This window comes from Rhizobium sp. NLR10b (genome assembly GCF_019685435.1).
Lineage (GTDB): Bacteria > Pseudomonadota > Alphaproteobacteria > Rhizobiales > Rhizobiaceae > Rhizobium.
Genome location: NZ_JABDWV010000007.1, coordinates 225,496 through 281,206 on the forward strand (window position 1 = coordinate 225,496; position 55,711 = coordinate 281,206).

The window sequence follows — 55,711 nt, forward strand, 5'->3', positions numbered from 1 at the left end:
CAGGAGCCGCAAGGAGCGCGACGGCAAGATCCTGCTCCTGGCCGACATGACGGTTGGTTATAAGGCGATCCGCGAGACCTTCACGACCCAGGTGTTGTTGAACCGAGCCGAACACGTCATCGAAGTCAAATATATCGATGGTCCGTTCAAATATCTGGAAAACCGGTGGCATTTCGCCGAGACCCCGGCCGGCGGCTGCACGATCAATTTTTTCATCGACTACGAGTTCAAGAGCCGCATTCTGGGCGCGCTGATGGGTTCGATGTTCGACCGCGCCTTCCGCATGTTCACCGAAGCCTTCGAGACAAGGGCGAACAGGATCTACGCCACGGTGTGACGGACGATCGCAGCCGCGTCAGTCGACGAGCAGCGAATGCACCATCTCCAGCGCCGTCTTGACCGTTTCCAGCCGCACCGCGCTGCGGCCGATATCGCCGTAAAGCATTTTTCGATGAATGAGTGCGCCGGTGCGCGATCTGGCGGCGAGATGCACGAGCCCGACCGGTTTTTCCGACGACCCGCCGCCGGGGCCGGCAATGCCCGTGACGGCGACGGCAATCGTGGCGCGCGAGTGGAAGAGGGCGCCATGCGCCATCTGCCGCGCGGTTTCCTCAGAGACCGCACCGAAACGAAGCAATGTTTGTTCCTGCACCCCGAGCAGCTCGACTTTGGCTGCATTCGTATAGGTGACGAATCCCCGGTCGACGACGGCGGATGAACCGGATATCTCCGTCAGTGCCCCGGCGATCAGCCCGCCGGTGCAGGATTCGGCGGTCGAGACCATCTGCCCCGACGCGGTGAAATCGCGGATGATCGCCTCAGCCGCCGAAATTATATCCGGGGGAAAAAGGCTCATCATTTCCTCCCGCGATAGACGACGGTCGCCGTGGCGATTGCCGCGATGCCTTCGCGCCGGCCGACGAAGCCGATCTTCTCGTTGGTCGTCGCCTTGACCGAGCAGCGTTCGAGATCGATGCCGAGATATTCCGACAGTCTTGCCCGCATGGCCTCGCGATACGGGCCGACCTTCGGCGCCTCGGCGATCAGCGAGACGTCGGCATTCATGATGGTGCCGCCGCGCTCGCGTACGATCCGGGCGGCATGCTCGATGAAGATCTTCGAGGCCGCGCCCTTCCATTGCGGGTCGGACGGCGGGAAGTGATCGCCGATATCGCCGGCGCCGCAGGTGGCGAGCAGGGCGTCGGTCAGCGCATGCAGCGCGACGTCGGCGTCGGAATGGCCTTTGAGCTTCTGATCATGCGGAATGAACACGCCGCAGAGCGTCACGCCATCGCCCGGCTCGAGCTGGTGCACGTCATAGCCGTTGCCGGTGCGCACGTCCGGAAGCAGCGAGGCCGAGAGTTTGTCGTCGGCCATAGCGATATCGCGCTTGACCGTCAGCTTGACGTTGTCGGGCGTGCCCGCGACGATCGTCACCGGAATGCCCGCCCATTCGGCGATCGAGGCGTCGTCGGTGAAATCGCTTCGCCCGCTGGCCGCCGCCTTCTCATGCGCGCCGAGGATGGTTTCGAAGGCGAAGGATTGCGGTGTCTGCGCCGCGTAGAGATGCTCGCGCGAGACCGTCGTCAGCACGGTGCCGGCGCTGTCGGCGCGTTTCAGCGTATCGGTGACCGGCATGGCCGGCAGCACCGCCTGCGCGCCGTCGCAGAGGCGCTCGGCAATGCGGCCGAGAAGCCCATGGTCGAAGAAGGGCCGCACCGCATCGTGGATCAGCACATGGCTGACATTCTTGTCCTTGAGATATCGAAGGCCGGCAAGCACGGATTGCTGTCTGGTCGCGCCGCCATGCACCGTTTCGATCGGTGTCGCCGAGACGACGTGGCAGAGCGCCGTCGCAAACAGCGCCTCGTCATCGGGATGAATGACGACGACGATCTCAGCTGCCGGCTCCCATGTCATGAAGTTTTCAAGCGTATGCGCGATAACCGGCTTGCCGCCGATCATGCGATATTGCTTGGGGCCTTCCGTGGAGGATCCGGCGCGCTCGCCGCGGCCGGCGGCGACGATGACAATCCCAGCCGATATTGGTTGCTTGGACGGCATTTGCAGCATAAATCCCCTATTATGCGGAATTGACCGGAGTGCTCTAACCCCTTGCTTTGGCCTTTTCCAGCATCTGCCCGAAAAATATCGATTCCGATCCGAGCCCCCTTGGCAAAGGCATCGATCTGTGGCTAAAAATAATGCAGTTCCATGGTGTGCCTGAAAGATAATCATTTGATTTGCAAGAATCTCGCAGCGCCTTTCCGAATCGGACCCGTTTCCGTGCGGAACCGCGTTGTGCTGGCGCCGATGTCCGGCGTCACGGATATGCCCTTCCGTGAGCTTGCCTGGCGCTTCGGTGCCGGCCTCGTCGTCACCGAGATGGTGGCGAGCCGCGAGCTGGTCAACGACACCGCCGAATCCTGGTCGCGGCTGAAGGCTGCCGGCTTCCGGCCGCATATGGTGCAGCTCGCCGGGCGCGAGGCGCATTGGATGGCGGAAGCGGCGAAAATCGCTGCCGATCATGGCGCCGATATCATCGACATCAATATGGGTTGTCCGGCAAAGAAGGTGATCGGCGGCTATTCCGGCTCGGCGCTGATGCGCGATCCCGATCACGCCCTCAGCCTGATCGAGGCGACGGTCAAGGCCGTCGACATTCCGGTGACGCTGAAGATGCGCCTCGGCTGGGACGAGAATTCCATCAACGCGCCCGACATTGCGCGCCGCGCCGAGGCGGCCGGCATCCAGCTCGTGACCATTCATGGCCGCACCCGCATGCAGTTTTACGAAGGCCGCGCCGATTGGGAAGCGATCGGCGCTGTCCGCCAGGTCATCTCCATTCCGCTGATCGCCAATGGCGACGTCGAGACCGCCGACGACGCGCAGGAAATCCTGCGCCGGTCCGGCGCCGATGCCGTCATGATCGGCAGGGGCTGCCAGGGCAGGCCGTGGCATGCCGGCGTGCTCGCCGGAGTGGCGGAGCCGCGACGCCAAGAGATTGCCGATATCGCCGTCGAACATTACCGGATGATGCTCGACTTCTACGGCGAGGCGGTGGCGATCCGCCATGCCCGCAAGCATCTCGGCTGGTATCTCGAGCGTTTTGCTCCCGCGCTTGCCGGTGGCGAGAAGGCAGACATCATGACCTCGCGTGACCCGCGTGAGGTAGCCGGGCGCCTTTATGACGCGCTGGCTGCAGGTGCGCTCGATAGCCGGGAGGCGGCATGAACAAGGATATGACCTCTCCGCCCGACTACGCCGGCGGAACCGTTGCCATGGCCGTGCTGAACGCCATCCAGAACCCGGTCGTCATGGTCGACGAATCCGGTTTCGTCGCCTTCGCCAATTGGGAGGCGGAGGCCTTTTTCGGTGCCAGCGCCTCGCATCTGGCGCGATACCGGATCTCGACCTTCATTCCCTTCGGCAGTCCCCTGCTCGCCCTGATCGACCAGGTGCGTGAGCGCAAGGCGCCGGTGAACGAATACCGCGTCGATCTGAGTTCGCCGCGCCTCGGCCAGGACAAGCTCGTCGATCTCTATGTCGCCCCGGTGCTGAGCGAGCCCGGCGCCGTCGTCATCGTCTTTCAGGAACGCTCGATGGCCGACAAGATCGACCGGCAGCTGACGCACCGCGCCGCCGCCCGCTCGGTTACCGGGCTTGCCTCGATGCTGGCCCATGAGATCAAGAACCCGCTCTCCGGCATCCGAGGCGCCGCCCAGCTGCTCGAACAATCCGTCATCGACGACGACCGGGCACTGACCCGGCTGATCTGCGACGAGACCGATCGCATCGTCTCGCTGGTCGACCGCATGGAGGTCTTTTCCGACGAACGCCCGGTCGACCGCATGCCGGTCAACATCCATTCCGTGCTCGATCACGTGAAGGCGGTCGCCAAGGCGGGGTTTGCCCGCAATATCCGCATCACCGAGAGTTACGACCCGTCGCTGCCGGCGGTCTATGCCAATCGCGACCAGCTCGTTCAGGTCTTCCTCAACCTGGTGAAGAACGCCGCCGAAGCGGTCGGCGATCGGCCGGATGGCGAGATCATGCTGACGACGGCCTATCGTCCCGGCATCCGTCTTTCGGTCGCCGGCACCCGCGAAAAGATCTCGCTGCCGCTGGAATTCTGCGTCCACGACAATGGCCCCGGCGTTCCTGCCGACCTGCTGCCGCATCTCTTCGATCCCTTCATCACCACCAAGACGAATGGCAGCGGCCTCGGCCTGGCGCTGGTCGCCAAGATCATCGGCGATCACGGCGGCATCATCGAATGCGACAGCCAGAACAGCCGCACGACTTTCCGCGTTCTCATGCCGGCGTCGAAGGACGCCTCGCTCGAGGATGCTTCTTCCGCAAGCTCGACAGGACCTTCTCGATGACAGCCACGATCCTCGTTGCAGATGATGATGCCGCCATCCGCACCGTGCTCAACCAGGCGTTGAGCCGCGCCGGTTATGACGTTCGCATCACCTCCAACGCCGCAACGTTGTGGCGCTGGATCTCGGCGGGTGAGGGCGATCTTGTCGTCACAGACGTGGTGATGCCGGACGAGAACGCCTTCGACCTGTTGCCGCGCATCAAGAAGGCCCGTCCGGATCTGCCTGTCCTCGTCATGAGCGCCCAGAACACCTTCATGACCGCCATCAAGGCCTCCGAGAAAGGCGCTTACGACTATCTGCCGAAGCCCTTCGACCTGACAGAACTCATCGGCATCATCGGCCGGGCGCTCGCCGAGCCGAAGCGCAAGCCCGCCAAGCTCGAAGAGGATATGCAGGACGGCATGCCGCTGGTCGGCCGCTCGGCGGCGATGCAGGAAATCTACCGTGTGCTCGCCCGGCTGATGCAGACCGACCTGACGCTGATGATCACCGGCGAATCCGGCACCGGCAAGGAGCTCGTCGCCCGCGCATTGCACGATTACGGCAAGCGCCGCAACGGCCCCTTCGTGGCGATCAACATGGCGGCGATCCCGCGCGACCTGATCGAATCGGAACTCTTCGGCCACGAGAAGGGCGCCTTCACCGGCGCGCAGACGCGCTCGACCGGCCGCTTCGAACAGGCCGAAGGCGGCACGCTGTTTCTCGACGAAATCGGCGACATGCCGATGGACGCCCAGACCAGGCTTCTGCGCGTGCTGCAGCAGGGCGAATACACCACCGTCGGCGGCCGTACGCCGATCCGCACCGATGTGCGCATCGTCGCCGCCACCAACAAGGATCTGAAGCAGGCGATTAATCAGGGCCTGTTCCGCGAGGATCTCTACTATCGCCTCAATGTCGTGCCGCTGCGCCTGCCGCCGTTGCGCGACCGCGCCGAGGACATTCCCGATCTCGTGCGCCATTTCATTCAGCAGGCCGAGAAGGAAGGGCTCGGCTCCAAACGCTTCGATCAGGAAGCGCTGGAGCTGATGAAGGCCTATGCCTGGCCGGGCAATGTGCGTGAGCTGGAAAATCTCATCCGCCGGCTGATGGCGCTTTATCCGCAGGATGTCATCACCCGCGAGATCATCGATGCCGAGCTGCGCTCCGACGTGCCCGACAGCCCGATCGACAAGGGGCCGATCCGCAGTGGCTCGATGACGATCGCCCAGGCGGTCGAGGAGAACATGCGCACCTATTTTGCGAGCTTCGGCGACAACCTGCCGCCGCCAGGCCTCTATGATCGCGTGCTGACCGAATTGGAATATCCGCTGATACTTGCTGCGCTCACGGCAACGCGCGGCAATCAGATCAAGGCGGCCGACCTGCTCGGCCTCAACCGCAACACCTTGCGCAAGAAGATCAGGGAACTCGGCGTCTCTGTTTACAGAAGCTCCCGCACCGCCTGAAAAAAAGGCGGTGGGCTCCTCGTTTGCCCACCGCCACTCCTCCCCAGTATCCGCCGCCACGGTCGGGAACAAAACCTAATCTATCCAAGCTCGGTCGCGGTTTGTATCTGCGCCGGCAAACAAAATCGCAGTGTCATTCAATGGTCACATAGTATTTGTGAGCTATTATTTGCCGTGTACCAAATGTCATTGAAGTTGCTGCGGTCATCGGCGCCGGGCCTGTGGATAAGCTGTGGATAACTGGTGGATGGCATGGCTCGATCAGCGGGCGAGAGCATTCCCAAATCCGCTCGCATGTTGCCTATCTGTTCCGCATCTCGTCATCTGCCGCTGCTGCTGTCGACTTCCGCCGCAATTGTCGTCGCCCGCATGCCATGGGCGCTCCGGCTGATGCCGTGGAGCGCCCTTTTCTTTACGGTCGGGCTGACCAGAGCCGCGGCATCGTGTTTCAGGCGGCCAATTTAGCGGGCTGCGCCTCGTATATCCGCGCGGACGCCATAGATTAGACCGATCGGTCGCCGATCGATCGTGCGATGCCGACCTCGGTTAACGGTCGGCGCATTTTCTAACCTGCGGGAGCTGCGTGATGGAATATCGTCGTTTGGGAAAATCGGGCCTGAAGGTGAGCGAGTTCTCCTTCGGCTCATGGGTCACTTTCGGCAAGCAGGTGAATGGCGGCGACGCTGTCGACCTCATGCGGCTTGCCTATGATAACGGGGTGAACTTCTTCGACAATGCCGAAGGCTATGAAAGCGGCAAGTCGGAGATCGTCATGGGCGAAGCGCTCAAGTCACTGGGCTGGAGCCGAGACAGCTTCATCGTCTCGAGCAAGGTCTTCTGGGGAGGTGAGAGGCCGACGCAGCGCGGCCTGTCGCGCAAGCATGTGACCGATGCCTGCCATGCGGCGCTGAAGCGGCTTCAGGTCGATTACCTCGATCTCTATTTCTGCCACCGCCCTGATATCGACACGCCGGTCGAGGAAACGGTCCGGGCCATGCACGATCTCGTCGCCCAGGGCAAGGTGCTCTACTGGGGAACGTCCGAATGGTCTGCCCAACAACTGACCGAAGCCTATGCCGTTGCCCGCGACCTGCGCATCACGCCGCCCACCATGGAGCAACCGCAGTACAACATCTTCGAGCGCCAGAAGGTCGAGGCCGATTATCTCCCGCTCTACGAACTGCTCGGCCTTGGCACCACGATCTGGTCGCCGCTCGCCTCCGGCGTCCTCACCGGCAAATACAATAACGGCGTGCCCGCCGACAGCCGCATGAATCTGCCCGGCTACGAATGGCTGAAGGAGAAATGGTCGAGCGATGCCGGCCGCGCTCAGCTCCGACAAGTCGGCGAACTCGCAAAACTCGCGGACGAGATCGGTTTATCGATTACCCATCTCGCGCTTTTGTGGTGCCTCGCCAATCGCAACGTCTCGACCGTCATTCTCGGCGCCTCGCGCGCCAGCCAGCTGCAGGATAATCTCGCGGCCCTTTCGCACAGGCACAAGCTGACCGCTGATGTGTTGGAGCGCATTGATGCGATTGCCGGAAACAAACCGGAAGAACCGCGTCGCTTTTAAACAGTCGCCAAAACTGTGAGGCTGCGGGTGCTTCGCCTTGACAACATGACGAGGCGCGTTGCATTTTCGCCACAATGCGTTGCTTAAAGGTCACGCAAGGGTTTTGGACATTTCGCTCCCGATCGAGTCGTTCCGACGCTGGCTCTACTGAGCCGGCGTTGTTTGGTTTCGATCAGATGGCGGGACGGCGGATGCCGTCTGAAGAGAGGCCGAATGACGCAGGATGGGGTAGCGCCGGCGGCGGCGGCCGAGGCGGTGACGACGGTGACCGATCGCCGCGCGCTTTTCGCCGTGCCCGGCCTCGTGCTCGCAGGCGGCGCGCTGCTCTGCGCCACGATCACACTCTTCATACTGCTTGGCCTGACGCCGATCGCGCCGACCTCGCATGTCGTCATCACCTCGGTGATCGTCAATTCCTTCTTCGTCCTGACACTGCTGGCGCTGATCGCCCGGGAGGTGGCAAGGCTGCTCAAGGCGCGCACCCGGGGCAGGGCGGCTGCGCGCCTGCACATTCGTATCGTCGTGCTCTTCTCGATCGTCGCGATCACGCCGGCGATCCTCGTCGCCATCTTCGCCAGCATTACGCTGAATGCCGGCCTCGATCGCTGGTTTGCGCTGCGCACCCAGTCGATCGTCAGCTCGTCGCGCAATATCGGCCAGGCCTATATGATGGAGAACGCCAGCTACCTGCAGGGGCAGACGGTGTCCATGGCCAACGACCTGGAGCGCAACCGCGCCCTTTACAGCCTCGACAGGACGGGCTTTGCCGAACTGATGACGCGCCAGGCAAGGGGCCGCGGCCTGCTCGGCGCCTTCCTTGTCGAAAGCGACGGTTCGGTGGTCGTACAGGCCGATATCGCCACGGAAAAACCGTTGCCGGCCATTCCGCAGGATGCGCTGGAAAAGGCAGCGGCCGGCCAGCCGACGCTGATCCCGCCCGGAGTCACCAACCTCGTCGGCGCCATCATCAAGCTCGATGCCATCCAGGGCACGTTTCTCTATACGGTGCGGGCCGTCGATCCCAAGGTCATGGGCGCCATGCGCATGATGGAGGAAAACGCCACCGAATACCGCTCGATGGAGGCCAACCGCTTCTCACTGCAGATCGCCTTCGCCGTGCTCTACATCGGCTTCGCGCTGATCGTGCTGCTTGCGGCGATCTGGACGGCAATTGCGGTCGCCGACCGCATCGTGCGGCCGATCCGGCTGCTGATCACCGCGGCTGACAGCGTTGCATCGGGCAATATGGATATTGTCGTGCCGGTGCATGCCGTCGATGGCGACGTCGCCAATCTGTCGCGCACCTTCAACAAGATGATCTCGGAAATCCGCACCCAGCGCGACGAGATCCTCGAAGCCAAGGACGAGGTCGACGATCGTCGTCGCTTCATCGAAGCGGTGCTGTCGGGCGTGACCGCCGCCGTCATCGGCGTCGAACAGGATCGCCGCATCGCCATCGTCAACAGTTCGGCCGAGACGCTGATGTCGCTGTCGGCCGACGAGATGCTCGGCAAGCAGCTCGCCGACATTGCGCCCGAGGTCGATCAGGTGCTGACCGAGGCGGCGGTGCGTCATCGCGGCGATTTCCGCAAGCAGATCGCGCTCGTGCGCGGCGGCACGGTGAGAACACTGAGCGTGCAGGTCACCCGCGAGGAAGTGCGCGACATGAGCGAATCCTACGTGATCACGCTCGACGATATCACCGATCTCGTCATCGCCCAGCGCTCGACTGCCTGGGGTGACGTGGCAAGGCGCATTGCCCATGAGATCAAGAATCCGCTGACGCCGATCCAGCTGTCCGCCGAGCGCATCCAGCGCCGCTACGGTAAGCAGATCAACCAGGACGACCGCACCGTCTTCGATCAGTGCACGGATACGATCATTCGCCAGGTCGGTGATATCGGCCGCATGGTCGACGAATTTTCCGCTTTCGCCCGCATGCCCAAGCCGACTAAGGAGCCGAGCGACCTGCGCGATATCCTGCGCGACGCGATCTTCCTCCGCGAGATGGGCAATCATCACGTCACCTTCCTCTCGGAGTTCGGCGATAAGCCGCTAGAGGGCCTGTTCGACAGTCGCATGCTCGGCCAGGCGTTCGGCAATCTTATCAAGAATGCCGTGGAATCGCTGGAAGCCGTTCCGAGTGACGAACGGGACGAGCGCAAGGTTCTCGTGCGCGCCGCGCTCGATGTGGCCCGCGACCGTTTCACCGTCGACGTGATCGACAATGGTCGCGGTCTGCCGGTGGAAAACCGCCACAGCATTCTGGAACCCTATATGACGATGCGCGAGAAGGGCACCGGCCTCGGCCTCGCCATCGTCAAGAAGATCATCGAGGAACATGGCGGGCAGCTCGAGCTGCACGATGCGCCCGCCGATTTTGACCGGGGAAGAGGGGCCATGATCCGCGTGCATCTGCCGCGCCTGGAGCCAGCGCCCGCCGCTCCCGCAGCCAATGACAAGGAAAGCGCTTATGGCCTCTGATATTCTCGTCGTCGATGACGAGCACGATATTCGCGAGATCGTTTCCGGCATTCTCTCCGACGAAGGTCATGAGACACGCACGGCCCATGACAGCGACAGCGCACTGGCGGCGATTTCCGATCGCGTGCCGCGGCTGATCTTCCTCGATATCTGGATGCAGGGCAGCAAGCTCGACGGCCTGTCGCTGCTGGATGAGATCAAGACCCGTCACCCCGATCTCCCCGTCGTGATGATCTCCGGCCACGGCAACATCGAAACCGCGGTCTCGGCGATCAAGCGCGGCGCGTTCGATTTCATCGAAAAGCCCTTCAAGGCCGACCGGCTGATTTTGATCGCCGAGCGCGCGCTGGAAAATTCCAAGCTCAAGCGCGAGGTTTCCGAGCTGAAACGGCGCACCGGCGACGCCTTGGAACTGATCGGCACTTCGGTCGCCGTCTCGCAGCTGCGCCAGACGATCGAGAAGGTGGCGCCGACCAACAGCCGCATCATGATTCTCGGCGCGTCCGGCTCCGGCAAGGAGCTGGTAGCGCGGATGATCCACAAGAAGTCGGCCCGTGCCAACGGCCCCTTCGTGGCGCTCAACGCCGCCAATATCACGCCCGATCGCATGGAAGTGGCGCTCTTCGGCACCGAGGGAACGCCGGGCCAGGCGCGCAAGATCGGCGCACTCGAGGAGGCCCATCGCGGCATCCTCTATCTCGACGAGGTCGGCGAGATGCCGCGCGAGACGCAGAACAAGATCCTGCGTGTGCTGGTCGATCAGCAGTTCGAGCGGGTCGGCGGATCCAAGCGCGTCAAGGTCGATGTCCGCATCATTTCCTCGACGGCCTATAATCTCGAAAGCCGCATTGCCGAAGGCTGGTTCCGCGAGGATCTCTATCATCGCCTGGCCGTCGTGCCGGTGCGCGTGCCGCAGCTTGCCGAGCGCCGCGAGGATATTCCCTTCCTCGTCGACCAGCTGATGCGCCAGATATCGGAACAGGCCGGCATCCGTCCGCGCCGCATCGGTGATGACGCCATGGCGGTGCTGCAGGCGCATGACTGGCCGGGCAATATCCGCCAGCTGCGCAACAACATCGAGCGGCTGATGATCCTTGCCCGCACCGACGGCCCGGATACGCCGATCACCGCGGACATGTTGCCGACCGATCTCGGCGACATGCTGCCCAAGGTTTCGGCCAAGAACGATTATCACATCATGACGCTGCCGCTGCGCGAAGCCCGCGAGATGTTCGAGAAGGATTATCTGATCGCCCAGATCAATCGCTTCGGCGGCAATATCTCGCGCACCGCCGAGTTCGTCGGCATGGAGCGCTCGGCGCTGCACCGCAAGCTGAAGTCGCTCGGCGTCTGATCATACCGGCGCGGCAACGCCGCGCCCGGTCTCTCTCACATCTCGAAGACCAGGTTTCCCATGCCGAGAATCGCCTATGTGAACGGCCGCTACGTCAAGCATTCCGATGCCAGCGTGCATATCGAGGACCGCGGCTATCAGTTCGCCGACGGGGTCTACGAAGTGTGCGAGGTGCGTCACGGCTATATCGTCGATCTCACCCGCCATCTGAACCGTCTCGACCGTTCGCTCGGGGAGCTCAGCATCGCCTGGCCGATGAGTCGGGCCGCGCTGACGCAGGTTATTCGCGAGACGCTGCGCCGCAATCATGTGCGCAACGGGCTTTTCTACCTGCAGGTGACGCGCGGCGTCGCTCGCCGCGACCATGTCTTCCCAGCCGAGGGTACGCCGCCCTCGCTTGTGATCACCGCCAAGAGCACCGACCCGAAGATCATCGCGGCCAAGAACGCCAACGGCATCAAGGCGATCACCGTCACCGACAACCGTTGGGACCGCGTCGACATCAAATCCGTCGGCCTGCTGCCCAATGCCATGGCCCGCCAGCAGGCCAAGGAAGCCGGTGCCCAGGAGGCGATCTATGTCGATGGCGACGGCATGGTGAAGGAAGGGGCGGCGACCAATGTCTGGATGGTCGATTCGGGTGGAACGCTGGTGACGCGGCCGGCCGAACACGGCATCCTGCGCGGCATCACCCGCACCACATTGATCGACGTGGCCGCCAGGCTGGGCTTGAAAATCGCCGAGCGGAATTTCTCCGTTTCCGAAATGCTCGCAGCCCGCGAGGTCTTCCTGACGGCAGCGACAAGTATCTGTTTTCCGGTCGTTTCCGTCGATGGCCTGCCGATCGCCAACGGCCATCCCGGCAGCATCTCGCAGAAAGTCCGCGAAGCCTTTTTCGACGTTGCGGAAAAGATTGCGATTTGATACCAAGATTTGCTGGACCGGTGGAATGAGGGTGCTGCCGGTCTCGCATGGAGAGGTTGATTGATATTCTACCGGCCAACTCGGGTCGGCAATAAAGAAAGAAGCGGCGCGATGGCGGAACGTTCTCAGAATCTGCAGGACTTATTTCTCAATACTGTTCGCAAGCAAAAGATTTCCCTGACAATCTTTTTGATCAACGGCGTGAAACTCACGGGTGTTGTTACCTCTTTCGACAATTTCTGTGTTCTTCTTCGCCGTGACGGCCACTCGCAGCTGGTGTATAAGCATGCGATCTCGACGATCATGCCGGGTCAGCCGATGCAGATGTTCGAGAGTGAAGAAGCCGCGTCCTAACAGGATCAGCCGTCATTTCGACACGCGATACCAAGAACGATTCGATCATCCCTGAGGCCGCCAAGCACAGGGACGACATGCGCGCGACTGTCGTCGTGCCGGTTCTGAAATCGCGCAGCCGCGGCGGCCAGACGGAATCGGCCTCGACCCGCACGCCGGAAAGCCGGCTCGAAGAAGCGACGGGCCTTGCCCAGGCGATCGACCTCGATGTCGTCAACGGTTCGATCGTGCCGGTCAATGATCCGAGACCGGCGACCCTGCTCGGCACCGGCAAGATCGAGGAGATCAAGGCGCTGCTCGACGAGCGCGATTCCGGTCTCGTCATCGTCGATCATCCGCTGACCCCGGTGCAGCAGCGCAATCTCGAAAAAGAATGGAACGCCAAGGTCATCGACCGGACCGGCCTAATTCTTGAAATTTTCGGCCGCCGTGCCTCCACCAAGGAAGGCACGCTGCAGGTCGATCTCGCCCATCTGAACTATCAGAAGGGCCGACTGGTGCGCAGCTGGACCCACCTTGAACGCCAGCGCGGCGGCGGCGGCTTCATGGGCGGCCCCGGCGAAACCCAGATCGAAGCCGACCGGCGGCTCTTGCAGGACCGCATCATCAAGCTCGAACGCGAGCTGGAACAGGTCGTGCGCACCCGCCAGCTCCATCGCGCCAAGCGCCGCAAGGTGCCGCATCCGATCGTCGCGCTCGTCGGCTACACCAATGCCGGCAAATCGACCCTGTTCAACCGCATCACCGGTGCCGGCGTGCTGGCCGAAGACATGCTCTTTGCTACGCTCGACCCCACGCTTCGTCGCATGAAGCTGCCGCATGGCCGCACCGTCATCCTGTCCGACACCGTCGGCTTCATCTCCGACCTGCCGACCCACCTCGTCGCCGCCTTCCGTGCCACCTTGGAAGAGGTGTTGGAAGCCGATCTCATCCTGCATGTCCGCGACATGTCCGATCCAGACAACCAGGCGCAGAGCTCCGATGTGATGCGCATCCTCGGCGACCTCGGCATTGATGAGGCCGAAGCGGAGAAGCGGCTGATCGAGGTCTGGAACAAGATCGACCGGCTGGAGCCTGAGGTCCACGATGCCATGGTGCAGAGGGCGGCGGGCGCCAGCAACGTTGTCGCCGTCTCGGCCGTCAGCGGCGAGGGCGTCGATACCCTGATGGAGGAGATCAGCCGCAGGCTTTCCGGCGTGATGACCGAAACGACGATCCGCCTTTCCGTCGACAAGCTGGCGCTGCTGCCCTGGCTCTACGACCACGCGATCGTCGACGGCCGCGAGGACAATGAGGACGGCTCGATCACGCTCGATCTGCGCTTGTCGGAAACCGAGGCGGCCGAACTCGAGCGCCGCATCGGCAATGGGCCGAAGGCTTCGAAGGAAGATTGGGAGCGGTAAGGCAGCTTTTTCCTTCTCGCCAGGGGGCCGAAGGACGGGTCGAGACCCGCGGCTCGATCCCGGTCGGTGGCCCGAAGGGTCGGATGAGGGGGACACACGGCAGAACATCCATGTTGCCCTTCGGTTGCGCTCGGTGCCTCGCTCCTATTGTCGCTCGCTCCCTCATCTGCCTGCCGGCATCTTCTCCCCGCTGGGGAGAAGAGTCTCGTGGCAATGCGTTAGCTCCTCAGGCCGGCTAGTTTGGCGAGAAGCCAACCTCAGTCTCCGTCATCCTCGGCCTTGAGCCGAGGATCCATGCCACTGGCGCTGGTGGATGCGGAGTGGATGCTCGGCTCAAGGCCGAGCATGACGGAGGGTGGGGCTGCCGTCACAGCCCTCTCGATCGCCTTCGCCGCCTGCCAGATTTCCTCCATTCGCTCCAGCGTCGCGCCTTCCAGCGTCTCGCCTTCCGCTTCAAGAGCATGCTCTATATGGCTGAATCGGCGTCTGAATTTCGTGTTCGTTCCCCGTAGTGCCTGTTCCGGATCAGCCTTCACATGTCGGCCGATATTGACGACCGCGAAGATCAGATCGCCGAGTTCGTCGCTGACCTTGGCGCGGTCGCCTTCGCGAAGTGCCACTCTGAGTTCGCCGATCTCCTCCTCGATCTTGTCGAGGATCGGCTCGGGCGCTGACCAGTCGAAGCCGACCTTGGCGGCGCGTTCCTGCAGCTTCAGCGCCTCGGTCAGCGCTGGAAAACTGCGCTGCACAGAGCCCAGGAAGCCGCCTTTGAAATCCTCGGTGATCCCGCGCCTGGCCCGGCGCTCGGCGCGCTCGCGCTTTTCAGCCTGCTTGATCTCGTCCCATTGGATCTTCACCGCGTCGGGTGTGTCCGCTTCCGAGCGGGCGAAGACATGCGGGTGGCGACGGATCATCTTGGTGGTGATGGCGTTGACCACGTCGCCGAAGGAGAATTCGCCGGCCTCCTCGGCCATGCGGGCGTGAAAGACGACCTGTAGAAGCAGGTCACCGAGTTCATCACAGAGATCGTCCATATCGCCGCGCTCGATCGCGTCGGAGACTTCATAGGCTTCTTCGATCGTGTAGGGCTTGATCGTCTGGAAATTCTGCTCGATGTCCCAGGGGCAGCCGGTTTCGGGATGACGCAGCGCCGCCATGATCTCGATCAGCCGTGAAATGTCTTTGGAAGGTTCCATGGTGCCTCAATTAAGCGGAATGTCGTTGGCGCTCTTCGACGACTGGTAGGTGGAAGACAGCGCGTCGTAGCGCGCCTTGATGCGGGCGGTCTGCGCCTTCAGCGCCGTTTTCCGAGAAACTTCCTCGGTCTCGACCAGATCGGCGATGGCAAAACTGTTCCAGAAGGCGTTCTGCCTGCGATAGCCGCCGGGTTCAAGCCCGAAGACCTCCTTCAGGATCTTCAGATCATGCGGAATGGCGAAGGCGTCGCGGGAATCCTCGTGGCTGAAGAAATAGTAGAAATTGTCGAAGCCGGCCCAGGTGATCGCCGACATGCACATGGTGCAGGGTTCGTGCGTCGACAGGAAGATCAGGTCCTTGGTCGCCGGCTTGTCGCCAAGCTCGTAGAAGCGCTTCAGCGTATGCACCTCGCCATGCCAAAGCGGATTGTCGAGCTCGTTATTGGTCTCGGCGACGACCAGCGACAGATCGGATTTGCGCAGGATCGCTGCGCCGAACACCTTGTTGCCCAAGGAGACGCCGCGTTCCGTCAGCGGCAGGATATCATCCTCGATAACCGAAAGAAGGCGGGCGGCAATGGTCTTGTCGGGCATTGATGGTCTCCGGTTTTGCCACAGTCTATCGCCTTGGCGGCACGAGCGAAATGCGGCAAACGCCGGTGGACGTCGTTTGCCACAGGCTTTACACTGCACCGCAACAAAGAGGGTGGGAACAGGTGGTTGTCGTCAGCACGGTTGACTTTTCTCAAATCGCCGATGAGGCGAGCAAAAGAATACGCGCTTGCCTGGGCTTTCGGATTTCTGTTCCTTCAATCCCTTGTCGATCACGGGCATATTCTGGCAACTTCGAAGTGGATTGATAATGTCTTCCAGGACTGAGCAGCTTTCGGTATTTCCAGCCTTCTTTCGCGTGGAAGGCCAGAAGACGGCTGTCTTCGGCAATGGTGACGAGGCTTTCGCCAAGGTGCGGCTGCTGTTGAACACGCGGGCGCGGATTATCGCCTATGCCGACCAGCCGGAAGCCGATTATCATGCCTTTCTGATCGCCAACCGCATCGAGACGGTGCGCGCCGGCTTTTCCGCCGGCCAGGTCGAGGGTGCGGCCCTTGTCTTTGCCGCCACCGGGAATGAGGCCGAAGACCGCCGCATCGCCGACACCGCCCGCGCCGCGAATATCCCCGCCAATGCCGTCGATCAGCCCGATTACTGCGATTTCTTCACGCCGGCGCTCGTCAACCGCGCCCCCGTCGCCGTTGCGATCGGCACCGAAGGCGCGGGACCGGTTCTGGCGCAGATGATCCGCGCCCAGATCGACCAGCTTCTTTCCCCCTCGCTGGGGCGCCTGGCCGCACTGGCGACGAACTACCGCAGATCAGTTGAACAGCTGGTCCCCCGCGGCGTTTCCCGCCGGGTGTTCTGGCGCCGGTTCTTCTCCGGCCCCGTTGCCGACGCAATCGCCAATGGCAATCTGCCGCAGGCTCGCCACGCCGCCGACCGGTTGCTGCATTCCATGGATCGGGTCGCCGGCCATGTCTGGCTTGTCGGCGCCGGTCCGGGGGCTGAAGATCTGCTGACGCTGCGCGCTCAGCGCGTGATGATGGAAGCCGATGTCATCGTCTACGATGCGCTCGTGCCGCAGGCGATCGTCGATATGGGCCGCCGCGATGCCGAGCGGCTTTCCGTCGGCAAACGCAAGGGCTGCCATTCGAAGTCCCAGGAAGAGATCAACGAACTGCTCGTCGAGCTCGGCCGCCAGGGCAAGCGCGTTGTCCGCCTGAAATCCGGCGATCCGCTGGTCTATGGCCGGGCAGGGGAAGAGATGGCCGCGTTGCGCGCCGCCGGCGTCACCTATGAGGTTGTGCCCGGCATCACCTCGGCCTTCGCTGCCGCTGCCGATTTCGAGCTGCCGCTGACGCTGCGCGGCGTTGCCTCCTCGCTCGTCTTCACGACCGGCCACGATCTCACCGGCGACGTGCTGCCCGATTGGGCAAGCCTTGCCGTCTCCGGCGCGACGATCGCCGTTTACATGGGCCGCACGGTCGCCGCCTCGGTCGCCGAGCGGCTGATGCGGGCCGGCATTCCCTCCGAGACCACGGTCGCCGTCATCGAGAATGCCAGCCGCACCGAGCGCCGTCTGCTGCATGGCACGCTCGCCGATCTGCCCGATCTGCAGCATCGCGACGAGTTGACCGGGCCGGTCATGGTCATTATCGGCGATGCTGTCGCCGGCGCCAATTTCGAACTGTCCGAGCCGCTGGTGCGCGAGAACGCCCGGCTCGAGGAACTTGCAAGGAGCTGAATATGGGTGACAAGGTTCTGACAGCCAACCGGCTGACGGACGGCATTGCCGTCTGGCTGGATGCGAACGGCAAATGGTCGACCTCGCTGCAGGAGGCGCTTGTCGCCCGTCACAACGAAGCCGTCGAAGCATTGGAAGCCATTGGCAAAAAGTCCTATGCCGAGAACGAGGTCGTTGACGTCGCCGTCGTCGATGTTCAGGAAACCAACGGCATTCTCTGGCCGTTGCGCCTTCGCGAGCGCATCCGCGCGCAAGGGCCGACCATGGAATATGCGCCGGGCTACGCTCCTGCCGATCCCGAATTCATTGCAGTCTGAGGAAGACGATGTACCGTTACGACGAATTTGATCATGCCTTTGTCAGCGAGCGCGTCGAGCAGTTCCGCGACCAGGTTCAGCGCCGCCTTTCGGGCGAGCTTGCCGAGGATGCGTTCAAGCCGCTGCGCCTGATGAACGGCGTCTACCTGCAGCTTCATGCCTATATGCTGCGCATCGCCATTCCCTACGGCACGCTGAGCGCGCGCCAGCTGCGCATGCTCGCCCATATCGCCCGCACCTATGACCGCGGATATGGCCACTTCACCACGCGCCAGAACCTGCAGTTCAACTGGCCGAAGCTGTCTGACATTCCCGATGCGCTGGCCGATCTGGCGAGCGTCGAGATGCACGCGCTGCAGACCTCGGGCAACTGCATCAGAAACGTCACCGCGGACCACTTCGCTGGTGCCGCCACCGATGAGATCGCCGATCCCAGGCCCTATGCGGAAATCCTGCGCCAGTGGTCGTCGGTCCATCCGGAATTCTCCTTCCTGCCGCGCAAGTTCAAGATCGCCGTGACCGGCGCCGAGCGCGACCGCGCCGCGATCCAGGTCCACGATATCGGCCTGCACCTGAAGAGGAACGACAAGGGCGAGATCGGCTTTGCCGTCTATGTCGGCGGCGGCCAGGGCCGCACGCCGATGATCGCCAAGCTGATCCGTGACTTCCTGCCTGAGGAGGATCTGCTCTCCTACACCACGGCGATCGTGCGCGTGTACAATCTGCACGGCCGCCGCGACAACAAGTACAAGGCCCGCATCAAGATCCTGGTGCACGAAACCGGTGCCGAGGAACTGACGCGGCAGGTGGAGGCCGAATTCGCCGCGCTCAGGGATAGCGAACTGAAGCTGCCGGAACAGGATGTCGAGGCGATCGCTGCCTATTTCGCGCTGCCTGATCTGCCTGAGCGCGCCGAAGGCTGGGAGAACCTCGCCCGCTGGAAGAAGGCCGATCCGGCTTTCGCCCGCTGGGTCCAGCAGAATGTGCAGCCGCACAAGAACCCCGATTACGGCATGGTGACGATCTCGCTGAAGCCGATCGGCGGCATTCCGGGCGACGCCACCGATGCGCAGATGGAGGCCCTCGCCGATCTCGCCGAAGAATATGCTTTCGACGAAATCCGCGTCAGCCATGAGCAGAACCTCATTCTGCCGCATGTGGCGCTGGCCGATCTCGAAGCTGTCTATCGCGGCCTCGTCGCCATCAATCTGGCCGAAGCCAATGCCGGCCTGATCACCGATATCATCGCCTGTCCGGGGCTCGACTATTGTGCGCTTGCCAATGCGCGCTCCATTCCGGTCGCACAGGAAATCTCCCGCCGCTTCGGTAGTCCCGAGCGCCAGGCCGAGATCGGCGAGCTGAAGATCAAGATCTCCGGCTGCATCAATGCCTGCGGCCATCACCATGTCGGCCATATCGGTCTGCTCGGCGTGGAGAAGAAGGGCGCCGAACTCTACCAGATCACGCTTGGCGGTTCGGGCGACGAACATACCTCGATCGGCGAAATCATCGGCCGCGGCTTCGAGCCGGACCGGGTGACGGATGCGATCGAGACGATCGTCGACACCTATCTCGGCCTGCGGCTTGATCCGTCCGAAACCTTCCTCGCCGCCTATCGCCGCGTCGGGCCGCAGCCGTTCAAGGATGCGCTCTACGGCTCGGCCGCCGAAGCGGCTTAAGGAGGGGATGATGACGAAGATCTGGAGAGAAACCGGTTTTGTCGACAACGATCCCTGGGTTGTTGAAACCGACGAGGTGAAGGCAACAGGCGCGCAGAAGCCGCTGCTCGGCCTCGACGAACTGATCGCCAGGGCCGGTGAAAGCAATGATGTCGGCCTCGGCGTGCTGATCAAGCCGGCCGATGACGTGCGCCGCCTCGAGCCATATCTCGATCGCCTTGCAATCGTGGCGGTCGCCTTTCCCGCCTTCAACGACGGCCGCGCCTTCAGCCATGCCTCGCTGCTGCGCCAGCGGCTCGGTTACACCAGCGAGCTGCGCGCCGTCGGCGACGTGCTGATCGATCAGGTGCCGCTGATGCTGCGTGTCGGCATCGACAGCTTTGCCGTGACCAACGCGACGGCGCTGAAGCGGCTCGCCGAAAACCGTCTTCCCGGCATTCCCCATCATTATCAGCCGGCGGTGCGTGACGCCGAAGCCGGCAAGGGCTATAGTTGGCGCCGTCAGGCGAAGCCGGCCGCATAAGCGGCCGGTCCGCCTCTTTACGATGGCGGAAATATAGCATGAAGACATTCGAAATCGCGGTGATCGGTGGCGGCCTCGCCGGCATGATCGCCGCCATTGCGCTTGGCCGCGGCGGCCGCAGTGTGGCGCTGGTGGCTCCCGTTGCTGCAAAGGAGGACCGGCGCACCACGGCGCTGATGGATCAGTCGATCCGCTTCCTCGACCGCCTGACGCTCTGGGAAAAGCTGCGCTCGGCGGCAGCACCTCTCACCAGCATGCGAATCATCGACAGCACCGACCGGCTGCTGCGGGCGCCGACCACGACTTTCCGCGCCGCCGAGGTCGGCCTTGATGCCTTCGGCTACAATTTCCCCAACACAGCGCTGACCGAGATCCTCGAAGCGGCCACGGTAGGCGAGGGCAATATCACCCGCTTCACCGAAATGGCCGAATCGATCGACATCTCCGCCGAGAGGGTGTCGATCACGCTTGCCGGCGGCGAGACGCTGACGGCCGATTTTGCCGTTGGCGCCGACGGCCGCGGCTCGAAGCTGCGCGAGGCGGCAGGTATCGGCGTGCGCAACTGGTCCTATCCGCAATCGGCCATGGTGCTGAATTTCGCCCATTCGCTGCCGCACCAGAATATATCGAGCGAATTCCACACCAAGCATGGTCCCTTCACCCAGGTGCCGCTGCCGGGAAGCCGCTCCAGCCTCGTCTGGGTGCAGGATCCCGCCGAGGCGACCGCCCGCATGGAACTGCCGCTGGCCGAACTGGGCTCTCTCGTCGAGGCGCAGATGCAGTCCATGCTCGGCAAGGTGAGCATTGAGGAAGGTGTGCAGGTCTGGCCGCTGTCTGGCATGATGGCCCATCGTTTCGGCAAGGGGCGCATCGCGCTGATCGGCGAGGCCGCCCATGTCTTCCCGCCGATCGGGGCGCAGGGGCTGAACCTCAGCCTGCGCGATATCATGGCGCTCACCGACATTCTCTGCGACAGGGCGGAACTGCCGCTGCCGGCCGATGCCGGCGAAAGCTTCGACCGCCGTCGCCGCGCCGACATCATGACGCGCACGGCGAGCGTCGATCTGCTCAACCGCTCGCTGCTTTCCGATTTCCTCCCCGTTCAGATGCTGCGCGCTGCCGGCTTGCATCTTCTCTCGGCCATTCCGCCGCTGCGCAACCTCGTGATGCGCGAGGGCATCGAGCCGGGCCGGGGCTTCCGCGATATTCCGGACTCGCTAAGGGAAAAGCTGAAGCGGAAGAAGGCCTGAGCGGATCGCGATCAGCCAGAGCGAAACGCTGGCCACCGAAAGCACCGTCGTGATCAGGATCGTCGCCGAGGCCCGTTCCTGCCAGACGCCATATTGCTGGCCGATGACAAAGACATTGGTCGCCGTCGGCAGCGAGGCCAGCAGCACGGCCGCCTGGATCCAGACCGGCTCGAAACCGCCCACAGCGGTCAGCGCGATGAAAACCGCGATCGGATGCAGGATCAGCTTCGCCGGCACGATGTAGCCGATCTCAGCCGGAATCCGCTTCAGCGGCCTCAGCGCCAGCGTCACCCCCATCGCGAAGAGGGCGCAGGGCGCGGCCGCCTGGGCGAGGTAGTCGACGAGGCGCTGGAATGCCAGCGGCTGATCGATGTGGAAGGCGGCGACGGCAAAGCCCGCCGCCGTCGACAGGATGAAGGGATGCAGCGCCACCTTGCGGGCAATATCGGCGGCAAGCCGACCGGCCGAGCGCTTGTCGTCGCCGGCTGCCGCCATCAGCGCCGGCGCCACGATGAAATGCAGCGCGTTCTCGAAGCAGATGATCAGCGCCACCGGCACGGCAGCCCCTTCGCCGAGCGCCAGCAGCGCCAGCCCAGGCCCCATATAGCCGATATTGCCATAGGCGCCGGCAAAGGACTGGATGGTGCATTCATCAAGCGGATTGCCGCGCACCAAACGGCCGATGACAAAGAGCAGGATGAAGACCGCATAGGTCGCGGCGATATCTGTGACGATGAAATCGAGCCGCGTCAGCTCTTCGATCGGCGTGCGCGAGACGAGCTTTAAGAACAAAGCGGGCAGGGCGGCGTAGATGATGAAGGTGTTCAGCCAGCCGAGCGCTACGGCCGGCTGCTTCGTCGCCTTGGCGGCGGCATAACCGATCAGGATCAGGCCGAAGAACGGCAGCAGCAGGCTGATGATGTCGGCCAAGGGAAAGTCCGGTTTTCGCGGGAAGGTCGGCGGGGAAGAATCTCTTCTAGCCGATTTGCATCAGGATCGGAAAGGTCTGCTGGAACCAGATCGCCACATCGCTGACCCAGCCGAACAGGAAGGCGAGGCCGGTGAGGACAAGGAAGACGCCCATCACTTTTTCCACCGTGCCGAGATGGCGGCGGAAGCGCGACAGGAAGCGCATGAAGGCGCCGGAAAAGCCGGCGGCGATCCAGAAGGGGATAGCAAGACCGAGCGAATAGATCGCAAGCAGCCCGGCGCCGGATCCGACCGTCTCGCGCGAGGCGGCGACCCCGAGGATCGCGCCGAGCACCGGGCCGATGCAGGGCGTCCAGCCGAAGGCGAAGGCAAGGCCCATGACATAGGCCCCGGTCAGCGTCGCCGGCTTGCCGCCGCCCTGGAAGCGCGCTTCGCGGGCAAGCAGCCCGATTCGGAAGAGGCCGAGGAAATTCAGCCCCATGACGATGATGACCAGCCCGCCGATCTTGGAGAGCAGATCGAGGTGCTGGCGAAGCGCCATGCCGATGCTCGACGCACCGGCGCCGAGCGCCACGAAGACGGTGGCAAAGCCGAGCGTGAAGAGCAGCGCCGAAAACAGCACGCCGCGCCTGATCGTCGGCGAAACCGCCACCGCCCCGCCGCCGCGGAACTGCTCGACCGAAATGCCGGCCATATAGCAGAGATAGGGTGGGACGAGGGGAAGCACGCAGGGCGAAAGAAAGGATAGCGCCCCTGCCAATAACGCGCTCCACAGGGAAATATCGGCAATCGACACGCATTCTCTCCGGCTGCAATCTGCGCCCTGTTCCTAGCGTCGCAGGCCCGGGATTGCCAATCACCTTTTTGCGTGGGCGACAAATCTGCCTTTGCGCGCCAGAGAAATGTGCCTTACCTTCGCAAAAAGCCGAATTTTTCGGTTGACCGCAATGGGTCACCTGCCTATGTTCCGCCCACTTCCAGCCGGGGTGCTTCACACCCGCGGAGAGGGAGAGCGTAGCTCAGCCGGTAGAGCAACTGACTTTTAATCAGTAGGTCTCGGGTTCGAACCCCGACGCTCTCACCAAAAAACTCCAAGAAAAACAAATGCCTAAAGTTTCGAATGCGGGACGATCGCTCCGGTGAATCGGATTGGGGGAAAATTGGCTTCCGGTTTTCCCCGAAGTTGTGGCATCCTTCCCCCATGCCCGCGCCGTAGACGCATGACGGGAAGCTGCGGCATGCGTCGTATAAGGGGCTGCGCGAAAAAGAAGACGACGCTGTGGTTTATGGTCTATAGGAGCGAAGAGAAATTCATTCGATCACCTCAACTAGGTCGGCTATTCGCCTATCGGTTACGACGATAGGACTGCCAATGGCATGGCGAAAACGGAAGACAGCCCGTCGCTCTGACTCACTCTCGAAAGATTTGGGCTTACAAAAAACAGAAGGAAGCTCCGCCAATCTCAACAACTCGTCGGAGTGCCTCTCAAAAAGAGTAACCAAGTTTTGTGGATCTATTTTGCCACTGTCGCCGATAAGCTCACAGATTTCGGACGCGAGGGCGGTCTCATGAGAGTAGACTTTGACATCCGAGTACTGAACATCCTTAAGTTCGTAATCGACCACATCCAGGTGGGCAGCGATGACTTGTAAAAGTGCGTTAGCATCCGGAAAACGAACAAGCCTCTCTCCAAATTCCCCTTCATTTCGGTTCGATTCTCGGTCGACGCTGTGAAGCACATCACGCCGCAGTTCGAAGGTGCTGCGCCCTCGAAGTATGCCGCTGTCCGTCCGTCGTGGAGATAAAAGGCTCCAAAGCCCTCTTGTTCATCTCGTGCAAACGCATTCTCTGTCTTTCGATAATCAGACACCGGCGATATCTGCGCTCGCCCCGCCAACCAGTGCGAGAGCGCGCCGTCGGACATGAACTTGTAGACCGCGCCAGCAGTGTATCACTGCGGCACGTCCATGATCTTCGAGCGACTGATCCAACCCTTGTACCGCCGATCGTGCTCTTCTTCTGATACTTCCGGCAGCCCATCGTTTTCCTCCTCAATTGATAAGAGGTACTCCTTCAATGTCGCGCCTAGGGAAACAAGTTCCTCATCCGTCAGTCCCTCATTGAACGTGGCCATGCCGCGGATCGTTATCTGTCCTCCATCCTTGATAAGCCGGGATCCGATCCGAGGGATAAATTCATATTCGGTCATTCAACCACTCTACTGCTGGAAGCTTCGCCAATGTTTTTGGGCAGGCAGTCTATGAGATTCGGCTCCATCAACAACGAGAATCAGACGACGTGAAAGAACGTACTGGAAACAGACATTCAGAATGAAAAAAGGACCGCATTCAGAATGTAAACTCTTGCGCTCATTCGCATCTTGTTCAGCGAATCCTCAATTCCGTCGAGCGCTGCACTTCGTAGGAAATCGCGCGGCTTAGGCACTCCCATCAACATCGCCATCTTCGTCCAATTCGCGCACCGGCAGATAGGTGTTCTTCTCCATCCACTCACGGACGATATACCTGATAGCGTCGTCGCGCGTCAGCACCAACTCGCGAAAGACATTCCGTAGGGCCTCTTCGGTATATTCGTCGCGAGCGATCGAGATGGCGTTGCGCACGGGCATGGGGCCGGCGCTGCACAATCTGCGAATCGAGCACAGAGCTCGTTGACATCAACCTCCTGAAAACTACAATCTTTGATTGACGAGGTATGGAGGCTCACCGTGAAAAATCAGGTGCTCAAGGACTACCTTATCTTTCTCGTGCCCGCGTTTGTCATCCCCCTAGGCTTGTACCTCACTGATGAGACCACTTCGCCGACCACACTGTTCAAGCTTGGCTTGCTGTTTCCGCTCTTTTTGCTTGCGATGAAGGGACTGGCTGGTTTCTTTCCGCCCGAGAACCTGCGGGACCGATCCGTTGCCCGAATAGCTGAATACGCTATCCTCCAAGGCTTGGTTTTTGCAGCATTTATATCGATGTTCGGCGACTTTATGCAAGCCGAGCTGCAGTCCAGCTTTCTTTCGACGTTGCGGCAGTTTGCATTCGCTGCCGTGCCGGTGTCTGTTTTCCACTTTGTATCGGCGCTGAACGCACAAAAGAAGCTGCGTGCCTCTTAAGTGCTTCCAGAGACAGCGAGGCCGGTAGGCCACCGGTCGAATACAACGGCTGGCGCAAGGACTTGGTTTGGCTTCAGCTTCAGCAAGGCGGCCGTGGCGCGAATTCCGACCAACCGAAACCTGCAACGCGAACCGGACCGGCTTCAACGCTACGGCGCCTCTACCTCCGGCGATACGGAGGAGGTGGAAAGTGAGGGTGCATTCGAGCTTCGCGGCGCCGATGTCCAGCTCGCGGCGATAGCGCTTCCTCAGCGTTGTCGGATCGATCTCTAGCGCGCGGCAGATTTCGCGTTGCGGAATGCCCTCGGCGGCAAGCACTTGGACAAGACGGCGCTGCCTGTCCGTAGGGTGGTGCGGAGGGCGACCGGGGTGATTTTCGGGCGCTTCATGCATGGACGGGAAATATGCCCAAGTGAATAGCAACTGCCATCAGCGAGGTGAGCGGCTGAACATCATCCCCGAAGTGACGGTTGCGCCCCGAGATTGAAATCATGCGTCAGTTCCTCTTTGATGGCAGGGCGATCGTTGCTCAGTAGCGGAGATTGCGATGGATGCGACCACCCTCAGCGAACGCCTTTTTGGCCTGTCCTTCCTGATGCTCTGGGTGTTGCCGGCGATCCTGATCTTTAGCGGCGTGCGTCACGGGTTGAATGCAGAACCAAAGGACGATGAACGGTCCCGCGCGCAGGCTCGGTCACATGGACGCATAGTCCGGCATCTCCTCGAAGGCGACAGGCGGAATAGGGCCGTGACCCAGGCTGTCGAGGCCAAGGCCAGGTCCTATTTCGTGCGCCGCACAGGCAAAATCCATCTGGCAGCGCTCGCCTTCTTCATCGCGACGACTTTGTTTCTGGCGCTCTGGAATCGCCACGAGGCAAAGATGCAGCGGGCGTCGCAAATCCAAGTCACATCGCCGTTGCAGCACGATAAATGACCGAGATGGTGGCAGTCGCTATGTCCCTCCCAAGTCTCGTCAGCATGAGCTCCAGATGAGATTGCACGCCCATGTAGCTCATCTCCGCTGATAGCCTTCATCAAACTTTGGCGGCCGCCACAGTCCGAACGCCTAGCTGTGAAATGTTCGCTCTCGTCTGGCGAGGAACGCCCAGGGCCGCGACGCGATCACCGCTGAACGATCACGCGGGTCCCCGGCTGGACCATATCATAAAGCTCCTCGACATCCTCGCGATACATCCGGAAGCATCCGCTTGATGCATTGGTGCCGATGGAGGAGGGATCGTTGGTGCCGTGGATGCGGAGCAGTCCGTCGGCAAGGTAGATCGCCCGGGTTCCAAGCGGATTTGCGGGTCCGGGTTCTACGACTGCCGGGAGTCTTGGGTTCTTCTGGCGCATGCTGGCGGTTGGCCGCCATTCGGGATGCAGTCGTTTCGACACGACCCGCGTTGTCCCGTACCATTGTTTGCCTTCGCGGCCGACGGCGATGGGGTAGGCAAACTGCTCACCCGCTGACGTCGTGTAGATAAGGGTGTGCTCACGCGTGGCAATGACGATGGTTCCTCTTCCAACGCGCGTCGATGGCTGCCGACGTTCTGGAAAGGGTTCCTGATAACCAGGATCCGGCTCGTAATAGGGAGGGGGATAGGGGCTGTAAGGGTCATCATAACCGTAGCCGTCGTATTCATCGTATCCATCATACGGCGCGTAAACTTGGGCTTGGGCCTGCACCGCTATCAGAAACAGGGCTGCAGCAAGGAGAACCAGCAATCTCATTCTTCGTATCCGCTTGGTGTCCGATCATGATTGGGTTGAATTCTATGGCGGCACTATGGCGGCGCGGGTCTCGATTTGCCGGTCGCTCGTTCTCCGCCGAGTTCACGCATCTCGCCCACGAACACCCTCAAAAGGAGGCTGCGACGGGTGATATCTTTGCTGAGAGCATTCGTGAGGCTCAAGGACTGGCTGCGCATCGCTCACCGCTGCGTTAGATGCGCCCACACCTTCTCTTCGGCCATCTGCATCGCAGTCGCCGTCATCCTATGGCTCTGATCAATGCGTCCTGAGCCTAAACCTTGCCCAGATGCTTCGGCCAGAATTCCTGGTGGACTTCGGCGGCTTCCCCTTCGAGGTTCGTCGGGCCGACCACCGTGACGGCACGCGCGCCGGTCTGCAACACCGCCCGGCTGGGCACGTTCAACCCGATCCCGGCAATCTCGCCAAGCCGCGTTTCGGAGCACGCAAACACCATGCGTCCGATGCCCGACCAGTAAATCGCCCCGGAGCACATCGCGCAGGGCTCAGTGCTGGTGTAGACCGTGCAGTCGGCGAGAAAAGCGGGGTCATAGTGCTGCGCCGCCAGTTTGACCAGGTTCATCTCGGCGTGGTTTGTCATATCGTGGCCGGTGAAGACGCTGTTTTCGGCGCGCAAGATGATTTCGCCATCCTTGACCAGGACCGAGCCAAACGGTTCGTCGCCGTTTGCCATCGCGGATTTCGAGAGCGCAATTGCCTCGCGCAGAAACGGCTCGTGATTTTCCATGACACCCCCCACAGCTAGAGCGGAATGATCTTCCCTCGGATTGGAAGAATTTCCAAGGGCTGCAAATCAAATCGAGATTGGTGATCTGCATTGCCTTCCGCGCAGACGCTGACGGGCGGTCCCCGGCTTTCATTCTCGGAACCAAAAGCGCCCGCATCGACTTTCACCCCTGAGTTATCTTGGAGGTCCCCTGATGGACAGAACACCGAAAACGGCCATCCGCGGAATGATGTCCTATGTGCTCGCGCTTCTTGTCCTCGGCATCCTGGCGGGCGCCGTTTATACGCTCTACGGCCATCCCGCCGATCCGTCCGAGCAACCAGCGACTGAGACCATTCCGCAGAAGGCGACAGCTCCGCAGTGAGAGGCCCCACAACAGCTTTTTGATTGATCGCCCTCCGGAACGAATGGTGAAAGAGGGGCGCTCTGCCGGATCCGGCGCCCCACCCGGTCCGGTCGTGTTGCAACGCCTGCGCTCCACCGCGAAACGCCGCGCAAGCGGCAACCAACAGGGCTTCGGAAGGCAAGGCAGAAATTCTGCCGCAAGTCCTTCCCACCATTAGAGAGCTTATGTTTATAGGGGGAACAACCTGCGACAGGGGGAAATCGGCACCCGAACAGGCATCCCGAAATCGGGGAGGGTCAACGCGGCGGGTCGGCCCGCTATGGCGGATTTTGCGCTCGGACAATGTGAACAGAGGAGTTCGCGGATGAAAGAACATGCGGTCGTGATATCGGGAGGAGGGCCGACGGGGCTGATGCTGGCGGGCGAATTGGCCCTCGCGGGCGTCGACGTCGCCGTCATCGAACGGCGCGAGAATCAGGAGATCGTCGGTTCGCGGGCCGGCGGTCTGAGTTCGCGCACGCTCGAGGTCCTCGACCAGCGTGGCATCGTCGACCGGTTCCTCAAGGAAGGGCAGATCGCCCAGGTCACAGGATTTGCGGTTAGCCGGCTCGATATCAGTGATTTCCCGACGCGGCACAATTACGGGCTGGCGCTGCGGCAGAAGCATATCGAGCGCATTCTGGCCGACTGGGTCGGCGAGCTGCCGGTGACGATCTATCGCGGCCGCGAACTGGCCACTTTCCGGGAGGATGAGGCCGGCGTCACCCTCGACCTCTCCGATGGGTCGTCGCTGCGCGCGGGCTATCTCGTCGGCTGCGATGGCGGCCGCAGCCTGGTTCGCAAGCTGGCCGGCATTGCCTTTCCGGGATGGGATGCGACGACCAGCAATATTCTCGCCGAGGCTGAGATGGAGGAGGAGCCGCCGCTCGGTGTCCACCGCACTCCGCTCGGCATGCATGCCTTCGGCCGCGAGGAATATCAAATCCGCGATGGCAAGGTGGTGTTTGCCGGCGAAGGTCCGATCAACATCATGGTGACGGAACAGACGGCCGGCGGCGCAGGCGAGCCGACGCTTGACGATCTCAGGCAAGCGCTCATCGCCGCCTGCGGAACCGATTATGGCATCCACGGCCTGAGGTGGATTTCCAGGTTCACCGACATGTCGCGCCAGGCGGAGGTCTACCGCAGGGGCAGGGTGCTGCTGGCAGGTGATGCCGCCCATGTGCATTCGCCGGTCGGCGGGCAGGGGCTCAATACCGGTGTGCAGGATGCCGTGAACCTCGGCTGGAAGCTCGCCCCGGTGGTGAAGGGCGTATCGCCTGAGGCCTTGCTCGACACCTATCACGCCGAGCGTCATCCGGTTGCCGCCCGCGTGCTGCGCACGACGATGGCGCAGGTCGCATTGCAGCGGACCGATGATCGCACCGAGGCTCTCAGAGAGGTCGTGCTGGAACTGCTTGGCCTGGAGGAGGCGCGCAAGAAGATCGCCGCCGAAATGTCCGGGCTCGGCATCCGCTACGACCTCGGCGAGGGGCATCCGCTGCTCGGCCGCCGCATGCCCGACCTCGACCTGGTCACGCCGGACGGCCCATTGCGTCTCTTTACCCTGTTGAAAAACGCGAGGCCGGTGTTGTTGAACCTCGGACCGCGCGGCAGCCTCGACAGCGGGCCATGGTCAGGCCGCGTGCCTTTGGTCGATGCGCGCTATGACGGGCCATGGGAGTTGCCGGCGGTGGGGGCGGTCGCAGCCCCGACCGCGGTGCTGATCCGGCCGGACGGTTATGTGGCCTGGGTGGGCGAGGGGTCTCAGGATGGCCTCGACGCCGCGATGAACACCTGGTTCGGGCCGCCCCGCTGACAGACTAAAAAGCCGCTGAGCTAGGCAGCCAGCGAAATCGGCGCGACGTCCGGCATTGGCTCCGGCATCGGTTTGCCGCGGCGCTCCCAGGTGCGGCGGCTGATGCCGAAGGCCTCCCAGGGGCGAGCTGCGCTGAGCGAATTGTCGAGATAATCGGCCCTCGACACGGCGCCGGCGGCCCGCCGCCGCTCTTCCTTTCGGTTTCGGTCGCGCTGGCGCCGCTTTTCCTTTTGCAGCCTCGCTCTTTTCGCCTTCGGCACGTCGAAGGCGCCGATGGTGCGAATGTCGAGCGCGCTGCGTTCGGCAAAGCTCAGATGCAGGGCGTGACCGAGCGCGTCGGCGGTCAGGGGAGAAAAGCGCAGTTTCGTGCGCTCATAGATGATCACCTCGATCGCGGCTTTCTCAGCCCAGGGCAGCCATCGCGCCGCCCAGCCGAGAACCACCTCGACAAAGTCTTCCCCGAACTCGACAAAGGCGAGACCGGCGATCACCTCGACATAAATGAAGGCGTCATCCGCCTCGGGTACGATGGCGCCATGACGATGGCGGATCAATTTTTCGATCTCGCGCATCCTTCCGCGGAAATGGTTCCAGCGGCCGCCTCGCATGCGGCGCTGCACGGCCTTGTAACCGAGCAGGCAGTCGCCGATTTTGATCGCGGTAACGTCCCGCGCAAGACCCTCCGCACGCCCGGCCTCGTCAGCCGGATCTGCCGAGCGAGCCCCTTCATCCGCGCCGACGAGACGATCCATCGTTTCTCCTTTGCGACCAGGCCCGAGAGGCCGAAACGCGTGATCGTAGCGGAAGTGGGGGCGGTGAAGCTCGCTTTTTCTGCGTTATTCTCTCAGTTATTTTAAGCGAAGCTCCCGCTATCCCGGCAGCCCCGCGATATCAAGCGCAGCGCCGAGAGACGCCGCCAAGGCCGGGTCGCAGTCGACGCCGGAAAATTGCATGCCGTAGCGAAAAGCAGGCTGCAGTTCCAGAACGCGAGCCGCCGCACTTCTGGCGTCGCTGAGACGTCCGAGTTTTGCAAGCGAGGCCGTCAGGAGCATGTGCGAAATGCTGTGGCGCGGATTGTGTTGAACCGCCCTGTAGGCAGCTGTGACGGCCTCTTCATATTGTCCCAGTTGGAAGTGACCGAGCACCAGCGCATGGAAAGCCGACCACGCCCAGGGATCGAAAGGGCTGAGACGCAGAGCCCGCTCGCCCCATTCGATGGCGCGATCAGCCTTTCCAGCCCAGCCGAACATCACGCCGCCGACGATATAGGTGATCGCCGAAGATGGGCTGACGGCGAGCGCCGCCTCGGCCGCGGCGAAGGCGGCGTCACGATCATGTTCGTCCATGCCGATGGAAAAACCTGCAAATGTCAGGGCAAGCGCATCGTCCTGGCCGTAGAGAATGGCCGCCCGCGCATGCCGGACCGATGCCAGACGATGGTCTTCAAGCAAGCCGGCGCGCAGGAAGAGGCAGTGATGGCACATGGCCGCGAAGGCATGGGCCAGCGCATAGCCGGGTTCGAGTGCAAGCGCCCGCTCCAACAGCGCCAATGCCCCTGCTGCCTCGGTCGGCATGCCGCAATAGACGTCGGGCTGGGCCTGCAAAACGAGGTCGTAGGCGTCGAGGTTTTCGGGCCGCTTGCGCTTGACGCGCTCCAGTTCCGCCCGGCGCAGGCGCGGCTCGATGGCGCTGACGACGTTGAGGGCGATTTCGTCCTGCAGATCGAAAATGTCGGCGAGCGGGCGGTCGAAGCGTTCCGTCCACAGCAGGTTTCCCGTTTCGGCCTCGATCATCTGCGCCGATAGCCGCACACGACCGCCGGACCTGCGCACGCTGCCTTGCAGAATATAACGCGCGCCGAGCTCCTGGCCGATCTGTTTCACGCCGAGAGCTTGGGGGTCGTAGGTGAAGCTCGATTTCGGCGCGACCACGAACAGCCAGTTCACCCGGGAGAGCCCCGCCGCTATGTCCTCAATGACACCGTCCGCGAAATATTCGTCTTCCTCGTCGCCATTCGAATTCGAGAAGCGAAGCACGGCAACGGACGGTCTGGATGGAAGGGCAGACACGGGCAGTGTCGGCTGGGCCGCGATGGCGGGCAAACTTTCGCTGGTGACCGCCGGCCCGATATAGCGGTAGCCCCGCCGCGGCAGGGTTTCGATCCAGTCCGGCCCTCCGCCCGTAGAAAGAGCCCGGCGTATGGCCGCCATCTGAACGGTAAGATTGCTGTCCTCGATGGCGAGACCGGGCCATGCGGCTTCGATCAGCGCCTCCTTGCCGACGGGCGTTCCCGCCCGTTCCAGAAGCACCCGCAAGAGCGCCACGGCGCGTCGCCCCAACCCCAGCGGCTCTGCTCGGCAAAACAGGATTTCGGCATCCGCGTCGAGGCAAAACGAGCCGAACTTGTGCATCGCAGCCATGTGTCGAGGAAATATCATTCGCAGAAATTTTGCAACAATTTCGCAAGACCTTTGCGACTTCGAGGCGGGAAGGCGGCATCGTTGAAGCGGCTGAAAAGGCCGCATGTTTTCGGAAAGTGGAGGAGAGTGAAATGAGTGCGAAAGCCGTTGTTCGAATGCCGGGTGAGGGCAAGGAACTGAGCCTGGCCGGCAAGCCGTTGAGGTTCCTTGTGGCGGGGGAAGACACCAGGCATACTTCTATGTTCGACTGGACGTTGCCGCCGGGTTTCTTCACCGGGCTTCATGTTCACCGCGTCCAGGAGGAAACCTTCTTTGTTCTTGAAGGCGAATGCGAATGGGAGGTCGGCGGCCGGAAGATCACGGCGAAACCCGGTACCTATGTCTTCATCCCGCCAGGCGTTCCCCACAATATCGGCAATGCCAGCGGCAAGGCGGCAAGGATGATCATGACGGTCTCGCCGCCCGGACACGAACACTATTTCGAGGAGCTCGCAAAACTTGTCGAACAAAGCAGCCCTCCGGATGCGGGCGCCATCGCTGAACTGAGGGAGCGGTACGACACGACGCAGATCTCGACGCTGCAGAAATAGGATGTGATCGGGGGTTCCCGGGCGCCTGCGGTTGGTCCTGCGCGGGATCCCGGGCCCCGTTGATTTCTATTGGGAACGTCCCGTGTTATCATGCCCGGCCTGACGTCATCAGCCGTATTGTCAGTACAGAGACTTGTCCGATGAGCGAAGTGGACGTGCTTTTTGCCAGCCTGCGACAGGCGGCTGACCCGCAGACGGTCGAGTGCATCGAAAATGTCGTCAAGCACGGCGCCGATCGGGATCTCAACCGCGTCAATGCGCTCGCTTTCGCCGCCAAGCACCATCTTGACGAAGAGAAGACCATCGCCGCCTTTCTGCATGCGGCCCGCATCGGCGCATTCGAGATGACCTGGAATGTGCTATGCCCGGGCTGCGGCGGCGTCCTCGACAGCGGCGCAACCCTCAAAGGGGTCAACCAGGACAGCTATCATTGCGCCCTTTGCGCCGCCGGATACGAGCCGACCCTTGACGAGATGGTCGAGGTCACCTTCACGGTCAGTCCGCGGGTGCGCCGGATTGCCGCGCACGAACCCGACCGGCTGCCGCCGCTCGAATATTACCGCCAGATTTTCTTCAGCTCCGGCGTCGACCTGCCGGAGGATCTGGAAGCCAGGTTCGACCGCATCCTGCTGGAACTGATCGAGCTGGCCCCGGGCGAGAAGGCCTTCGTGTCGCTTCAGCTGCCGGCGCAATTCGTGATCATCTTCGATGCGGTGACCCATTCGGCGCAGTTCGTCGATGTGCAGGGGGAGCCGACCGACGAGCGCCAGAACCTCTCGATGGTCATCAGTCGAGGGCATGCGCTGAACGAAACCGTGACGCTGCGTCCCGGCTCGCTGCGGCTCACGCTCGAAAATCACACCGATCGCCGGGTGGTCCCGAATGTCTGTATTGCCGGCGATGACCTGCACGACCTCCTGGGCCGCAGGCGGGAGTTTCTGACGGCCAAGCGCCTGCTGACGAACCAGAGTTTTCGTGACATCTACCGGACCGATACGCTCGATGTCGACCAGCGCCTGAAGATCACCAGCCTGACGTTCCTGTTCACCGATCTCAGGGGCTCGACCGCTCTCTATGAGCGCGTCGGCGATCTTGCCGCTTTCGATCTGGTGCGGGCGCACTTCAGGGTTCTTCACGAGATCGTCGCCACCGAGGCCGGAGCGGTTGTCAAGACGATCGGTGATGCCGTGATGGCGACTTTTCCGAGCCCGGACCGGGCGGTGGCGGCGGCGCTGAGGATGCGCGAGGCGATGCGGCGGCTGAATGCCGAACACGGCAGCGAAGACCTCCTGCTGAAGATCGGCATCCATGAGGGGCCATGCCTCGCCGTCAACCTCAACGACAGGCAGGACTATTTCGGTCAGACGGTCAATATCGCCTCCCGCGTCCAGGGCCTTGCCGACCCGAATGTGATCATGACGACCGAGGCGATCGTCGAAGATGCCAATGTCTCGGAGATCCTGCGCGACAGCGGCGTCACATCGGCCTCACGAATGGCGGAGCTTCAGGGCATCGGCAGGGAGGTCAGGATCTTCGCCCTGTCGTGAGCCTCATCCACCGACCAGGCTTCACTGCGGAGCATCGAGCCTTCTGCATCGGCATCTCACGACCTCGACGCCGCGTTTGGCACGTTCCCTCTCCCCGTTGGAACGGGGAGAGGGGCAGCCATCGGCGCCAAGCCGACAACTGAGGCACATGACGAAGGAGAAGGCAGTTTACGCCACCAGCCCCTTGGTCAGTTCCAGCGCCTGCCGCTCGAACAGCCGGCGATAGATGCCACCATTAAGCCGGATCAGCGCCTGGTGATCGCCTTCCTCGACGATTCTGCCCTTGTCGAACACCAGCAGCCGGTCCAGCGCCCGCACCGTGGAGAGCCGATGCGCGATCACAAGCGTCGTGCGGCCGTCCATCAGGCGTTCCATGGCTTGCTGGATCTGCACTTCGCTTTCGCTGTCGAGGCTCGACGTCGCCTCGTCGAGGATCAGGATCGGGGCATCGGCCAGGAAGGCGCGGGCGATGGCGACACGCTGCCGCTCGCCGCCCGACAGCTTGACCCCGCGTTCGCCCACCATCGTCTCATAGCCCTTCGGCAGGTCCACGATGAAGCCGTGGGCATTGGCCTGTTTCGCCGCCTGCTCAATTTCGCGGCGCGAGGCGTTCGGCCTGGAATAGGCGATATTTTCCGCCAGCGTGCGGTGGAACAGGATCGGCTCCTGCTGCACGATCGCGATCTGGCCGCGCAGGCTCGATTGTGTGACCTCGGCGATATCCTGCCCGTCGATCCGGATGGCGCCCGAGTTCACGTCATAGAGGCGCTGGATGAGCTTGACGAAGGTGGTTTTGCCCGAGCCCGAATGCCCCACCAGCCCCACACGCTCGCCCGGCCGAATGGTGACCGAGAAGTCCTCGTAGAGCGGGTCGGGATGCGCGCCATACTGGAAGGTGACGTAATCGAATACGATCTCGCCCGCGCCGATCGCAATCGGCTTGGCGTGCGGCTTGTCCTCGATGCCGAGCGGCATCCTGTCGAGCAGCACCAGTTCCTCCATGTCGTTGACAGCGCGCTGGAGGTTCCGGATGTCCTGGCCGACATTGCGCAGATAGCCCTGCAGAACGAAGAACATCGCCAGCACGAAGGTGACGTCGCCGGGGCTCGCCAGCCCCTGCCGCCACATGATCAGGCCCGTCCCCAGAATGCCGGCCTGCATGGATACCATCATGAAGCCCTGGATGGTGCCGCTCAAGGTGCCGCGCTTCCATGTCCGCCGCGTGCGGCTGTCCCATTTCGCCAGCACATGGCGCAGGCGGGCTTCTTCGCGGGATTCGGCACCGAAGGCCTTGACCACCGAATTGCAGCTGATCGCATCCGCCAGCGCGCCGCCGAGCCTGGTGTCCCAGGCGTTGGCGAGCCTTGCCGCCGGCGATACGAAGCCCATGGAAAGCGCCACGGTGACGCCGATATAGACCAGCGATCCGAGAGCCACGATCAGACCCATGACCGGCCAGTAGCTGCCGAGCACGATACTGGCGCCCACCAGCATGACGATGGACGGCAGCAGCGCGACAAGCAGCAGATCATTGAGCGAGTCGAGCGCCCACATGCCGCGGGTGATCTTGCGCACCGTCGAACCGGCGAAGCTGTTGGCGTGCCAGTCGGTCGAGAACCGCTGCACCTTGTGGAAACCGTTATTGACCACATCCGCCATGATGCGCAACGTCAGCCGGATGATGCCATTGAAGATGAACCAGCGCAGTGCCACGCTGATAAAGCCGAGAACGACGACGACGGCAAAGGCGCTGAGTGCGCCGTCGGCCGCGTTGCCGCCGGCAATGGCGTCGACGATGCGGCCGGAAAATACCGGCACCATGACCTCGGCCAGCGTGCTGGCGGCAACCAACACGATGATAACGCCCACCAAAACAGCACGGTGGCTCCAATGATGAAGAACAAAGCCGAGCACGTGACGATAGGCATCGGCGCGGAAATCGAGCTTCTTGCGAGTCATTTTTACAAGCCCGGCCCGTATCGGAAACCGGTCCTCAAAATCGAGAGTTGAAAGGCACAGCCCGCGCGGAAGACGAAGTAATGCCGTCAGATCAATCGGGCTGAGGGAAGAGAAAACCGCATGTCGCGCGCGCTTGAGGCGGGGCGCGAATGGATATGACCTATCGTCGGGACATACCACACGGGAAGGCTTCGATGATTGCTGATGTCATTCAACGCCTCCCTTTTGTTCGATCTGAAGCGGTAGCGTTTTGTAGCGAAGCAATTCGCCGTTGCCAAGAGGGAATCTACAACCGTACGGAAAGTGATGCGAAAACGACACAATTTATGGGCTGCGAAAACTCGTGGCGCCGCCGAGGCCTTTGCGCAGGTCTGTTTGGGCTGTCGGATGATTGTTAGTCTTTGTTTCGTAGCCACGGCCTGCCAGTGGCTGGGACCAACGGTCAAGACAAAACCCACTCCATCAGCGCATTCTGGGCGTGAAGCAGGAATGCTTTTGCGGGACGGCTTTGGCAGGCAGGGTGCAACATCGCGTCGGCCGTTACTTCCTGTCCCCTTGCGACGGGCGGGCAGGGCAAGAAGATCGTGTCACGCCGTCCTTTGTCGAGGAGCGTTGCCGTCACCTGATATTCCGTCAGCTCGCTTTCCTCCGCGTCTTTCGGCCACGAGTCCGTGATGACGACGTCCGCATCGAGGGCATGACTGATATCCCGGCTGATTTCGAAATTCGGATTCAGGAGATGGGGATCGGCTACGTGCCAGCGCTCCGGATAGACTTGGACGACGCGGATGGGCATGGATTTCGCTGCCTCGACCCAGGAACGAAGAATGTTGGCATCTGGCGCGATCCCGACAACCTTCAGGTCTTGCAGCGATCCCCTGACGCTCTTGATGTAGGCGAGATCGCCGAGCGTCTCACACGGATGATTTAGTCTTGTCCGGGCATTGATGACAGGCGCATCCATGACCGCCGCGAGCTCTTGCAGGGTAGCAGTTCCTTCGTCCTGACGACGAGAAGATCAAACCAATTGTCGAGATAGTCCGCAAGGTCGGCGGTGGTCTCGCGGGCGTTGAAGCTGATTTGCGGTTGCACGCAGACGCCGCCCATGGCCTTCACACCGAGGTCAAAGGCGGCCGTATTGCGCCATCCCGTGTCATCGACGATAAGGCTCACCCGTTTGCCATGCAGGGATTGCGGCATGGTGCGGCCCGCCCAATGCTTCGCAAGCTGGCCGGCTCGGTCGATAATCGCAGCGACAGTGTCCAGCGGCAGTGAGTGGAGTTCAAGGAAATCTCTGTTCAGCGTAGGATCCACGGTGTTTCCAATGTTTCTCTTGGCTATGCAGCCGATCGACCGCTCTGCAACGGTTATCGCGGCTCCTGATGCGCCAAACCTCCCATTGCCATAAGCGGACTTTTCAGTAGCTGCACGAGCGAGCATTGCCGGGTCTGAAACCGCCCGCACAGGCCGGGTTCCTCGAAGTATCCAGCTGATATTGATAATCCTCCCGATCCAGCCTCGCGGGCGAGGTACAGGAAGCCGCGAGCGTGGACGCGCCGATCATCGCGCTGGTCGCGAACAAGGTGAGGAATCGGGTCATCTGAGCTTCTCCTGAGGGTGGTCTCGGCAATCTATCATGCCGGCACAAACAGATGCGAGAACCGGAGAGGGCAATCACGCTCATCTGATAGGAAATGGCTTCGATGATGAAGGGACCGCTCTTCGCTCCATGGGAAATTCAGGGGTAATTTTCTCGGACTATTCTGCGATTATGGAAGTAAGTCCGCAGTGTTGGCAAGCGAATGATTCCCGATTTTGTCTTGAACAAATCGACGATTTTCAGTAGTATTATCGCATAAAAAAGTAATATAAATGGGAGGTTACTATGTCGGAAGCTCGGTTCGAGCCGGTTTTTCTTCATCGTCAGCATTTCGTCGCCGAGATCACGTGTCTCGACGAAATCTTCGAACTTCTGGATGAGTGGCCGCAGGACAAGCGAGGTCTGGCATATGACACGCTGCTGAAGGCGTGCAGGGATACCGCCAAGGGGCATTTTCCGCTCAGCGCTGCGCGCGAGAATTTTCGCCGTTTTCTGAAGATGTCGGGCATGCTCGACAGCGGTCCCAAATTCGAGGGGATGGGCGATCGAAACGTCGGCAATGCTTGAAGAGCCGAGTCTGTTCGTAACGATCTGAGCCGGCGTGCCGCTACGTCATAAGCGGCGCGTCCGGTCGCGAATCTCCGGTCAGCCAGGGCCGGCAGCCGCCCAATCGCAGCGGAAGACCAGCATGGGCTTCGAAAATCCCTTGATGCGCCGGCGCGTCGCGTGGGCAAAGAGGTCGCCAGCGCCATATTCCCGGAATACATTCTCGGACACGAGGATCTGGTCGCTGGCTGCGGCCGCGCAGAGGCGGGCTGCGAGCTGCACCGTGGAGCCGAAGAGATCGTTGCTGTCCTCGACCGGCTCACCGCAATCGAGCCCGATGCGAACATGGATCGGCTCGGCCTTGCTGCCGTTGTAATGCTGGAATTCCTGCTGGATCGCCATGGCGCATTCGACGGCCGCGGTCGTCGCCGCGAAGGCCGCCATGATGCCGTCGCCGGTGTGCTTCACCTCGCGGCCGGAATTTTTGCCGAGGCACCGGCGCACGATCGCGTCATGAGCCCTGACCAACTCTGTCCCCATGCGGTCGCCGAGGCGCGCCGTCATCTCGGTCGAGCCGACAATATCGGTAAAGAGGATCGCCCGGTGGCCAGGATCCATCTGCGGCGCGGATTGGCCGGGCGCCGGATCGGGGTCATTAATGCGACCGAGAAAGGCCTCGACGGCCGACAGAGCCACCTCGACGACCTCATTGGCGACGAAACCGTGCGCCTCGCGATGTACGCAGTGGACGGTTTCGACATCGGGCGCATCCACCAGACAGAAGGCCGTCCCGCGCCGCTCGTCGAACCAATACGTCAGAAACTTGACGCCGTATTGATCCTGAATGTCGATATCCATGCGATGCGCCTGGGCAACCTCGGCGGCCGAGGTTCCTTTGAGGTAGTGCCGGTCCATGAAGATAGGCATCGCGTGTTCTCCCAGATCCGCCGCGTGCAGGTAGTGGCATTGTACGATCAGGAAGCATTCCCGTCCACCTTCGGGACAAGCAATGGCAGATCGTTGCAAGGCGTTGCTTCCGGAAAGGCAACGTGTTGCTGCACATTCAGTAGAATATGCATGGATGTCGGCGGTTTTAATGAGTAGGCGTGGTGGGTTCTGTCTGATATTTACCATAATCGGTCGTTTAATGCTGATAGCCAGATTTCCGGAACCCCCTCGAGAAGCTTCAGACATTTCCTGTTTCAAGCGTCGCCTGCCGGATCCCGCCGTGAGAGATATGTCTGTCACGGTCATGGTGCCAAGGATCGAAGGCCGCTGCCAACGGCATGCTAATTGCATATTATCGGTTAGCTCGCCGAAATTAGGAAAAGCTGTAGCAAAGTGAGACAGACGGCAAATTTTCGACCGGTCGGCTTGGCCTCAATGGGGCTTGGGCATTATGCCGTTATCAACTCTGTGTGGGATGCCGCGCGCACGCTGCTCCGTGACTGGCCGGTGGATGACGGCGAAGAATATTTCGAAGCGGTCAAAGCCTGCCTGGATGCGATTACCGGCGATCTCCCGCCGGATCATGTGCGCGCCGTCTTCATCAGGGCGGCGCAGGAGGCGGGCATCGCCGTCATAGAAGCCGCCGACTGACCAGCGGCAGCATCCTAGCTCCCGTTTCTCTTTCCGTTTTCATGACAAGCTCGTCGTCGCGCTTGACTTCTTCGAGCGAAGGTCTAAAGTAGAACAGAACATGAACATTGGAGATGGTCGTGACACATACCGAACAGGTGATCGCCAACGCCCTTGCCCTCGTCGAAGCCTCCCGGGCGGCCCGCGAGCGGGACCAGCAGCGCCGCGCCGCTTGGCAGAGAAAGGTGGAACTCAGCCGACCGCTGCCGCCCTTGCCGCGTCCGGTCCAATTGCCGCTGGCGCTAAACTGATGCAGCCGAGCTTGAAATCCCGTCAGGCCAGGCTTGATCAGTTGGAATCCGATGATGCTTGGGAAGTGGAAGCTGTGCTCGCCTGGCATGACGATGATGCCAAGGCGGCGATCCGCTCGCTGCTCGATGACTGCAAGCATCTGCGCCGGCAACTGGCGCTGGCCGAACGGGTGATGAGCCGCGGCATGGCGCGCGGCTGGACGCCGCGTTACGAGCGCGACGCGCTTTAGCAATCGGGCGCAGGCAACTGAAGCAGCGACTGACGGGGACGCAGGCGTTCGGCTCGCTTCAGCAAAACACCTTGGCGGCCGTGACTTCGACTTCCACGAGGAATTCCGGGCGGGTGAAGCCGCCGACGATGATCAGTGTTGAGGCCGGCTTCGGATCGAGCGTGTAACGATCCCGCACGGCCATGTAGGCTGGGAAATCCTCTCGCTTCGTCACGAAGGCGGAGATGCGGATAACGTCGGCAAAACTCATCTCGGCCTCGGCGAGAATTGCCTTGATGGCTTCAAAGCAGAGTTCCGCCTGTGCGCCGATATCCTCCGGTACCGCCTCGTCGGGGCCGATGCCGAGCTGGCCCGAGGTCACGAGCAGGGAGGCGCCCGGCGGCACCAGCAGCCCGTGATTGTAATGCCCGAATGGGCGGCGGACGGAGATCGGGTTAAAAACCTTCTTCATCGGAAATCCCTGCCTGAACCAGGTGTTTCGGCGGACAGTCCTTCCGCATGCTCAGAAGCGCTCCATCGCGCTCTTCACCTTCTGCAGAAACCGTGTCCGCGTTTCCTCGGTACAATTATTCATGTCGTAATGGGCAAGAAAGGTGACCGGCCGCAGCGGGTTGATCTGCGCTCGCAGCACGCGCTTGACGATCTTCCTCGGCGGGTTGCCAGCCACGAAGGCGCGGAACGGCGTCGCGCCATAAGTCAGCACGGCGGCAAGCTTCCTGATATGGCGCAGCCGCGATTCCACCTTGCCGTCGACCAGTTCAAAGGAGACACCGGGAAGCCAGACGCGATCGAAATATCCCTTCAATATCGCCGGGAAGCCGAAATTCCAGACCGGCGTGACCAGCACCAGCCCTTCGGCCCGCTTCAGCCGCTCGACATAGGATTTCACCAGCTCGGTATTGGAGGGATAGTCGTGATAGCTGAGCCGGTCATGCCGGGAAAGAACGGGATCGAAATTCTCGGCATAGAGATCGCATCCGTCCACGTCATGGCCGGCTTTGCGCAGGCTTTCCAGCGTCTGCTTGTAGAGCGCCTTGCCGTAGCTTTCCTCCACCGGATGCGAATGCAGCACGAGAACCCTCATGAGGCCTCCATGAGGCCCGCAAGGCCGGGGAAGAGATAGTTCTTGCCGGCATTGAAATCGAAGTCCGGGTTCTCCCAGGCGATCATCTTGCCGGGGTTCAGAAGCCCCTTCGGATCGGTTTCCTGCTTGAAGGCAAGCTGCACCTTGTCGGTGCGCTTCATGCCGCCTTCCTCGAGCGTGTAGCGGTGCGGGTTGAAGATCGGGCAGCCGTGATCCTGATGGATCCGGATGATCTCTTCGAGGCGCTCTTCGGTGGTGTAGCGCACCAGCGGCAGGCCGGAGCACTGGATCTGCCCGTCGAATTTGATGAACTCTAGATGCCCCGGAACTTCGTCGCCGAAGATTTCCACCATCTTGGCGACCTTGGTCACGTGATCCGGCCCCGGATACTGGACCTGCAGATAGGTGAAGCCCGGATCGACCTTCAGCGCCCGCAGCGTCGTGTGGTTCCAGGCAAGTTCATAGGCATGCGGGATGCCCTTCATGCTCTCGACCTTGTCTGAGCGGAAGATCACTTCGCCCTTATGGGCCGAGGTGAAGGCCAGGAAAGCGTCCATCGCATGCGGCGCGATCATCAGCACCACCACCGACTGCCCCTTGCGGATGTAGGGCTTGTGGCGGGTGAAATAGTCGTGCGGGATCGGAGCGGCGATCGGCGCGATTTCCTTGACGAGAATGCCGTTGCATTTGGCGAGCGCATCGGAGAAGCGCACGGCAGCCATGAAGTCGTCATAGCCGACGAGAACGTCCACCCAATCATAGGCAGGCGCCAGCGGCATTTCGATCTCGGTGATGACGCCGTTGGTGCCGTAAGCGTGACTGACCTTCTGCAGGTCCCAGCCGGTGAGATCGAGCACGCGCGGCTCAGCCTCCATGGTGACGACGCGCAGGCGCAGAATATTGCCGAGATCGCGCAGGCCGCCCCAGGTGATCGAGCCGACGCCGCCGGAGCCGCCGGCAATGAAGCCGCCGACGGTCGCCATCTGCGCCGTCGAGGGGTGGAACCGCAGTTCCTGGCCGGAATGCGCCTTGGTCTGCTTGTCGAGCTGGGCAATGATGATGCCCGGCTCGCAGATCACCCGGCCGGGATGAATTTCCTTGATCTTGTCCATGGCGGCAAGGTTCAGCACGATCCCACCGGAAAGCGGCATCGCCTGGCCGTAATTGCCAGTGCCGCCGCCGCGCGGCGTGACCGGCACGCCATGCGCGAAGGCGACCTTCAGCGTCCGGATGACCTCTTCTTCGTTTTTCGGGGTAACGACGAGATCGGCCGTCACATTGTCGAGCTGCGCCTTCAGGATCGGCGAATACCAGTAGAAATCACGACTCTTCTGGCGCACCAGTGCCGGATTATCCTCGATGGCGATGCCTTCGAGTTCCTTTTTGATCGTCTGATAATCCGGCATGTCAGGCTCCAACGACGCTGTCGAGTTCACGATAGTCCGGCAGGCTGCGGTCGATCACCTTGCCGCGGCGAAGGACGACGCGGTCGGACTGCGGACGGGAAAGAAATTCGCTCCAGCGCCTGGCGCTGAAGAGTACGAGATCGGCCGCGGCCCCGACGGCGATACGCCCCATATCCGGCCGGCCGAGAATATCGGCGGGCGAGGTGGTGACGACGCGTGCCGCCGTATCCAGCGGATGGTCGAGGTGCAGGATACGGACCGCCTCGCGGAACACCTCCACCGGATCCAGATCGCCGTAGGCATAGAAGGGATCGCGAGTATTGTCGGAGGCGACTGCGGTGGCAACGCCGGCCGCGGCCAGTTCCTTGAACAGGGTGACGCCGCGCCAGCGTGGTGTGCGGCCGGGATAGCGGTCCTGCAGATACGTGTTGCACATCGGCAGCGAGACGATGGCGACACCGGCCTCCGCGACGAGATCGACCGTGCGTTTTGCCGTCTCCTCGTCCTGGCGGGCGAGCGAGCAGCAATGGCCTGCCGTTACCTTGCCGCCGAATCGGTTGCGCAGCACCGCTTGCGCAATCGCCTTCAGGGTTTCCGCAGCCGGATCGTCGGTCTCGTCGACATGAAGGTCGACATCGAGGCCATTCTCGGCCGCAGCGCTGAACAGCGTGTCGAGTTGGCTGTCGAGATCGCCGCTCATCCGGGTGACGCCGCCGATCAGCCCACCCTTTTCGCGCACCACGGCGACCAGATCGGCGAAATAGGCCGCGTCCGCCATGTTTTCCATCGGAAACAGCGCCACCGCCTGTAAGGCGATCCTGTCCTTCCAGACATCGCGCATTTCGGCAAAGACTTCGAATGAAATGCGGTGCTGCGGCGCAAGGGAATCGAGATGGGTTCGAATGAGACTGGTGCCGTGTGCGTAGGCGGATCGAAGGGAAAACTCCATGCGCTTCCTGACGTCGGCAGCCGACCAGTGCGCCTCGCGGTCTGCGCGCACGGCCTCCAGTGCTCCCGGGAATGTGCCGTCCGGATTGGCGTTGCGCGGCCAGATGTGGCCCTTGTCGAGATGGGTGTGCATGTCTGCGAAGCAGGGCCAGACCATGCCCTCCTTCAGGTCGGACTTCGCCAGTTCCACGGGCGCTTCCCCGGGCGGCAGTACACCAGCAATGATGCCGTCGGCGATGACGATATCGGCTCGGACGAGCCCCTCGATAACAGGCGCCTCGTAACCGGCGACGGCGGCGGAGGGCAGGGTCGCATTGCTCAGCACGAAGCGGCCGGCGTTGGGCGGGGAGATGAGCGAATAGGTCATCAGTTTTCCCGTTTCAGGCTGCTTTCGTGCCAGCGGTGCAGGGCAAGCCACGAAATGAACGAGGTGACGGCGAAAATCGCCACGCCAAGCAGCGAGAGCATCAGCAGCGCCGCGAATAGCCGTGGAATGTTGAGCCGGTACTGCGCTTCGAGCAGCCGGAAGGCGAGTCCTGAGCCTGCCCCCGCCGAACCTGCGGCAAATTCCGCGACGACGGCGGCAATCAGCGCAAGGCCGCCGCCTATCCTGAGGCCGGTCATGAAATAGGGCTGGGCGGCCGGCAGCTTGAGAAAGAGCAGCGTCTGCCAGCGCGAGGCGCCGTAGAGCTCGAAGAGGTTGATGAGATTGTGATCGACGCTTTTAAGCCCCTGAACCATATTCGAAAGGATCGGGAAAAAGGCGACGAGGAAGGCGCAGATCAGAAGCGCCACCTGCGTTGACGGCGCATAGATCAGGATCAGCGGCGAAATCGCCACGATCGGCGTGACCTGAAGCATGACGGCGAGCGGATAGAAAGCGAGTTCGATCCAGCGCGACTGCACGAGGAAGACTGCGAAGCCGACGCCGCCGACGAGCGCCAGCATCAGCGACATCAGCGTGATTTTGGTGGTGACCCACAGGGCAGGGGCAAGCGTGCCCCAATCCGTGATGAAAGCGTTGGCGACCGCCGCCGGACCCGGCAGAATATAGGGCGGCACGCCGGACAGTCGGACATAGGCATACCAGATCAGGATCAGCGCCGCGATGACCAGCAGCGGGATCATTATGCGCAGCGCCAGATCGCGGCCTCGGGCGCTTGCAGTGGTTTTGACAAGCAGCGGCGCCGCGGCCGTTTCATCACTCATCGATGGTCCTCCACCGCGTTGATCGCCCCGATCAGCGAATGCGACACCGTCTCGCAAGCTCTGCGGTATTCTTCCGAGGTGCGGTAATGGGCATCGCGTTCAAGGCTGGTCGTGAGCGGTAGGTCGGCATGAACGCGCCCAGGCCTTGCCTTCATCACGACGATGCGGTTCGAGAGATAGGCGGATTCGAAGACCGAATGAGTGACGAAGATGACTGTGATGCCGGTCATCTTCCAGAGCCGGAGCACGTCGTCGTTCAGCTTCTGGCGGGTGATCTCGTCGAGAGCCGCAAAGGGCTCGTCCATCAGCAGCAGCTTCGGCTTGGTCACCAGCGCCCGGGCGATCGAAACGCGCATCTTCATGCCGCCTGATAGTTCGCGCGGATAGGCCTTGGCGAAATCCTGCAGGCCGACGGTTGTCAGCACGTCCAAGATCTGGTCGTGCGCCGCCATCTTCGAAATATGCCTCAGCTTCAGCGGCAGATGCACATTGTCGAACACGGTCTTCCAGGGCATCAACGTCGGCTCCTGAAAGACGAAACCGATATCCCCCTCCGGAAGGCCCTTGGAATTGATCCGAGAACTCGGCCAGTCGATCGCGCCTGACGTGACATCGCCGAGGCCGGCGATGATGCGCAGCGCCGTCGACTTGCCGCAGCCGGAAGGACCGAGCAGGCTGATGAACTCGCCGCTCTCCACTGTGAGCGACATCTCCGAAAGGGCGACGGTTCCGGTGGAGAAGGCTTTCGAGACCGATTGCATGACGACCAACGGCCGCTTGCGCATCTCTTTCGGGGATAGGGCCTGAGCTTCTGCTGGGGGCATTGGCTGTCTCGTTCATCAGGGAATGGAATCCGCCGTATGCGGCGGATCGCCGACGGAATCTTCGGCTTACTTCTTCATCGCCATTCCCGTGCCCTTGCAGACGAATTTCGTCGTGAAGGCCTTGGTGTAATCCGTCTCCGCCTTGAACACCTTGATCGCTACCATTTCGTCGAAGAAGCCCTTGTAATGCGCCTCGGTCAGGCAGCCGATGCCCTTGTCGAGGCTGTCGCCGGACTCGATGATGCCGTACTCCTTCATCTTGGCGATGGAATAAGCGATCTGACCATCCGTCATTTCGGGATTGTCCTTTTTGATCAGTTCGTTGGCCTTGGTGTTGTCGCCGTAGAGATAGTGGTACCAACCTTCGATCGAGGCATCGACGAAGCGCTGGACGAGATCGGGCTTGCTGTCGATCATCGCCTGCGTGGTGGTGATCATCGTCGAGTAGGGAGAGTAGCCGTTGTCGGCGAGCAGGAAGACTTTCGGCTCGAAGCCGGCCTGCTTCTGAATCTCGTAGGGTTCCGAGGTGAGATAACCTTGCTGCGCGGAATCCTTGTCGGCAAGGAAGGGCGCCGGGCTGAAATTGTAGGGCTTGTACTGTTCGTCGCGGAAGCCTTTGAAGTTAGCCTTCATCCATTCGAAATAGGTGAGATAACCGTCCTTGCCGAGGAACAGCGTCTTCAGCTTGGCGAGATCTTCGAATTTTTCGATGCCGGCATCGGGGTGCGCGATCAGCACCTGCGGATCCTTCTGGAAGATCGCAGCGACATCGACGAGCGGAATGCCCTGCTCGACCGCCGAAATCTCGCCCTGCGGCCCGCCCATGTAGAAATCGATCTTGCCGGAGATCAGCAGCGCGCTGTTGGCGGCGTTCGGGCCGCCCTGTACGATGGTGACGTCGAGGCCGTGTTTGGCATAGGTGCCGTCGGCGACCGCCTGGTAGAAGCCGCCATGCTCGGCCTGCGCAAGCCAGTTGGTGCCATAGGTGACCTTGTCGGCCGCCTGAGCGGACGCGATGGAGGCAATCATGCCGCCGAGCCCGGCCAATGCGGAAAAGACCCTGTTCTTCTTTGTCATGGGCATGATCGACGTTCCCCTTCTGAGTTCGCAGCCGTCGCGGCGACGTCCGATTTTCTTCATAGGAGCCGTTGCTTTGCTCTTTGAAAAGCATCAAATTTCGTGCGCAATGATGCCTTTTCGGCATCTCACCGAAAGCCTGTGCCCATTTTACGCTGCGTGCCTGATATTTGTGCAACGAGGTTCTGATGCTGCATTCCAGAAAGCTTCTCTATATCAACGAGATCGCGCGTTCGGGCTCGATCCGCAAGGCGGCGGCACGGCTGAACGTGGCCTCTTCTGCGATTAACCGGCAGATCCTTGCGCTGGAGGAGGAAATGGGCGCGCCGCTCTTCGAACGCCTGCCGCGCGGATTGCGGCTCACCGCCGCCGGCGAGCTCTGTATCGAACATATTCGCGACGTGCTGAAGAATTACGAGCGGCTGGAGGGGCGTATCCGCAGCCTGAAGATGCAGCAGGCGGGCAAGGTTCGGCTGGTGACGACGGTCGGCCTTGCGGCAGGGCCGCTGCCGGAAATTATCGCCCGGTTCCAATCGGAACATCCGCGCGTCTTCATGCAATTACGCAACGACGCCGGCACGATGACGGTCAACCCGGTGCTTTCAGGTGAGGTGGATATCGGCCTCGGATTCAATATTCCGGCAACGCCCGGCATCCGCACCCTCGGCAATTTCGACATACCGATCGGCGTGGTTCTGCCGCCCGGCCATCATCTGATCGGCCCCGGTCCAATCAATCTCGCGGATATCGTCCAGGAGCGCCTGGTGCTGGCGCAGCAGGGGACCAGCCTGCGCGACGTGATCAATCTGGCCCTGGCGCGCCTCGACGTCCATGTCGAACCGGTGCTCGAAACCAATGCCTCGGAGATGCTGAAGAAGCTGGTCAAATCGGGGGCGGGGCTGACGATCCTGAACCCGCTCGATGTCATCACCGAATGCAGGCAGGGCGAACTGGTTTTCCGCCCGATCGCGGAGCCGCATGCGCGCCATCAGCCGATGAAGCTTTTTGCCCGCGCCCGCGCGCCGCTTGATTCCGCCACCAGCCTGTTCGTCGAGTACCTCCTGGCTGAACTGGCCGGCCTGGTGCAGGAGCTGCAGGCGAAGGGCCACATTGCGGCCTATGCTTCCGCCGCGATGTGAGCCACCGCCTTACTTCGAGTAGAGATTGGAAAGCGGGTAGCGCTTCAGGTCATAGAGCAGCTCTATGAAGCCCCTGACCTGATGGCGGCAGATTGCTTCGCCCTTTTCGGCTGTCCCGAGTGAGGCGTTGCCGACGACGCCGTGGGGATTGAGGTCGTGGGCGATCCAGGCGAGCGAATGCGGCGGCAGCGGCTGAATGTATTTCGATTGCCCGCGCATCCATTCCGCCTTCGAGGCGAAATTCTGCGCCTTCTCCATCCGCACCAGATCAGGTCGGAAATACAGCATCAGCGACGTTTCCACCTCGCCGCCATGGATGCCGTATTTCAGCTCATTATCGCCGATCATGCCCTCGGGATGGCCGAAGCGGCTCCATTGGGTGGAGACGACGGCCATCGCATAGCGCACGCGCAGCTCGCGAGCCACGATGCTCATGATATCGACATTGCCGCCATGCGAATTGACGATCACCATCTTGCGGATGCCGGCTTCGGCAACCTTTCCGCCGATTGCGGTCCAGACCGGAATGAGCAGTTCGGCGCCGAGCGACAAGGTTCCCGGGCCGTAAACGTGTTCATTGGCCTTGCCGATTTCTTGCGTCGGCAGCACCAGACAATTGAGATCGACCGGTTTCTGCTTGCGTAATTCGGCGAGCATGCCGTTGGCGATAGCGACGTCGGTGGCAACGGGTAGATGCGGCCCGTGCTGCTCGGTCGAGGCGATCGGCAGGACAGCGATCGTGGTGTCGGGAGACAGTCCGGCGAAGTCGTCGCTGACCAATTCGTTCCAGTAAAATGGCACCGTCATACCGTTCGCCTCCCATTGCCGTTCGAGACAGTGAGTAGGGAATAACGCTACCTGCGAAAAGCATCAATTTGCGCCCGCACCGATGCCTTTTTGCGGATGATGGAACAACGGCGCCGTCGAGGGCGCCTCTTGGCCGCAATGTTTCCGCGAATGTCTCGCCGAAACCATTGCGCTAGCGCGTCTGCAATGGTTTTCTGGCGCTTCTTCTATGACAACGCTCTCCGGTGATTCCCAATGTTCGATATTCTGTGGCGCGGCCTGGCGATCGGCGCCGGCGCAACCATCCTCATGGACCTCTGGGCAATTGTGCTCACGAAGGTCTTCGGCCAGACGCCGCCGAACTGGGCGCCGGTCGGCCGCTGGTTCTGGCATCTCGGCCGCGGCAAGGTCTTTCACGAGAACATCGCCGATGCCGAGCCGTATGCAAATGAACTCGCTCTCGGCTGGATCAGCCATTACGTTGTCGGCATTCTCTATGGTTTGATCTTCGTGTTCATCATGGGGTCGGCCTGGTTGGCAGCCCCGACATTTCTTCCCGCCTGGATTTTCGGCATCGTCACCGTCGGGGCAGGGTGGTTCCTGCTGCAGCCGGGCCTCGGCCTCGGCTGGGCTGCTTCGAAACATCCGAAGCCGAACAAAGTCCGGGGTTTCAATCTGCTAGCGCATATGGTGTTTGCATTAGGACTTTATGGTACGGCGTTGATTTTGAGGTGAGATTGACGCTTGCCCCTTGCCCTAACCCTCTCCCCGTTTTGACGGGAAGAAGGTGGCGGCAGCCGGATGAGGGGCAAGCCGAACCCGTGAACCGAAAATCGCTAAGCTACCGCGCCGCCCAATTGGCGCCGCGGCGGAAGATGGTCTTCATCTGAGGCACGTCGAACTCCTTGGCCTGATGGCCGAGTGAGGAATAGAAGACGCGGCCCTTGCCGTATTTGCGCTTCCAGACGACGGGCATGACGACGCCGTCGATCCAGTAGGCGTGTTCGCCGGTAAACCTGGTCGTCGCCAGCACCTCGTTCGAGGGGTCGACATGCATGTAATATTGCTCCGACGTATAGGGGAAGTCGGCAATCCCCTCCATCAGCGGATCGTCGGGCCGGGTGATGTTGACGGTATAGTCGATGATGTTGCCGGGATGGGCGACCCACTGGCCGCCGATGATGAACTGGTAGTCGACGGAGTCGCGGAAGGCATCGCCCGCGCCGCCGTGATAACCGGCGATGCCGACGCCGCTTTCGATCGCGGCGGCGAGGTTCTTGACCTCCTCCTTTTCGATCTTCGACATCGTCATGATCGGCACGACGAGGCTGAGATCGTGGACCGAAGGGTCGGCAAGCGCCTCGGTCCCGTGTTCGAGATAGACCTTGAAACCGTCTTCCTCGAGCATGGTCTTGATGATTTCGGCGCATTCCTGCGGCTCGTGCCCGCTCCAGCCACCCCAGACGATCAGTGCTTCACGCATTCTCTTTCCTCCTGAAATTATTTTGCCAGCCGTCCGTCGACGATGGAATCGGACAGGGGGGCAGGGCGCTCCACCGCCGTGGTAATCGTCACCCTCCGGCCGGTCTCGGACGCTGTATGGAAGGCTTCCATGACTTCGAGCACATGCAGTGCCAGATCACCATTGGCACGGTGCGGCCGGTTCGAGCGGATCGCATGCGCCATATCGGCGACGCCGAGCGAGCGGAAATTGCCCTCGGCATAGGGGGCGGTGACCGGCTGGTCCTCGAAGGCGCCGCCCTTCTTCAGATATTCGACAGGGCCCGCAAACCTATTGGGGTCGGGGACGATAAGCGTGCCCTCGGTTCCGTAGACTTCGAGCGGCACATGCTTGTGGCCGGCGACGTCGAAGCTCATGGCGATCTGCACGACCGCGCCGTTGGCAAAAGCCATCATGCCGGCGACATGGGTCGGCACATGCACGGGAATGCGCTCGCCATTGCGCGGCTCGCTGGTGATGAGCCGTTCGGCCCGCGGCGTCGTCGCAAAGCCGGCGACCTGGGAAACCGGCCCGAGCAGATTGACGAGGTCGGTGATGTAATAGGGGCCCATATCGAGCATCGGGCCGCCGCCGACTTCGTAATAGAAGGCCGGATTCGGATGCCAGCGCTCATGGCCCGGGCACATGAAGGTGGCCGAGCCGCCGACCGGCTGGCCGATGACGCCTTGGTCGATCAGGGCGCGGGCCGTCTGGTGGCCTCCGCCGAGGAAGGTGTCGGGCGCCGCGCCGATGCGCAGATTTCGCCCGCGCGCCGCCTCGGCCAGTTTTTTCCCTTCCGCGAAATTAATCCCGAGCGGTTTTTCGGAGTACGTGTGTTTGCCGGCATCGAGCGCCTGGAGCGCGACGGCGACATGGGCTTTCGGGATCGTCAGATTGACGATGATTTCGATCTTGGGATCGGCGAAGAGCTCTTCGACTGATTTGACGGGAACGTTGAATTCGCGCGCCTTGGCCTCTGCGAGCTCCCGGTTGAGATCAGCGACGCCGCGGATATCGAGGATGGGAAAGGAGGCCATCGCTGTAAGATAGGCGCCCGAAATATTGCCGCATCCAATGATGCCGATACCGACTTTGTCCATGAATTCCTCCATTTGATCTTGCTTGTCTCGGCCGTCAAAGGGCCGGCCCGGTCGTGCTCCAGGGCGATTCGTAGAGCTCGTAGAGCGCAACTGCGGCAGCGCCCTGAGCCCAGAAATCATCGCTCGAATCATCGAAGACGAGTTCGCTTACCCCCTTCAGCGACGGCGGAATGGCGAGCGCATAGGCGTCGCGCAGGCTGTTCAAGAAGGGTTCGCCGAGCGCCAGGCTCGAGCCGACGAGGATGACGCGCGGCGGCGCAAACAGCGTAACGATGTTGGCGATGGTCAATCCGACAGCTTCGCCGGCGCGGATGGCAGAGGCGATCAGCCGGTCGTCGTCGGCCTTGATCAGCGCCTGGGCGTGGGTCATGCCGCGCCCGAGGCGGATGGCTTCGGCAAAACGGCCGTCGGTCTGATGTTCACCGAGGATGGCGCTTTCGCCGGCCTGGCTGAAGAGCCGCACCACGCCGTTCGGTCCCATGCCGAGCACAAGGTCGCCAAGATTGTGGCTGAGGCCGCCGGCGCCGCGAAACAGGCGGTTACCGTGCAAGACGCCGAGACCGAGCGTCTGTTCCAGCGAAATCAGCACCATGTCCTCGAGATCGCGGGCTTTCCCGAACCAGTGATGGCCGAGCGTGATGGCGTGGGCGTCGCTTTCGACGATGGTCGGCGTCGATAGCCGCGTCGACATCTCGGCGGCGAAATCGACATTGGTGTCGCGAAAGATCGGGCTGCTTCTGATGTAGCCGGTGCGGTGCTCGATAACGCCCGGAAAGCCGAGGCAGATGCTGTCGACATCTTCGAGCGACAGGCCGGCATCGACGACGCAACGCCGGACGCCGTCCTCGACGAGATCGGCGATGACGCCGATCGGCTGCCGGTCGATGCGGATCGGCAAAGCCAGCTTCGACAGCACGTCGCCGCGAAAATTGGTGACGACGAAGACCATGCGGCTGGCGGCGATCTTGCCGCCGACGACGCGGGCGGCATCGGGATTGAGCTCCAGCGCCACGCGCGGTCTGCCACGCACCGCCTCGTTGCGGATATCGCCTTCATGCCGCGGCAGGATCAGCCCGTCATCGAGCAGCGAGGCGGTGATGGCCGAGACGGTTGTCGTCGACAGCTCCGTCCGCTCGCTGATTTCGATGCGCGAGATCGGACCATGGCGCCTGATGGTGTCGAGCACGTTCAAGCGATTGATCGCGCGCATCAATTCTGGATCTGCAGTCTTCATGAAAACGTGCCGGCAGTCGTTTGGTTGGGCGGAAGCCAATATTTATAACGGGTTACGAAATAAATAGCAGGCAATTACGAGGAGCTGTCAAGCGATTTCGGCAAAAATTAACGCATCGGGTTGACATCCGGCGCAAGGTCCGCTGAATTAATCCGCATAGGGGAAAAATTGTGAGGATAGGTCCCCTGGGAGGAAAATCATGAATTTCATGCTGAAGAACGCCGCTTTCGGCGGCAGGCGCATCGTATCCATGGCCGTGGCAGCCGGCATGTTGCTGGCCGGAGCCGGGGCCGCCTCGGCGACGACGGTGGTCAAGTGGCTGCATCTCGAAACAGATCCGAAGAACGTCGCGGCCTGGGAAGACATCGTCAAGAAATACGAGGCCCAGCATCCCGACGTCGACATCCAGATGCAGTTTCTCGAAAACGAGGCCTTCAAGGCCAAGCTTCCCACGCTGCTGCAGTCCGACGATGTGCCGGATTTCTTTTTCAGCTGGGGCGGTGGCGTCCTGAAGCAGCAGTCCGAGACCGGCGCGCTCCAGGATGTGACGACAGCCCTCGACGCCGATGGCGGCAAGCTGCGCAAGGCCTATACGCCGGCCTCGGTCGACGGCCTGACCTTCGACGGCAAGACCTGGGCAATCCCGTACAAAGTCGGCCTGGTGAGCTTCTTCTATAACAAGGCGCTGTTTGCCAAGGCAGGCGTCAAGGCCGAAGACATCAAGACCTGGACCGATTTTCTTGAGGCGGTGAAGAAGATCAAGGCGGCCGGTATCGTGCCGATCGCCGGCGGCGGCGGCGAGAAATGGCCGATCCACTTCTACTGGAGTTATCTTGTCATGCGCGAGGGCGGCCAGAAGGTCTTTGAAGCGGCCAAGAAGGGCGAGGGCGAAGGCTTCCTCGATCCGGCCGTCATCAAGGCCGGCGAAGATCTCGCCGAGCTCGGCAAGCTCGAACCGTTCCAGCCCGGCTATCTCGGCGCGACCTGGCCGCAGACGCTCGGCGTTTTCGGCGACGGCAAGGCGGCAATGATTCTCGGCTTTGAAGCGACCGAGGCCAACCAGCGCAAGAATGCCGGCGACGGCAAGGGGCTTTCATCCGACAATATCGGCCGTTTCGTCTTCCCGACGGTTGAAGGCGGCGCCGGCAAGCCGACGGATACGCTCGGCGGCCTGAACGGCTGGGCGCTTACCAAGAAGGCCTCGAAGGAAGCGATCGATTTCCTTGCTTTCCTGACGAACGCCGACAACGAGCGCGCCATGGCCAAATCAGGCATGCTGCTGCCCGTCGCCGTCGGCGCCGATGACGGGGTCGTCAATCCGCTGCTGGCCGAATCGGCCAGACAGCTTGCCGGTTCGACCTGGCATCAGAACTTCTTCGATCAGGATCTCGGTGCGGCCGTCGGCCGTGTCGTCAACGACGTCTCGGTGGAAATCGTCTCCGGACAGATGAATTCGAAGGACGGCGCCCAGATGATCCAGGACGCTTTCGAACTGGAACAATAGCCAGCGCCCGCAGAACCTTCCGGCGCTCCTGCCAATCGGGAGCGCCGGCATCGCTGCCGACGAGATGCGAAAGCAGGAACCATGGCCAATATCTCAGTCCTATCGACACCGAGCGCCGCAAGGCCGGCAAGACGAGCCGCAAACCGGAAGAGCTCGGTCGCCCATGACCGCCTGACCGTGCTGCTGCTCTTTCTGCCACCGGCGTTGCTGCTCTTCACGCTCTTCGTCATCATGCCGATGGGCGAGGCGGCCTGGTACAGCCTCTATAAGTGGAACGGTTACGGCGCGCCGACGGAGTTCATCGCGCTCCGCAATTTCCAGGTCCTGTTCCGCAACGCGGCGTTTACCCAGGCGCTGGTCAATAACGGCCTGATCATCGTCATTTCGATCTGCATCCAGGTGCCGCTCGCCATCTGGCTGGCCACCATGCTGGCGCACCGCATTCCCGGTGTCGTCGCTTACCGCCTGATCTTCTTCCTGCCCTATGTGCTGGCGGATGTTGCCGCAGGCCTCATCTGGCGCTTCGTCTATGATGGCGACTACGGTCTGTTTGCCGCCGTTTCCAACTTCTTCGGTTTCGCCAATCCTTACGTGCTCGCCGACAAGGACGTGGCGATCTATGCCATCCTCGGCGTTATCGTCTGGAAGTATTTCGGCTTCCACATGATGCTGTTCATCGCCGGCCTGCAATCGGTCGACAAGAGCGTGCTGGAGGCGGCCGAGATCGACGGCGCCACCGGCTGGCAGAAATTCCGTTACGTCACGCTGCCGCTGCTCGGATCGACCCTGCGCCTGTCCATCTTCTTCGCGGTCGTCGGCTCCCTGCAGCTCTTCGACATGATCATGCCGCTGACCGGCGGCGGCCCGTCGAACTCGACGCAGACGATGGTCACCTTCCTCTATACCTACGGCGTCATGCGCATGCAGGTCGGCTTGGGAAGCGCCGTCGGCGTGGTGCTCTTCATCATCTGCGTGACACTCGCCTTCGGTTACAAAAGGATCTTCATGCGCCATGACTGATACGAGTTCTTCCATCCGCATGAGGACATCCACCCGCATCTATCTCTATGTGTCGCTGAGCCTGATCGCGGCGATCGTGCTGGTGCCGCTGCTGACGACGGCGCTCGGCGGCTTCAAGACGCTGGGGGATCTCCGCACCAATCCCTTCGG

At 61.8% G+C, this 55,711-nt stretch carries 53 protein-coding genes, 1 tRNA gene and 4 pseudogenes (2 of these 58 running past the window's edge); 32 read left to right on the top strand and 26 right to left on the bottom strand.

What is annotated here, in order from left to right:
* Positions 1-337 carry the 3' portion of a type II toxin-antitoxin system RatA family toxin gene (locus tag HJB91_RS13850; RefSeq protein WP_210631494.1) on the top strand. The gene continues 116 nt to the left of window position 1, outside the view, so the window shows 337 of its 453 coding nt (coding positions 117-453); its start codon lies beyond the left edge, outside the window; it ends in the stop codon at positions 335-337.
* 18 nt (positions 338-355) lie between these two features.
* Here the strand turns inward: HJB91_RS13850 and HJB91_RS13855 are convergent, their stop codons facing one another.
* Positions 356-859 carry a CinA family protein gene (locus tag HJB91_RS13855; RefSeq protein ID WP_221154997.1) on the bottom strand — a complete coding sequence of 168 codons (504 nt, stop codon included), beginning with the start codon at positions 857-859 and terminating at the stop codon, positions 356-358.
* Positions 856-2,073 carry a bifunctional 2-C-methyl-D-erythritol 4-phosphate cytidylyltransferase/2-C-methyl-D-erythritol 2,4-cyclodiphosphate synthase gene (locus HJB91_RS13860; protein ID WP_210631492.1) on the bottom strand — a complete coding sequence of 406 codons (1,218 nt, stop codon included), beginning with the start codon at positions 2,071-2,073 and terminating at the stop codon, positions 856-858. The genes HJB91_RS13855 and HJB91_RS13860 overlap by 4 nt, the downstream gene beginning before the upstream one ends.
* A 141-nt stretch (positions 2,074-2,214) precedes the next feature.
* Between HJB91_RS13860 and dusB the strand changes: the two genes are divergently transcribed.
* The 9 genes from dusB to hflX all read left to right on the top strand — a co-directional run bounded on the left by dusB (position 2,215) and on the right by hflX (position 13,928).
* The gene (gene dusB / locus HJB91_RS13865; protein ID WP_210631491.1) at positions 2,215-3,234 is read left to right on the top strand and encodes a tRNA dihydrouridine synthase DusB; all 1,020 of its coding nucleotides are present in this window, start codon (positions 2,215-2,217) and stop codon (positions 3,232-3,234) included.
* On the top strand, positions 3,231-4,385 hold the full coding sequence (locus HJB91_RS13870) for a nitrogen regulation protein NR(II) (RefSeq protein WP_210631490.1): 1,155 nt from the start codon (positions 3,231-3,233) through the stop codon (positions 4,383-4,385). Before dusB ends, HJB91_RS13870 begins: the two co-directional genes overlap by 4 nt.
* Positions 4,382-5,833: a nitrogen regulation protein NR(I) gene (gene ntrC, locus HJB91_RS13875; protein WP_210631489.1), complete on the top strand. Its 1,452-nt coding sequence runs from the start codon at positions 4,382-4,384 to the stop codon at positions 5,831-5,833. Before HJB91_RS13870 ends, ntrC begins: the two co-directional genes overlap by 4 nt.
* Positions 5,834-6,419: 586 nt before the next feature.
* Complete coding sequence (locus HJB91_RS13880; protein ID WP_221146571.1) at positions 6,420-7,409, top strand: aldo/keto reductase; 990 nt, start codon at positions 6,420-6,422, stop codon at positions 7,407-7,409.
* Positions 7,410-7,622: 213 nt separating this feature from the next.
* Positions 7,623-9,893: a PAS domain-containing sensor histidine kinase gene (locus tag HJB91_RS13885; RefSeq protein WP_221146572.1), complete on the top strand. Its 2,271-nt coding sequence runs from the start codon at positions 7,623-7,625 to the stop codon at positions 9,891-9,893.
* On the top strand, positions 9,883-11,247 hold the full coding sequence (locus tag HJB91_RS13890) for a sigma-54 dependent transcriptional regulator (protein ID WP_210631486.1): 1,365 nt from the start codon (positions 9,883-9,885) through the stop codon (positions 11,245-11,247). The genes HJB91_RS13885 and HJB91_RS13890 overlap by 11 nt, the downstream gene beginning before the upstream one ends.
* A 60-nt stretch (positions 11,248-11,307) precedes the next feature.
* Positions 11,308-12,171, top strand: coding sequence for a D-amino-acid transaminase (locus HJB91_RS13895; RefSeq protein WP_221155003.1), 864 nt, complete (start codon positions 11,308-11,310; stop codon positions 12,169-12,171).
* A gap of 111 nt (positions 12,172-12,282) precedes the next feature.
* Positions 12,283-12,525, top strand: a complete 243-nt coding sequence (gene hfq, locus HJB91_RS13900; RefSeq protein ID WP_003539403.1) for an RNA chaperone Hfq — start codon at positions 12,283-12,285, stop codon at positions 12,523-12,525.
* A 77-nt stretch (positions 12,526-12,602) separates the two neighbouring features.
* Complete coding sequence (gene hflX / locus HJB91_RS13905; protein WP_221155006.1) at positions 12,603-13,928, top strand: GTPase HflX; 1,326 nt, start codon at positions 12,603-12,605, stop codon at positions 13,926-13,928.
* A gap of 362 nt (positions 13,929-14,290) precedes the next feature.
* On the opposite strand, the pseudogene mazG reads toward hflX, so the two are convergent.
* Both mazG and HJB91_RS13915 read right to left on the bottom strand, forming a co-directional pair.
* A pseudogene (gene mazG / locus HJB91_RS13910) lies at positions 14,291-15,124 on the bottom strand (nucleoside triphosphate pyrophosphohydrolase); the annotation flags it as partial.
* A 6-nt stretch (positions 15,125-15,130) separates the two neighbouring features.
* Positions 15,131-15,718, bottom strand: a complete 588-nt coding sequence (locus HJB91_RS13915) for a deaminase (protein WP_210631483.1) — start codon at positions 15,716-15,718, stop codon at positions 15,131-15,133.
* 268 nt (positions 15,719-15,986) lie between these two features.
* Here HJB91_RS13915 and cysG point away from each other — a divergent pair, with 268 nt between their 5' ends.
* The 5 genes from cysG to HJB91_RS13940 are packed head-to-tail and all read left to right on the top strand — an operon-like array spanning position 15,987 to position 21,192.
* Positions 15,987-17,423 (top strand): siroheme synthase CysG, encoded by a 1,437-nt coding sequence (gene cysG, locus HJB91_RS13920; protein ID WP_221155007.1) that lies wholly within the window; start codon positions 15,987-15,989, stop codon positions 17,421-17,423.
* Between the two features lie 2 nt (positions 17,424-17,425).
* Positions 17,426-17,740, top strand: coding sequence for a DUF2849 domain-containing protein (locus HJB91_RS13925; protein ID WP_221155008.1), 315 nt, complete (start codon positions 17,426-17,428; stop codon positions 17,738-17,740).
* Positions 17,741-17,748: 8 nt separating this feature from the next.
* Positions 17,749-19,419: a nitrite/sulfite reductase gene (locus tag HJB91_RS13930; protein WP_221155009.1), complete on the top strand. Its 1,671-nt coding sequence runs from the start codon at positions 17,749-17,751 to the stop codon at positions 19,417-19,419.
* A 10-nt stretch (positions 19,420-19,429) separates the two neighbouring features.
* The gene (locus tag HJB91_RS13935) at positions 19,430-19,942 is read left to right on the top strand and encodes a DUF934 domain-containing protein (RefSeq protein ID WP_210631480.1); all 513 of its coding nucleotides are present in this window, start codon (positions 19,430-19,432) and stop codon (positions 19,940-19,942) included.
* A 38-nt stretch (positions 19,943-19,980) separates the two neighbouring features.
* Positions 19,981-21,192, top strand: coding sequence for a UbiH/UbiF family hydroxylase (locus tag HJB91_RS13940; protein ID WP_221155010.1), 1,212 nt, complete (start codon positions 19,981-19,983; stop codon positions 21,190-21,192).
* Here HJB91_RS13940 and HJB91_RS13945 read toward each other — a convergent pair.
* Together HJB91_RS13945 and HJB91_RS13950 are read right to left on the bottom strand one after the other, a co-directional pair.
* Positions 21,160-22,122, bottom strand: a complete 963-nt coding sequence (locus HJB91_RS13945) for an AEC family transporter (RefSeq protein WP_221155011.1) — start codon at positions 22,120-22,122, stop codon at positions 21,160-21,162. The two genes, HJB91_RS13940 and HJB91_RS13945, sit on opposite strands and share 33 nt — an antisense overlap.
* Before the next feature lie 46 nt (positions 22,123-22,168).
* Positions 22,169-22,918, bottom strand: a complete 750-nt coding sequence (locus HJB91_RS13950) for a cytochrome c biogenesis CcdA family protein (RefSeq protein ID WP_221155012.1) — start codon at positions 22,916-22,918, stop codon at positions 22,169-22,171.
* A 212-nt stretch (positions 22,919-23,130) separates the two neighbouring features.
* On the opposite strand from HJB91_RS13950, the gene HJB91_RS13955 reads away from it, so the two are divergent.
* Positions 23,131-23,206: transfer RNA gene (locus tag HJB91_RS13955), tRNA-Lys, on the top strand.
* Positions 23,207-23,338: 132 nt separating this feature from the next.
* Positions 23,339-23,419, top strand: a pseudogene (locus HJB91_RS30675) (ATP-dependent DNA ligase); the annotation flags it as partial.
* Between the two features lie 655 nt (positions 23,420-24,074).
* On the opposite strand, the gene HJB91_RS13960 reads toward HJB91_RS30675, so the two are convergent.
* Positions 24,075-24,332, bottom strand: a complete 258-nt coding sequence (locus HJB91_RS13960) for a hypothetical protein (protein WP_221155013.1) — start codon at positions 24,330-24,332, stop codon at positions 24,075-24,077.
* A gap of 228 nt (positions 24,333-24,560) precedes the next feature.
* A pseudogene (locus HJB91_RS13965) lies at positions 24,561-24,746 on the bottom strand (CopG family transcriptional regulator); the annotation flags it as partial.
* A gap of 105 nt (positions 24,747-24,851) precedes the next feature.
* Here HJB91_RS13965 and HJB91_RS13970 point away from each other — a divergent pair.
* A complete protein-coding gene (locus HJB91_RS13970; RefSeq protein ID WP_221122854.1) occupies positions 24,852-25,247 on the top strand; it encodes a hypothetical protein in 396 nt (131 codons plus the stop codon).
* A 547-nt stretch (positions 25,248-25,794) separates the two neighbouring features.
* Complete coding sequence (locus HJB91_RS13975) at positions 25,795-26,181, top strand: hypothetical protein (protein WP_221155017.1); 387 nt, start codon at positions 25,795-25,797, stop codon at positions 26,179-26,181.
* Positions 26,182-26,369: 188 nt separating this feature from the next.
* Here the strand turns inward: HJB91_RS13975 and HJB91_RS13980 are convergent, their stop codons facing one another.
* Together HJB91_RS13980 and HJB91_RS13985 are read right to left on the bottom strand one after the other, a co-directional pair.
* On the bottom strand, positions 26,370-26,978 hold the full coding sequence (locus HJB91_RS13980) for a L,D-transpeptidase (RefSeq protein WP_221155018.1): 609 nt from the start codon (positions 26,976-26,978) through the stop codon (positions 26,370-26,372).
* Positions 26,979-27,270: 292 nt separating this feature from the next.
* Positions 27,271-27,744, bottom strand: a complete 474-nt coding sequence (locus tag HJB91_RS13985; RefSeq protein WP_221146573.1) for a nucleoside deaminase — start codon at positions 27,742-27,744, stop codon at positions 27,271-27,273.
* Positions 27,745-27,937: 193 nt separating this feature from the next.
* Between HJB91_RS13985 and HJB91_RS13990 the strand changes: the two genes are divergently transcribed.
* Together HJB91_RS13990 and HJB91_RS13995 are read left to right on the top strand one after the other, a co-directional pair.
* Complete coding sequence (locus HJB91_RS13990; RefSeq protein WP_221122857.1) at positions 27,938-28,108, top strand: hypothetical protein; 171 nt, start codon at positions 27,938-27,940, stop codon at positions 28,106-28,108.
* 346 nt (positions 28,109-28,454) lie between these two features.
* Complete coding sequence (locus tag HJB91_RS13995; protein ID WP_221155020.1) at positions 28,455-29,948, top strand: FAD-dependent monooxygenase; 1,494 nt, start codon at positions 28,455-28,457, stop codon at positions 29,946-29,948.
* Positions 29,949-29,968: 20 nt separating this feature from the next.
* On the opposite strand, the gene HJB91_RS14000 is transcribed toward HJB91_RS13995, so the two are convergent.
* Entirely contained in the window at positions 29,969-30,700 is a 732-nt protein-coding gene (locus tag HJB91_RS14000; protein WP_221155021.1) for a hypothetical protein, read from the bottom strand.
* A gap of 117 nt (positions 30,701-30,817) precedes the next feature.
* On the bottom strand, positions 30,818-32,368 hold the full coding sequence (locus tag HJB91_RS14005; RefSeq protein ID WP_221155022.1) for a winged helix-turn-helix domain-containing protein: 1,551 nt from the start codon (positions 32,366-32,368) through the stop codon (positions 30,818-30,820).
* Between the two features lie 131 nt (positions 32,369-32,499).
* On the opposite strand from HJB91_RS14005, the gene HJB91_RS14010 reads away from it, so the two are divergent.
* Positions 32,500-32,958: a cupin domain-containing protein gene (locus HJB91_RS14010; protein ID WP_221155024.1), complete on the top strand. Its 459-nt coding sequence runs from the start codon at positions 32,500-32,502 to the stop codon at positions 32,956-32,958.
* Positions 32,959-33,098: 140 nt separating this feature from the next.
* Positions 33,099-34,505 (top strand): adenylate/guanylate cyclase domain-containing protein, encoded by a 1,407-nt coding sequence (locus HJB91_RS14015; RefSeq protein WP_221122862.1) that lies wholly within the window; start codon positions 33,099-33,101, stop codon positions 34,503-34,505.
* Positions 34,506-34,673: 168 nt separating this feature from the next.
* Here HJB91_RS14015 and HJB91_RS14020 read toward each other — a convergent pair whose 3' ends face one another.
* Both HJB91_RS14020 and HJB91_RS14025 read right to left on the bottom strand, forming a co-directional pair.
* Positions 34,674-36,464: an ABC transporter ATP-binding protein gene (locus HJB91_RS14020; RefSeq protein WP_221122863.1), complete on the bottom strand. Its 1,791-nt coding sequence runs from the start codon at positions 36,462-36,464 to the stop codon at positions 34,674-34,676.
* 442 nt (positions 36,465-36,906) lie between these two features.
* Positions 36,907-37,778 (bottom strand): annotated as a pseudogene (locus HJB91_RS14025) (ornithine carbamoyltransferase).
* Between the two features lie 571 nt (positions 37,779-38,349).
* Here HJB91_RS14025 and HJB91_RS14030 point away from each other — a divergent pair.
* A complete protein-coding gene (locus tag HJB91_RS14030; protein ID WP_210631434.1) occupies positions 38,350-38,631 on the top strand; it encodes a DUF982 domain-containing protein in 282 nt (93 codons plus the stop codon).
* Positions 38,632-38,709: 78 nt separating this feature from the next.
* On the opposite strand, the gene HJB91_RS14035 is transcribed toward HJB91_RS14030, so the two are convergent.
* Positions 38,710-39,537, bottom strand: a complete 828-nt coding sequence (locus HJB91_RS14035) for a nickel-binding protein (RefSeq protein ID WP_221155105.1) — start codon at positions 39,535-39,537, stop codon at positions 38,710-38,712.
* Positions 39,538-39,951: 414 nt separating this feature from the next.
* On the opposite strand from HJB91_RS14035, the gene HJB91_RS14040 reads away from it, so the two are divergent.
* The 3 genes from HJB91_RS14040 (at position 39,952) to HJB91_RS14050 (ending at position 40,729) form a co-directional block, all read left to right on the top strand.
* A complete protein-coding gene (locus tag HJB91_RS14040; protein ID WP_011425300.1) occupies positions 39,952-40,209 on the top strand; it encodes a DUF982 domain-containing protein in 258 nt (85 codons plus the stop codon).
* A gap of 119 nt (positions 40,210-40,328) precedes the next feature.
* Positions 40,329-40,499, top strand: coding sequence for a hypothetical protein (locus HJB91_RS14045; RefSeq protein WP_162039352.1), 171 nt, complete (start codon positions 40,329-40,331; stop codon positions 40,497-40,499).
* Positions 40,499-40,729 (top strand): hypothetical protein, encoded by a 231-nt coding sequence (locus HJB91_RS14050; protein WP_221146575.1) that lies wholly within the window; start codon positions 40,499-40,501, stop codon positions 40,727-40,729. Before HJB91_RS14045 ends, HJB91_RS14050 begins: the two co-directional genes overlap by 1 nt.
* A gap of 58 nt (positions 40,730-40,787) precedes the next feature.
* Here HJB91_RS14050 and HJB91_RS14055 read toward each other — a convergent pair whose 3' ends face one another.
* From HJB91_RS14055 to HJB91_RS14085, 7 genes are all read right to left on the bottom strand, one after another.
* The gene (locus tag HJB91_RS14055) at positions 40,788-41,180 is read right to left on the bottom strand and encodes a RidA family protein (protein WP_210631431.1); all 393 of its coding nucleotides are present in this window, start codon (positions 41,178-41,180) and stop codon (positions 40,788-40,790) included.
* A gap of 51 nt (positions 41,181-41,231) precedes the next feature.
* Positions 41,232-41,813, bottom strand: a complete 582-nt coding sequence (locus HJB91_RS14060) for an NAD(P)H-dependent oxidoreductase (RefSeq protein ID WP_210631430.1) — start codon at positions 41,811-41,813, stop codon at positions 41,232-41,234.
* Complete coding sequence (locus tag HJB91_RS14065; protein ID WP_221102540.1) at positions 41,810-43,219, bottom strand: FAD-binding oxidoreductase; 1,410 nt, start codon at positions 43,217-43,219, stop codon at positions 41,810-41,812. The genes HJB91_RS14060 and HJB91_RS14065 overlap by 4 nt, the downstream gene beginning before the upstream one ends.
* Before the next feature lies 1 nt (position 43,220).
* The gene (locus HJB91_RS14070) at positions 43,221-44,534 is read right to left on the bottom strand and encodes a cytosine deaminase (RefSeq protein WP_221155025.1); all 1,314 of its coding nucleotides are present in this window, start codon (positions 44,532-44,534) and stop codon (positions 43,221-43,223) included.
* Complete coding sequence (locus HJB91_RS14075) at positions 44,534-45,376, bottom strand: ABC transporter permease (protein WP_221155026.1); 843 nt, start codon at positions 45,374-45,376, stop codon at positions 44,534-44,536. Before HJB91_RS14075 ends, HJB91_RS14070 begins: the two co-directional genes overlap by 1 nt.
* A complete protein-coding gene (locus tag HJB91_RS14080; protein ID WP_221122866.1) occupies positions 45,373-46,200 on the bottom strand; it encodes an ABC transporter ATP-binding protein in 828 nt (275 codons plus the stop codon). Before HJB91_RS14080 ends, HJB91_RS14075 begins: the two co-directional genes overlap by 4 nt.
* Positions 46,201-46,266: 66 nt before the next feature.
* A complete protein-coding gene (locus HJB91_RS14085) occupies positions 46,267-47,283 on the bottom strand; it encodes an ABC transporter substrate-binding protein (RefSeq protein WP_221146578.1) in 1,017 nt (338 codons plus the stop codon).
* A 182-nt stretch (positions 47,284-47,465) separates the two neighbouring features.
* Here HJB91_RS14085 and HJB91_RS14090 point away from each other — a divergent pair, with 182 nt between their 5' ends.
* Positions 47,466-48,416 carry a LysR family transcriptional regulator gene (locus HJB91_RS14090; protein ID WP_210631424.1) on the top strand — a complete coding sequence of 317 codons (951 nt, stop codon included), beginning with the start codon at positions 47,466-47,468 and terminating at the stop codon, positions 48,414-48,416.
* 9 nt (positions 48,417-48,425) lie between these two features.
* Here the strand turns inward: HJB91_RS14090 and HJB91_RS14095 are convergent, their stop codons facing one another.
* Positions 48,426-49,223, bottom strand: a complete 798-nt coding sequence (locus HJB91_RS14095; protein WP_210631423.1) for a creatininase family protein — start codon at positions 49,221-49,223, stop codon at positions 48,426-48,428.
* Positions 49,224-49,457: 234 nt separating this feature from the next.
* Here HJB91_RS14095 and HJB91_RS14100 point away from each other — a divergent pair, with 234 nt between their 5' ends.
* Positions 49,458-49,937 carry a DUF2938 domain-containing protein gene (locus HJB91_RS14100; protein ID WP_221155027.1) on the top strand — a complete coding sequence of 160 codons (480 nt, stop codon included), beginning with the start codon at positions 49,458-49,460 and terminating at the stop codon, positions 49,935-49,937.
* Between the two features lie 106 nt (positions 49,938-50,043).
* Here the strand turns inward: HJB91_RS14100 and HJB91_RS14105 are convergent, their stop codons facing one another.
* Genes HJB91_RS14105 through HJB91_RS14115 form a run of 3 tightly spaced genes read right to left on the bottom strand, consistent with a single transcriptional unit; the run spans position 50,044 to position 53,037 of the window.
* Positions 50,044-50,685, bottom strand: coding sequence for a ThuA domain-containing protein (locus HJB91_RS14105; protein ID WP_221122870.1), 642 nt, complete (start codon positions 50,683-50,685; stop codon positions 50,044-50,046).
* Between the two features lie 17 nt (positions 50,686-50,702).
* The gene (locus tag HJB91_RS14110; RefSeq protein ID WP_221155030.1) at positions 50,703-51,803 is read right to left on the bottom strand and encodes a Gfo/Idh/MocA family protein; all 1,101 of its coding nucleotides are present in this window, start codon (positions 51,801-51,803) and stop codon (positions 50,703-50,705) included.
* A gap of 34 nt (positions 51,804-51,837) precedes the next feature.
* On the bottom strand, positions 51,838-53,037 hold the full coding sequence (locus HJB91_RS14115) for an ROK family transcriptional regulator (RefSeq protein ID WP_210631420.1): 1,200 nt from the start codon (positions 53,035-53,037) through the stop codon (positions 51,838-51,840).
* A 199-nt stretch (positions 53,038-53,236) separates the two neighbouring features.
* Here HJB91_RS14115 and HJB91_RS14120 point away from each other — a divergent pair, with 199 nt between their 5' ends.
* The 3 genes from HJB91_RS14120 to HJB91_RS14130 form a co-directional block, all read left to right on the top strand.
* On the top strand, positions 53,237-54,541 hold the full coding sequence (locus tag HJB91_RS14120; protein WP_221155031.1) for an ABC transporter substrate-binding protein: 1,305 nt from the start codon (positions 53,237-53,239) through the stop codon (positions 54,539-54,541).
* 81 nt (positions 54,542-54,622) lie between these two features.
* On the top strand, positions 54,623-55,561 hold the full coding sequence (locus HJB91_RS14125) for a carbohydrate ABC transporter permease (RefSeq protein WP_221146582.1): 939 nt from the start codon (positions 54,623-54,625) through the stop codon (positions 55,559-55,561).
* A protein-coding gene (locus HJB91_RS14130) for a carbohydrate ABC transporter permease (protein ID WP_210631417.1) crosses the window boundary here: on the top strand, positions 55,554-55,711 show its start. The gene runs 691 nt beyond the window's last position; the window shows 158 of its 849 coding nt (coding positions 1-158); it begins with the start codon at positions 55,554-55,556; the stop codon falls past the right edge of the window. Before HJB91_RS14125 ends, HJB91_RS14130 begins: the two co-directional genes overlap by 8 nt.

Excerpts from the sequence above, each read along its gene's own strand:
- HJB91_RS13930 (WP_221155009.1), top strand. The coding sequence starts at position 17,749 with ATGTACCGTTACGACGAATTTGATCATGCCTTTGTCAGCGAGCGCGTC.
- dusB (WP_210631491.1), top strand. The coding sequence starts at position 2,215 with ATGGTGTGCCTGAAAGATAATCATTTGATTTGCAAGAATCTCGCAGCG.
- HJB91_RS13985 (WP_221146573.1), bottom strand. The coding sequence starts at position 27,744 with ATGGAAAATCACGAGCCGTTTCTGCGCGAGGCAATTGCGCTCTCGAAA.
- HJB91_RS14100 (WP_221155027.1), top strand. The coding sequence starts at position 49,458 with ATGTTCGATATTCTGTGGCGCGGCCTGGCGATCGGCGCCGGCGCAACC.
- HJB91_RS14000 (WP_221155021.1), bottom strand. The coding sequence starts at position 30,700 with ATGGATCGTCTCGTCGGCGCGGATGAAGGGGCTCGCTCGGCAGATCCG.
- HJB91_RS13860 (WP_210631492.1), bottom strand. The coding sequence starts at position 2,073 with ATGCTGCAAATGCCGTCCAAGCAACCAATATCGGCTGGGATTGTCATC.
- HJB91_RS14065 (WP_221102540.1), bottom strand. The coding sequence starts at position 43,219 with ATGCCGGATTATCAGACGATCAAAAAGGAACTCGAAGGCATCGCCATC.
- HJB91_RS14020 (WP_221122863.1), bottom strand. The coding sequence starts at position 36,464 with ATGACTCGCAAGAAGCTCGATTTCCGCGCCGATGCCTATCGTCACGTG.
- HJB91_RS14110 (WP_221155030.1), bottom strand. The coding sequence starts at position 51,803 with ATGGACAAAGTCGGTATCGGCATCATTGGATGCGGCAATATTTCGGGC.
- HJB91_RS14125 (WP_221146582.1), top strand. The coding sequence starts at position 54,623 with ATGGCCAATATCTCAGTCCTATCGACACCGAGCGCCGCAAGGCCGGCA.
- HJB91_RS13880 (WP_221146571.1), top strand. The coding sequence starts at position 6,420 with ATGGAATATCGTCGTTTGGGAAAATCGGGCCTGAAGGTGAGCGAGTTC.
- HJB91_RS13980 (WP_221155018.1), bottom strand. The coding sequence starts at position 26,978 with ATGAGATTGCTGGTTCTCCTTGCTGCAGCCCTGTTTCTGATAGCGGTG.
- HJB91_RS13940 (WP_221155010.1), top strand. The coding sequence starts at position 19,981 with ATGAAGACATTCGAAATCGCGGTGATCGGTGGCGGCCTCGCCGGCATG.
- HJB91_RS13895 (WP_221155003.1), top strand. The coding sequence starts at position 11,308 with ATGCCGAGAATCGCCTATGTGAACGGCCGCTACGTCAAGCATTCCGAT.
- HJB91_RS14050 (WP_221146575.1), top strand. The coding sequence starts at position 40,499 with ATGCAGCCGAGCTTGAAATCCCGTCAGGCCAGGCTTGATCAGTTGGAA.
- ntrC (WP_210631489.1), top strand. The coding sequence starts at position 4,382 with ATGACAGCCACGATCCTCGTTGCAGATGATGATGCCGCCATCCGCACC.
- HJB91_RS14015 (WP_221122862.1), top strand. The coding sequence starts at position 33,099 with ATGAGCGAAGTGGACGTGCTTTTTGCCAGCCTGCGACAGGCGGCTGAC.
- HJB91_RS14120 (WP_221155031.1), top strand. The coding sequence starts at position 53,237 with ATGAATTTCATGCTGAAGAACGCCGCTTTCGGCGGCAGGCGCATCGTA.
- HJB91_RS14080 (WP_221122866.1), bottom strand. The coding sequence starts at position 46,200 with ATGCCCCCAGCAGAAGCTCAGGCCCTATCCCCGAAAGAGATGCGCAAG.
- HJB91_RS14060 (WP_210631430.1), bottom strand. The coding sequence starts at position 41,813 with ATGAGGGTTCTCGTGCTGCATTCGCATCCGGTGGAGGAAAGCTACGGC.
- HJB91_RS13995 (WP_221155020.1), top strand. The coding sequence starts at position 28,455 with ATGAAAGAACATGCGGTCGTGATATCGGGAGGAGGGCCGACGGGGCTG.
- HJB91_RS14090 (WP_210631424.1), top strand. The coding sequence starts at position 47,466 with ATGCTGCATTCCAGAAAGCTTCTCTATATCAACGAGATCGCGCGTTCG.
- HJB91_RS14095 (WP_210631423.1), bottom strand. The coding sequence starts at position 49,223 with ATGACGGTGCCATTTTACTGGAACGAATTGGTCAGCGACGACTTCGCC.
- HJB91_RS14035 (WP_221155105.1), bottom strand. The coding sequence starts at position 39,537 with ATGCCTATCTTCATGGACCGGCACTACCTCAAAGGAACCTCGGCCGCC.
- HJB91_RS13935 (WP_210631480.1), top strand. The coding sequence starts at position 19,430 with ATGACGAAGATCTGGAGAGAAACCGGTTTTGTCGACAACGATCCCTGG.
- HJB91_RS13960 (WP_221155013.1), bottom strand. The coding sequence starts at position 24,332 with ATGACCGAATATGAATTTATCCCTCGGATCGGATCCCGGCTTATCAAG.
- HJB91_RS14075 (WP_221155026.1), bottom strand. The coding sequence starts at position 45,376 with ATGAGTGATGAAACGGCCGCGGCGCCGCTGCTTGTCAAAACCACTGCA.
- HJB91_RS14070 (WP_221155025.1), bottom strand. The coding sequence starts at position 44,534 with ATGACCTATTCGCTCATCTCCCCGCCCAACGCCGGCCGCTTCGTGCTG.
- HJB91_RS14010 (WP_221155024.1), top strand. The coding sequence starts at position 32,500 with ATGAGTGCGAAAGCCGTTGTTCGAATGCCGGGTGAGGGCAAGGAACTG.
- HJB91_RS14085 (WP_221146578.1), bottom strand. The coding sequence starts at position 47,283 with ATGCCCATGACAAAGAAGAACAGGGTCTTTTCCGCATTGGCCGGGCTC.
- HJB91_RS14105 (WP_221122870.1), bottom strand. The coding sequence starts at position 50,685 with ATGCGTGAAGCACTGATCGTCTGGGGTGGCTGGAGCGGGCACGAGCCG.
- cysG (WP_221155007.1), top strand. The coding sequence starts at position 15,987 with ATGTCTTCCAGGACTGAGCAGCTTTCGGTATTTCCAGCCTTCTTTCGC.
- HJB91_RS13915 (WP_210631483.1), bottom strand. The coding sequence starts at position 15,718 with ATGCCCGACAAGACCATTGCCGCCCGCCTTCTTTCGGTTATCGAGGAT.
- HJB91_RS14005 (WP_221155022.1), bottom strand. The coding sequence starts at position 32,368 with ATGGCTGCGATGCACAAGTTCGGCTCGTTTTGCCTCGACGCGGATGCC.
- HJB91_RS13870 (WP_210631490.1), top strand. The coding sequence starts at position 3,231 with ATGAACAAGGATATGACCTCTCCGCCCGACTACGCCGGCGGAACCGTT.
- HJB91_RS14115 (WP_210631420.1), bottom strand. The coding sequence starts at position 53,037 with ATGAAGACTGCAGATCCAGAATTGATGCGCGCGATCAATCGCTTGAAC.
- HJB91_RS13885 (WP_221146572.1), top strand. The coding sequence starts at position 7,623 with ATGACGCAGGATGGGGTAGCGCCGGCGGCGGCGGCCGAGGCGGTGACG.
- HJB91_RS13855 (WP_221154997.1), bottom strand. The coding sequence starts at position 859 with ATGATGAGCCTTTTTCCCCCGGATATAATTTCGGCGGCTGAGGCGATC.
- HJB91_RS14055 (WP_210631431.1), bottom strand. The coding sequence starts at position 41,180 with ATGAAGAAGGTTTTTAACCCGATCTCCGTCCGCCGCCCATTCGGGCAT.
- hfq (WP_003539403.1), top strand. The coding sequence starts at position 12,283 with ATGGCGGAACGTTCTCAGAATCTGCAGGACTTATTTCTCAATACTGTT.
- HJB91_RS13890 (WP_210631486.1), top strand. The coding sequence starts at position 9,883 with ATGGCCTCTGATATTCTCGTCGTCGATGACGAGCACGATATTCGCGAG.
- HJB91_RS14030 (WP_210631434.1), top strand. The coding sequence starts at position 38,350 with ATGTCGGAAGCTCGGTTCGAGCCGGTTTTTCTTCATCGTCAGCATTTC.
- HJB91_RS13975 (WP_221155017.1), top strand. The coding sequence starts at position 25,795 with ATGGATGCGACCACCCTCAGCGAACGCCTTTTTGGCCTGTCCTTCCTG.
- HJB91_RS13925 (WP_221155008.1), top strand. The coding sequence starts at position 17,426 with ATGGGTGACAAGGTTCTGACAGCCAACCGGCTGACGGACGGCATTGCC.
- HJB91_RS13990 (WP_221122857.1), top strand. The coding sequence starts at position 27,938 with ATGGACAGAACACCGAAAACGGCCATCCGCGGAATGATGTCCTATGTG.
- hflX (WP_221155006.1), top strand. The coding sequence starts at position 12,603 with ATGCGCGCGACTGTCGTCGTGCCGGTTCTGAAATCGCGCAGCCGCGGC.